The sequence below is a fragment of the Thermomonospora catenispora genome, assembly GCF_006363815.1.
Lineage (GTDB): Bacteria > Actinomycetota > Actinomycetes > Streptosporangiales > Streptosporangiaceae > Thermomonospora > Thermomonospora catenispora.
In genome coordinates, this window is sequence record NZ_RRYT01000036.1 from 1 (window position 1) to 45,408 (window position 45,408).

At 74.4% G+C, this 45,408-nt stretch carries 41 protein-coding genes; 32 read left to right on the forward strand and 9 right to left on the reverse strand.

The features are described 5' to 3' along the window. Positions 1-860 (reverse strand): oxamate carbamoyltransferase subunit AllH family protein (locus EIO00_RS20790; protein ID WP_140181552.1); only part of this gene is annotated, 860 nt, incomplete at its 3' end. Between the two features lie 171 nt (positions 861-1,031). On the opposite strand from EIO00_RS20790, the gene EIO00_RS20795 reads away from it, so the two are divergent. From EIO00_RS20795 to cutA, 5 genes are all read left to right on the forward strand, one after another. After that, on the forward strand, positions 1,032-2,795 hold the full coding sequence (locus EIO00_RS20795) for a PucR family transcriptional regulator (RefSeq protein ID WP_140181554.1): 1,764 nt from the start codon (positions 1,032-1,034) through the stop codon (positions 2,793-2,795). 198 nt (positions 2,796-2,993) lie between these two features. Beyond that, complete coding sequence (locus tag EIO00_RS20800) at positions 2,994-4,469, forward strand: uracil-xanthine permease family protein (protein ID WP_140181556.1); 1,476 nt, start codon at positions 2,994-2,996, stop codon at positions 4,467-4,469. Between the two features lie 7 nt (positions 4,470-4,476). Beyond that, positions 4,477-5,355 (forward strand): FAD binding domain-containing protein, encoded by an 879-nt coding sequence (locus EIO00_RS20805; protein WP_140181558.1) that lies wholly within the window; start codon positions 4,477-4,479, stop codon positions 5,353-5,355. After that, the gene (locus EIO00_RS20810) at positions 5,352-5,852 is read left to right on the forward strand and encodes a (2Fe-2S)-binding protein (protein ID WP_140181560.1); all 501 of its coding nucleotides are present in this window, start codon (positions 5,352-5,354) and stop codon (positions 5,850-5,852) included. Before EIO00_RS20805 ends, EIO00_RS20810 begins: the two co-directional genes overlap by 4 nt. After that, a complete protein-coding gene (cutA, locus tag EIO00_RS20815; protein ID WP_140181562.1) occupies positions 5,849-8,257 on the forward strand; it encodes an aerobic carbon-monoxide dehydrogenase large subunit in 2,409 nt (802 codons plus the stop codon). Before EIO00_RS20810 ends, cutA begins: the two co-directional genes overlap by 4 nt. 145 nt (positions 8,258-8,402) lie before the next feature. Here the strand turns inward: cutA and EIO00_RS20820 are convergent, their stop codons facing one another. Continuing rightward, entirely contained in the window at positions 8,403-9,260 is an 858-nt protein-coding gene (locus EIO00_RS20820; protein ID WP_140181564.1) for a polysaccharide deacetylase family protein, read from the reverse strand. A gap of 178 nt (positions 9,261-9,438) precedes the next feature. On the opposite strand from EIO00_RS20820, the gene EIO00_RS20825 reads away from it, so the two are divergent. The 3 genes from EIO00_RS20825 (at position 9,439) to EIO00_RS20835 (ending at position 13,802) form a co-directional block, all read left to right on the forward strand. Next, positions 9,439-10,104 carry an SRPBCC family protein gene (locus EIO00_RS20825; protein WP_140181566.1) on the forward strand — a complete coding sequence of 222 codons (666 nt, stop codon included), beginning with the start codon at positions 9,439-9,441 and terminating at the stop codon, positions 10,102-10,104. A 73-nt stretch (positions 10,105-10,177) separates the two neighbouring features. After that, a complete protein-coding gene (locus tag EIO00_RS20830) occupies positions 10,178-11,155 on the forward strand; it encodes a carbon-nitrogen hydrolase family protein (RefSeq protein WP_140181568.1) in 978 nt (325 codons plus the stop codon). A 124-nt stretch (positions 11,156-11,279) separates the two neighbouring features. Beyond that, positions 11,280-13,802, forward strand: coding sequence for an ATP-dependent Clp protease ATP-binding subunit (locus EIO00_RS20835; RefSeq protein WP_140181570.1), 2,523 nt, complete (start codon positions 11,280-11,282; stop codon positions 13,800-13,802). Positions 13,803-13,910: 108 nt separating this feature from the next. Here EIO00_RS20835 and EIO00_RS20840 read toward each other — a convergent pair whose 3' ends face one another. Then, complete coding sequence (locus EIO00_RS20840) at positions 13,911-14,264, reverse strand: FKBP-type peptidyl-prolyl cis-trans isomerase (RefSeq protein WP_277752895.1); 354 nt, start codon at positions 14,262-14,264, stop codon at positions 13,911-13,913. Here EIO00_RS20840 and EIO00_RS24670 point away from each other — a divergent pair. Continuing rightward, on the forward strand, positions 14,163-16,364 hold the full coding sequence (locus EIO00_RS24670; protein ID WP_161602766.1) for a winged helix DNA-binding domain-containing protein: 2,202 nt from the start codon (positions 14,163-14,165) through the stop codon (positions 16,362-16,364). The genes EIO00_RS20840 and EIO00_RS24670 overlap by 102 nt on opposite strands. 91 nt (positions 16,365-16,455) lie before the next feature. Here EIO00_RS24670 and EIO00_RS20850 read toward each other — a convergent pair whose 3' ends face one another. Beyond that, entirely contained in the window at positions 16,456-17,247 is a 792-nt protein-coding gene (locus EIO00_RS20850) for a carbon-nitrogen hydrolase family protein (RefSeq protein ID WP_140181574.1), read from the reverse strand. A gap of 108 nt (positions 17,248-17,355) precedes the next feature. Between EIO00_RS20850 and EIO00_RS20855 the strand changes: the two genes are divergently transcribed. The 9 genes from EIO00_RS20855 (at position 17,356) to EIO00_RS20895 (ending at position 25,992) form a co-directional block, all read left to right on the forward strand. Continuing rightward, the gene (locus EIO00_RS20855) at positions 17,356-18,303 is read left to right on the forward strand and encodes an ABC transporter ATP-binding protein (RefSeq protein ID WP_140181576.1); all 948 of its coding nucleotides are present in this window, start codon (positions 17,356-17,358) and stop codon (positions 18,301-18,303) included. Further along, the gene (locus EIO00_RS20860; protein ID WP_140181578.1) at positions 18,300-19,157 is read left to right on the forward strand and encodes an ABC transporter permease; all 858 of its coding nucleotides are present in this window, start codon (positions 18,300-18,302) and stop codon (positions 19,155-19,157) included. The genes EIO00_RS20855 and EIO00_RS20860 overlap by 4 nt, the downstream gene beginning before the upstream one ends. Before the next feature lie 57 nt (positions 19,158-19,214). Then, entirely contained in the window at positions 19,215-20,438 is a 1,224-nt protein-coding gene (locus EIO00_RS20865; protein ID WP_140181580.1) for a sensor histidine kinase, read from the forward strand. Continuing rightward, positions 20,435-21,040, forward strand: coding sequence for a response regulator transcription factor (locus tag EIO00_RS20870; protein ID WP_140181582.1), 606 nt, complete (start codon positions 20,435-20,437; stop codon positions 21,038-21,040). Before EIO00_RS20865 ends, EIO00_RS20870 begins: the two co-directional genes overlap by 4 nt. A gap of 161 nt (positions 21,041-21,201) precedes the next feature. After that, positions 21,202-22,365: a pyridoxal phosphate-dependent aminotransferase gene (locus EIO00_RS20875; protein ID WP_175596294.1), complete on the forward strand. Its 1,164-nt coding sequence runs from the start codon at positions 21,202-21,204 to the stop codon at positions 22,363-22,365. 150 nt (positions 22,366-22,515) lie between these two features. Continuing rightward, a complete protein-coding gene (locus tag EIO00_RS20880; RefSeq protein ID WP_241661491.1) occupies positions 22,516-23,466 on the forward strand; it encodes a carbamate kinase in 951 nt (316 codons plus the stop codon). Between the two features lie 4 nt (positions 23,467-23,470). Beyond that, on the forward strand, positions 23,471-24,589 hold the full coding sequence (gene bar / locus EIO00_RS20885) for a barbiturase (protein WP_140181586.1): 1,119 nt from the start codon (positions 23,471-23,473) through the stop codon (positions 24,587-24,589). 94 nt (positions 24,590-24,683) lie between these two features. Beyond that, positions 24,684-25,388, forward strand: a complete 705-nt coding sequence (locus EIO00_RS20890; protein ID WP_140181588.1) for an SseB family protein — start codon at positions 24,684-24,686, stop codon at positions 25,386-25,388. Continuing rightward, the gene (locus tag EIO00_RS20895; protein WP_140181590.1) at positions 25,372-25,992 is read left to right on the forward strand and encodes a prepilin peptidase; all 621 of its coding nucleotides are present in this window, start codon (positions 25,372-25,374) and stop codon (positions 25,990-25,992) included. The genes EIO00_RS20890 and EIO00_RS20895 overlap by 17 nt, the downstream gene beginning before the upstream one ends. A 54-nt stretch (positions 25,993-26,046) precedes the next feature. Here EIO00_RS20895 and EIO00_RS20900 read toward each other — a convergent pair whose 3' ends face one another. Then, entirely contained in the window at positions 26,047-27,084 is a 1,038-nt protein-coding gene (locus EIO00_RS20900; RefSeq protein ID WP_140181592.1) for an alpha/beta hydrolase-fold protein, read from the reverse strand. A 105-nt stretch (positions 27,085-27,189) separates the two neighbouring features. Between EIO00_RS20900 and aroC the strand changes: the two genes are divergently transcribed. Genes aroC through aroQ form a run of 4 tightly spaced genes read left to right on the forward strand, consistent with a single transcriptional unit; the run spans position 27,190 to position 30,411 of the window. After that, on the forward strand, positions 27,190-28,368 hold the full coding sequence (aroC, locus tag EIO00_RS20905; RefSeq protein WP_140181594.1) for a chorismate synthase: 1,179 nt from the start codon (positions 27,190-27,192) through the stop codon (positions 28,366-28,368). Positions 28,369-28,376: 8 nt separating this feature from the next. Then, positions 28,377-28,892, forward strand: coding sequence for a shikimate kinase (locus tag EIO00_RS20910; RefSeq protein ID WP_140181596.1), 516 nt, complete (start codon positions 28,377-28,379; stop codon positions 28,890-28,892). Beyond that, positions 28,889-29,965: a 3-dehydroquinate synthase gene (gene aroB / locus EIO00_RS20915; protein ID WP_140181598.1), complete on the forward strand. Its 1,077-nt coding sequence runs from the start codon at positions 28,889-28,891 to the stop codon at positions 29,963-29,965. The genes EIO00_RS20910 and aroB overlap by 4 nt, the downstream gene beginning before the upstream one ends. Next, positions 29,962-30,411, forward strand: a complete 450-nt coding sequence (aroQ, locus tag EIO00_RS20920; RefSeq protein ID WP_140181599.1) for a type II 3-dehydroquinate dehydratase — start codon at positions 29,962-29,964, stop codon at positions 30,409-30,411. The genes aroB and aroQ overlap by 4 nt, the downstream gene beginning before the upstream one ends. 301 nt (positions 30,412-30,712) lie before the next feature. Here the strand turns inward: aroQ and EIO00_RS20925 are convergent, their stop codons facing one another. Beyond that, a complete protein-coding gene (locus EIO00_RS20925) occupies positions 30,713-31,288 on the reverse strand; it encodes a TetR/AcrR family transcriptional regulator (protein WP_140181601.1) in 576 nt (191 codons plus the stop codon). 146 nt (positions 31,289-31,434) lie between these two features. On the opposite strand from EIO00_RS20925, the gene EIO00_RS20930 reads away from it, so the two are divergent. The 8 genes from EIO00_RS20930 (at position 31,435) to EIO00_RS20965 (ending at position 37,994) form a co-directional block, all read left to right on the forward strand. Beyond that, a complete protein-coding gene (locus EIO00_RS20930; RefSeq protein WP_140181604.1) occupies positions 31,435-32,097 on the forward strand; it encodes an enoyl-CoA hydratase-related protein in 663 nt (220 codons plus the stop codon). A 70-nt stretch (positions 32,098-32,167) separates the two neighbouring features. Continuing rightward, positions 32,168-33,214, forward strand: a complete 1,047-nt coding sequence (locus EIO00_RS20935) for an LLM class F420-dependent oxidoreductase (RefSeq protein ID WP_140181606.1) — start codon at positions 32,168-32,170, stop codon at positions 33,212-33,214. A 55-nt stretch (positions 33,215-33,269) separates the two neighbouring features. Beyond that, the gene (locus EIO00_RS20940; protein ID WP_140181608.1) at positions 33,270-34,352 is read left to right on the forward strand and encodes a M24 family metallopeptidase; all 1,083 of its coding nucleotides are present in this window, start codon (positions 33,270-33,272) and stop codon (positions 34,350-34,352) included. A gap of 46 nt (positions 34,353-34,398) precedes the next feature. Beyond that, complete coding sequence (gene efp, locus EIO00_RS20945) at positions 34,399-34,956, forward strand: elongation factor P (protein WP_140181610.1); 558 nt, start codon at positions 34,399-34,401, stop codon at positions 34,954-34,956. Continuing rightward, the gene (nusB, locus tag EIO00_RS20950; RefSeq protein ID WP_140181612.1) at positions 34,956-35,372 is read left to right on the forward strand and encodes a transcription antitermination factor NusB; all 417 of its coding nucleotides are present in this window, start codon (positions 34,956-34,958) and stop codon (positions 35,370-35,372) included. Before efp ends, nusB begins: the two co-directional genes overlap by 1 nt. 21 nt (positions 35,373-35,393) lie before the next feature. After that, entirely contained in the window at positions 35,394-36,164 is a 771-nt protein-coding gene (locus EIO00_RS20955; RefSeq protein WP_140181614.1) for a methyltransferase domain-containing protein, read from the forward strand. Positions 36,165-36,183: 19 nt separating this feature from the next. After that, entirely contained in the window at positions 36,184-37,437 is a 1,254-nt protein-coding gene (locus EIO00_RS20960; protein ID WP_140181616.1) for a DNA polymerase IV, read from the forward strand. Positions 37,438-37,595: 158 nt separating this feature from the next. Beyond that, positions 37,596-37,994, forward strand: a complete 399-nt coding sequence (locus EIO00_RS20965) for a DUF3040 domain-containing protein (protein WP_140181618.1) — start codon at positions 37,596-37,598, stop codon at positions 37,992-37,994. Between the two features lie 211 nt (positions 37,995-38,205). Here EIO00_RS20965 and EIO00_RS20970 read toward each other — a convergent pair whose 3' ends face one another. Genes EIO00_RS20970 through EIO00_RS20980 form a run of 3 tightly spaced genes read right to left on the reverse strand, consistent with a single transcriptional unit; the run spans position 38,206 to position 42,830 of the window. Next, entirely contained in the window at positions 38,206-40,659 is a 2,454-nt protein-coding gene (locus EIO00_RS20970) for a transglutaminase TgpA family protein (RefSeq protein WP_241661492.1), read from the reverse strand. Positions 40,660-40,664: 5 nt separating this feature from the next. Further along, on the reverse strand, positions 40,665-41,906 hold the full coding sequence (locus EIO00_RS20975) for a DUF58 domain-containing protein (protein WP_140181622.1): 1,242 nt from the start codon (positions 41,904-41,906) through the stop codon (positions 40,665-40,667). Positions 41,907-41,954: 48 nt separating this feature from the next. Beyond that, positions 41,955-42,830: an AAA family ATPase gene (locus EIO00_RS20980; RefSeq protein WP_422100064.1), complete on the reverse strand. Its 876-nt coding sequence runs from the start codon at positions 42,828-42,830 to the stop codon at positions 41,955-41,957. 658 nt (positions 42,831-43,488) lie between these two features. Here EIO00_RS20980 and mraZ point away from each other — a divergent pair. Together mraZ and rsmH are read left to right on the forward strand one after the other, a co-directional pair. Beyond that, positions 43,489-43,920 carry a division/cell wall cluster transcriptional repressor MraZ gene (mraZ, locus tag EIO00_RS20985; protein WP_140181626.1) on the forward strand — a complete coding sequence of 144 codons (432 nt, stop codon included), beginning with the start codon at positions 43,489-43,491 and terminating at the stop codon, positions 43,918-43,920. A 339-nt stretch (positions 43,921-44,259) separates the two neighbouring features. Next, positions 44,260-45,282: a 16S rRNA (cytosine(1402)-N(4))-methyltransferase RsmH gene (gene rsmH / locus EIO00_RS20990; RefSeq protein WP_140181628.1), complete on the forward strand. Its 1,023-nt coding sequence runs from the start codon at positions 44,260-44,262 to the stop codon at positions 45,280-45,282. Positions 45,283-45,408: the final 126 nt, after the last annotated feature.

Sequence of the window (45,408 nt, forward strand, 5' to 3'; positions counted from 1 at the left end):
GCCATCTGCTCGTGCCCGGCGACCGCGCGCAGGGCCGCGGCGACCTCGGCGCTCGCCTGGCCCGCGGCGGCGCAGTGCAGCAGGCTGGCGGCCAGCGCCGTGGTGCGGGTGTCGGCGTCGGCGGTGACCGCGGCGCCCAGCCAGTCGGCCAGCCAGGCGGCGGCGCCGCCCTGCCGCACCGACGCGCTCAGCGCGCGCAGCGCCACCAGCAGCCCGGCCAGCACGTCGTCTCCGCTGGGGGTCAGCCCGGGCCCCAGGCCCACGATCCGCTCGGCGATCTCCACCGCGCCCGCCAGGTCGCCGGCGGCGCACCGGGCCGCCAGCAGCGGCGGATCGGGATGCCCGGCCAGACCGAACCGGGACCCGGCGACGGCCTCCTCCAGCTCGCGCACGCCGTGGTCCAATCGCGCCAGCGACAACGGGCCCAGCGCGGGCGAGGGGTCCCACCAGCGGCGCACCCGGACCCGCAGCGGCCCCGCCTCGACGTGGCCGTCGCCGACCCACGCCTCGGCGCCCTCCCCGACGCCCTCCAACGGCCGGTCCCGGCTGCCGGCGGCGATGACCACGGCGTTCGGCAGCCGCACCGCGTCGCTGGTCACCACGGCCAGCACCCGCGGCTCCTCGGCCGCCCGGGTCTCCAGGTAGACGGCCGAGGGGAACGCGGCGATCACCCGGGCGGGGACCCGGGGCGCCTCGAGCACGCGGCGCAGGCCGGTGCCGGCCGCACCGGGGACGGTCGGGCCGGCGGATCGGGCGGCGCCCGGCAGAACGGAAGCGGCGGATCGCGCCGAGCCCGCGAGCGGAGGCCGGGACCGCTGCCGGGTGGGCAGGGCGACCGGCTCGCGCATGACGGCAGTCACAAGCCCTCCAGTCGTTGTTTTCTGGGAAACGTAGACCCCGGCCTAGGCCGGACGTATGGGGAAAGCTGCCAAGACTGGTTGCCAGCCTTCGTATTTCTTGTCAGTGTGGTCCGCGAAAATCAACAGGCGCGCCCTGGAGGGGATCGCACGCACCGGCAGGAGACCCTGGCAATGCTTCCCGACAAGCTCACCGATCGCGCCTACGCCGCCGCCGATCCGGGACCCCCGGCGCTGCGGCTGGCCAGCACCGGCACCCTCACCTACGGGCTGTCGGTGGGGGAGGTGCTCGGGGTGTCCACGCTCAAGGGCGCCCGGCTCATCGGCGGACGGTCCGGGCTGGACCGCATCGTGCAGCGGCTCAACGTCATGGAGGTCCCCGACATCCTGGCCTGGGTCAAGCCGAACGAGCTGCTGCTGACCACCGGCTACCCGCTGCGCAACACCCCCCAGGCGCTGGAGAACCTGGTCGCCGATCTGGACGAGCGGGGGCTGTCGGCCCTGGGCGTCAAGCTCGGCCGCTATCTGGACAGGCTGCCGCCGCAGATGATCGAGCAGGCCGACCGGCTGGGCTTCCCGCTGATCCTGCTGCCGGCCGACGTCGGGTTCGACGACATCCTCAACCAGGTCCTCACCGACATCCTCAACCGGCAGGCGGCCGTGCTGGCGCGCACCGAGGAGGTGCACCGGGCGCTGGTGCAGATCGTGCTGAACGGCGGCGGCCTGCAGGAGGTGGTGGACGAGGTCGCCGAGCTGCTGGAGGTGGCGGTGGTGGCCATGGACGGCGACCGCCGCGCGCTGGCCGCGGCGGGGCCCGAGGATCAGGTGCGGGAGATGCTGGGCTGGGACGGCCCCGACCGCGCCTCCGGGCCGGTGCTGGCCGGCGAGCACCTGATGGTCCCGGTGCTGGCCGGGGGGTTCGACTACGGCCGGATCATCGCCCGCCGCCCCGCCGGGGGCCTGCGCGAGACCGACATGGTGGGGATCCTGGAGCGCGCCGCGACCGTGGTGGCGCTGCTGATCACCAAGCAGCAGGCGGTGGCCGCGGTGGAGAGCAAGTACCGCGCCGACTTCCTGCGCGACGTGCTGGCCGGGCGGGCCGGCGAGGACGACAGCGTCATCGCGCACGGCGCCGGGTTCGGCTGGGACCTGGACCGGCCCATGGTGGTGCTGGTGGCCGAGCTGGACGACCGCGCCTCAGGGGGCGGGGGCCGGGCGCGCGGCGAGCAGACCCCCGGCGGCGCCCGCTCCGCGCGCGGGCGCGGCGACGAGGAACGGATGGTGCAGGAACGGCTGGCCCAGGCGTGGACGACGGTGGTGCGCCGGCACGACCGGAACGGCGCGGTGGTCAGCTTCGCCCACGAGGTCGTCGCCATCGTCGGCGCCGCCGGACCGGACGGCCGCACGCCCGCCGGGTCGGCCGCCCCGGACCCGGCGTTGCTGGTCAAGGAGGCGACCGCGGTGTTCGGCGAGCCGCCCGGCCCCCGCCGCACGTTCTCCACAGGCATCAGCCGCACGGTGACCTCGCCGTCCGGACTGCCGGAGGCCTACGACCAGGCGGTCAAGGCGGTCCGGGTGGGGCGGCAGATGCACGGCGCCGGCGCCCGCGCCCACTTCGACCAGCTCGGCGTCTACCGGCTGCTCAGCCTGGTGTCCGACCCGACCGAGCTGCACGTGTTCGTCCGCGAGACGCTGGGCGGGCTCGCCACCGACGACGACCCCGAGGCGGTGGACCTGCGGCGCACCCTGCAGGTGCTGCTGGACACCAACCTGAACGTCGCCGAGACCGCCCGGCAGCTGCACTTCCACTACAACACGCTGCGCTACCGGATCGGGAAGCTGGAGCGGATGCTCGGCCCGTTCACCGAGGACGCCCACCTGCGCCTCAACCTGACGCTGGCGCTGCACGTGATGCGCATGCGGGGCATCGGCATGTGAACGGCCGATCACCGCGAAACGACCGGTTAGCGCGAATGTGATCTGGGGCACATTGACCTGCCAAGGGGATGGTGCGCCTTTGGCACAAGTCGCCGAGGACTCCGTGCCGCACCCCCCTTATCTTCCCGCCAAGAACAGGCGTCGCGGCGGGTCACGGGCGACCGCCCCGGTCCTTCCGCCGAGACCGAGGGAGAGCAGATGGCATTCGGCTGGAAGGTGCACGGCGACGGGCGCAGCCCCGCGCCGGGCGAGGTGGTCATGCCCGACGAGCGGCTGAGCTGGCCGCGCACCGTGGGGCTGGGGGCCCAACACGTCATCGCCATGTTCGGCGCGACGTTCGTGTTCCCGCTGGTGATGGGGCTGGACCCGAACCTCGCGGTGATGATGTCCGGGGTCGCCACGATCCTGTTCCTGCTGATCGTGCAGGGGAGGGTGCCCAGCTACCTGGGCACCAGCGCCTCGTTCGTGGGCGGCGTGTTCGCCATTCGGGCCGGCGTGGACACCGCGCAGACCGACGCCTGGGTGACCGGGGCGATCCTGGTCGCCGGCGCGGTGCTGGCGCTGGTCGGGGTGGCGATCCACCTGCTTGGCCAGCAGATCATCCACCGGGTGTTCCCGCCGCCGGTGACCGGCGCGGTGGTGATGCTGATCGGCTTCGGCCTGGCGTTCGTGGTGGCCGACACCTACTGGCCGCAGGACCACTGGGTGGCGCTGATCACGATGGCGTTCGTGTTCGTGGTCATGGTCGCCTTCCGCGGGTTCATCGGGCGGATCTCGATCCTGCTGGGGCTGGCGTTCGGGTTCGCGCTGTCGTGGGTGCTGGACCTGTTCGGGCCGGTCACCTCGGTGGTCCCCGGAGCCAACCTGCGCGGCCCCGACGGGCAGCCCTGCCCGGCCGAGGGCCCCTACTGCGTGGCCACCGCCTTCCCGCACGACCGGGTCGACTTCTCCGGCGTCAAGGAGGCCGCCTGGTTCGGGCTGCCGGACATGCACGCGCCCGACTTCAAGATGTCGGCGATCCTGCTGGTGCTGCCCGCGGTGATCGCGCTGATCGCCGAGAACACCGGGCACGTCAAGGCGGTCGGCGAGATGACCCGCACCGACCTGGACCCGATGATCGGCCGGGCCGTCTTCGCCGACGGCGCCGCCACCGTCGTCACCACCTCGGTCGGCGGCTCGCCCACCACCACCTACGCGGAGAACATCGGGGTCATGGCCGCCACCCGGGTCTACTCCACCGCCGCCTACTACGTGGCGGCGGTCATCGCGATCCTGTTCGGGCTGTGCCCCAAGTTCGGCGCGCTGATCGCGGCCACGCCCGGCGGCGTCCTCGGCGGCGTCACCGTCATCCTCTACGGCATGATCGGCCTGCTCGGCGCCAAGATCTGGGTGGAGGCCCGGGTCGACTTCGCCGACCCGGTCAACATGGTCCCGCTCGGCGCCGGGATCATCCTGGCCATCGGCCCGGTGGTGCACCCCGTCACCGACGACTTCGGCCTGGAGGGGATCGCCCTGGGCACCATCGTGGTCCTGGTCGGCTACCACCTGCTGCGGGCGATCGCCGATCGGGTCGGCGACGGCGAGGTCTCCTACGGAGAGGTCGGCTTCGAGAAGGACCCCACCGGGGCGGTCGAGGGCCCGGGCGCGGATCCCGGAGGGGAAAGGCCGGTGTGACGGGCCCGTGAAACCGCCGCCGTTCGACTACCGGGCCCCCCGCACCCTCGAGGAGGCGCTGGAGGACCTCGCCGAGGGCGGCAAGGTCCTGGCCGGAGGGCAGAGCCTGATCCCGCTGCTCAACATGAGGCTGGCCGCCCCCGAACGGCTGATCGACATCAACGGCGTCGCCAGCCTGGACGCCCTGGAGGTCACCGCGGCGGGCGTCCGGGCGGGGGCGCTGGCCCGGCACGCGGCGGTGGAGCGCTCCGCCGAGGCGGCGGCCGTGCAGCCGCTGCTGCGTCAGGCGCTGCGGCACGTCGCCCACCCGGTGATCCGCAACCGCGGCACCGTGGTGGGCAGCCTGGCGCACGCCGACCCGGCCGCCGAGCTGCCCGCCGTGCTGGCGCTGCTGGACGGCCATGTGGAGGCGGCCTCGGCGTCCGGGCGGCGCACCGTCGCCGCGGCCGACTTCTTCACCGGCCCGCTGGAGTCGGCGCTGCGCCCCGAGGAGCTGGCGACCGCGGCGTTCTTCCCCGCCCTGCCGCCGCGGACCGGCACCGCCTTCGCCGAGCTGGCCCGCCGGCACGGCGACTACGCGTTGGTCGGAGCGGCGGCGCTGGTGACCCTCGACGACGATCTGCGGGTCCGCGCCGCCCGCGCCGCCTACCTCGGCGTCGCCGACACCCCCGTGGTGCTGGACCTGACCGGGCCCGCCGTGCAGGGACAGGAGGGCCGCCCGCCGGGGGCGGTCGACTGGTCGGCCGCGGCCGCCCACGCCGTCGCGCGGGTGAACCCCGGCGGCGACATCCACGCCGGGGCCGACTACCGCCGTCATCTGGTCGGCGTGCTCACCGGGCGCGCGCTGGCGGAGGCGGCCCGCAACGCACCGCCGGGAGGGACATGAGCGGCGAACCCGTCTTCGAGATCACGATGACCGTCAACGGGGTGCGGCGCGGCGCGCGGGCCCCCGCCCGGCGGCTGCTGTCGGACTTCCTGCGCCACGACCTGGGCCTGACCGGCACCCACGTGGGCTGCGAGCACGGCGTGTGCGGCTGCTGCACCGTGCTGATGGACGGGGACCCCGTCCGCTCCTGCCTGACCCTGGCGATCACCGCCGCGGGGCATGAGATCACCACCGTCGAGGGACTGGCTCCCGGGGACGGGGAGCCGTCCCCGGTGCAGCGGGCGTTCCAGGAGTGCCACGGCCTGCAGTGCGGCTTCTGCACCCCCGGGTTCCTGTGCACGGTCACCGCGCTGCTGCGCGACAACCCGCGCCCCACCGACGAGGAGGTGCTGGAGGGCATCTCCGGCAACCTGTGCCGCTGCACCGGGTACCAGAACATCGTCGCATCGGTCCATCGCGCCGCCGAGCTCATCGCCGAGAGCGGGGACGGATCATGAGCACGTCCATGTTCGGGGAGCCGATCCCGCGGCGGGAGGACCCCAGGCTGCTGACCGGACAGGGCCGCTACCTGGACGACCTGGGCCGGGGCGCGCTGGCCGCGGCGTTCGTGCGGTCGCCGCACGCGCACGCCCGCATCGAGGGGATCGACGTGGACGCCGCGCTCGACGTCGACGGGCTGGTGGCGATCTACACCCACGAGGACCTGCCCCCCGGGGTCGGGGACCCCCTTCCGCTGCTGATCCCGCATCCGGCGCTCACCCACGGCCGCACCGCCCGCCCGCTGGCCCGCGACGTGGTCCGGCACGTGGGCGAGCCGGTGGCCATGGTGGTGGCCCGCGACCGCTACCTGGCCGAGGACGCCGCCGAACGGATCCGCGTCGACTACGAGGTGCTGCCCGCCGTCGTCGGGATCGAGAACGCGGCGGCGGCCGAGCGCCTCGTGCACGAGGACGTCCCCGGCAACGTGGGGGCGCACCTGGTGCAGGAGGTGGGCGACGCGCCCGCCGCCGTCGCCGCCGCCCCGCACCGGCTGGAGTTCCGCCTCGACATCGAGCGCAGCGCCTCGATGCCGCTGGAGGGACGCGGCGTGTACGCCCGCTGGGACCCCGACGAGGGGTCGCTGCGGGTGTACTCCTCCACGCAGACCTCCACCGGCGTGCGGATGGCGCTGGCCGCCCGGCTCGGCCTGCCCAAGACCAAGGTCGAGGTCATCGCCCCCGACGTCGGCGGCGGCTTCGGCGTCAAGGTGGTCCACCCCTGGCCGGAGGAGGTGCTGGTGCCGTGGGCGGCGCGGCTGCTCGGCCGGGAGGTCAAGTGGACCGAGGACCGCCGGGAGCACTTCGTGGGCGCCGCCCACGAACGCGGCCAGGTGCAGCGCGTGCGGGTCGGCTTCGACGACGCCGGGCGGATCCTCGGCCTGGACGTGACGATCCTGCACGACCACGGGGCCTACACGCCGTACGGGATCATCGTCCCGATCGTCACCTCCACCCAGCTGCCGGGCCCCTACAAGCCGGGGGCCTACCGGGTGGAGTTCACCAGCCTCTACACCAACACCGTCATCGTCACCCCCTACCGGGGCGCCGGGCGGCCGCAGGGCGTGTTCTGCATGGAGCGGACGATGGACAAGATCGCCGCTCATCTGGGGCTGGACCGCGCCGAGGTGCGCGCGGCCAACTTCATCCGGCCCGAGGAGTTCCCCTACGACCAGGGCCTGACCTTCCAGGACGGGCGTCCGCTGATCTACGACTCCGGCGACTACCCCCGGATGCTCGAGATGATCAAGGAGCTGATCGGCTGGGACGGCTTCGCGGAGGAGCGGGAGGCGGCGCGCCGCGAGGGCCGCCGGATCGGCATCGGGCTGGGCTGCTACGTGGAGGGCACCGGGGTCGGCCCCTACGAGGGCGGCCATGTGGAGATCGACTCCACCGGCCGGGTGCACGTCGCCACCGGCCTGACCTCCCAGGGCCAGGGGCACCAGACGGTGTTCGCCCAGATCGCCGCCGCCGAGCTGGGGGTGCCGATCGAGGACGTGACGGTCGCCACCGGCGACACCCGCCGGTTCGGGTACGCGGTCGGCACGTTCGCCTCCCGCGCCGCCGTGATGAGCGGCAACGCCATCGCGCTGGCCTGCCGCAGGGTCCGGGACAAGGCGCTGCGGATCGCCGGGGAGGCGCTGGAGGCCGACCCCCGCGACCTGGAGATCACCGACGGGGTGGTGCACGTCCGCGGCGACCCCACGGCCGCGATCCCGCTGCGCACGGTGGCGGTGCTGGCCAACCCGCTGCGGTACGCGTTCGACGAGGAGGCCCGCCGCGCCACCCAGTTCGCGGTGGGCGGATCGCCGGACGAGCCGCCGGTGCCGGCCGGGGAGGAGCCGGGGCTGGAGGGCCGTGACTACTACTCGCCGGTGCGGTCGACGTTCGCCTCGGGGATGCACGCCGCCGTCGTGGAGACGGACCCCGAGACCGCCGAGATCCGCATCCTGCGGTACGCGGTCGTGCACGACTGCGGCCGCATGATCAACCCGCGGATCGTGGAGGGGCAGATCCACGGGGGAGTGGCGCAGGGCGTCGGCGGGGCGCTGTATGAGCGGATGGTCTACGACGAGTCCGGTCAGCTGCTCAACGCCTCGTTCATGGACTTCCTCATGCCGTACGCGACCGAGGTGCCGCGGATCCGGACCGGGCACCTGGAGACGCCCTCCCCGCTGAACCCGCTGGGCATCAAGGGCGCGGGAGAGGCCGGGGTGATCCCGGTGTCGGCGGTGATCGCCTCCGCCGTCGAGGACGCCGAGGGCATCCGGATCGACGCCATGCCGCTGTCGCCGGACGGGCTGTTCCGGCTGCGGCGGCGGGCCGCCGTCGACCCCGCTCTGCGCGTGGAGCGCCTCCCGGCATGACGCCGACGGCCGGCAGGGCCCGTCCGGGAGCGGGGGACCCCTGCCCCGCCGGCCGATTGCACTGTATGCGGATCCGCCGCACGGCCCCGGCCATTTGGGGAAAGCTCCAGATAAGTGCGTTAACGGCGTGATGCCGGTATCGGGGTCAGGAGACGGTGGTGGCGTCGTCCGGGGCGTTGCCGCCGAGGGAGCGGGGGATGTAGTTCTCGATCGCGGCGGGCCGGAACCCCTGCTGCTCGATCCACCCCAGGATCATCCGCATCTGCTGCGCCAGCCCCTTGCGGTAGTGCATCAGCACGATGTCGCCGGGCCGGAAGCCGCTGCCCTGCCCGTCGCCGCGGGCGAACCCGTTGAAGCCCACCCCCGGCCCGGTGGTGCCGTTGTAGAACTCCACGTTCCACAGCATGATCAGTTTGATCCCGCAGTCCTTGGCGGCCTGCTGGGTGAGCTCGTTCATCGCGCCGAACGGCGGCCGCAGGAACACCGGGCGCCTGCCGTACTGCCGGGCGATGGCGTCCGAGGCGCCGCAGATCTGCCGCCGCTGCGCCTCCAGCGGCAGGGTGTTGAGCGCGGGATGGTCCACGGTGTGGTTCTCCATGCGCGACCCCGCCTTGCGCAGCGCCCAGAAGTACTGCCCCTGGCCCTTGACGTACGTGGTCGTCAGGAAGGTCATGATGGGGACGCGCCGCTCCCGCACGATCCGGACGAACTCCGGGTCGTACTCGTAGCCGTCGTCGATCGTCAGGAACACCACCTTGTCCGTGGTGTTGATCCGACGGATCGTCGGCACCGCCCCGCGCGGGATGTCGGCGGCCTGCTCCACCGTCCAGGTGCGGGGCTTGGGGCGCGGCCACTCCCGGTCGGCCAGCAGCGCGGTCAGATCCTCCCGCAGCGCCGGATCGGTGTCGGCGGCGGCCTGGGTGCGCGCTTCGGGGACGACGCCGGCCCCCACCCCCAGCACGGCCGCGATCAGACAGGCGACCACGGGGACCTTGCCGCGCATGGAACCTCCTCGGGGGCACGTGCGCCGGACCGGCCGTCCGGCAGGGGGTCGGGGCGTCCGCCTTGATCGACGCGTCCGCGCTCAGGAAGGTTCGCACATCAGGCGTGCCAAAGGCACGCGACGCGCTCGGCATATCTTGCCATTCGTTCAGGCGGGGAGGATTTCCTAGGGTCGGGACATGAAGGTCACCGGGAGCGCCACCCTCGCCGCCCCTCCGCCCAGGGTCTGGGACGCGCTGCGGGACCCGGCGGTGCTGGCCCGCAGCATCCCCGGCTGCCACGGTCTGGAGGCGCTGGGCGACGACGCGTACAAGGTGACGATCACCGCGGGGGTCGCCGCCGTCAAGGGCACCTATGTCGGTCGGGTCGCGCTGGCCGAGCCGAAGCCGCCGCACTCGTTCGTGCTGCGCGCCCGCGGTCAGGGCGCCCCGGGCACGGTGGAGGCCACCGTCACCGTCCGGCTCTCCGAGGAGGCGGGCGGCACCCGGGTCGACTACGACGCCGACGCGGTCGTCGGCGGCATGCTCGGCGGCGTCGGCCAACGGATGCTCGGCAGCGTCGCCCGGCGCACCGCCGGCGAGTTCTTCAGCGCGGTGGAACGCCAGCTCACCGCCCCCGCCCCGGCGCCCGAGCCCGCCTTCGCCCCGGGGGAGGCCCCGGCGTCGGAGGAGGCCGCGGCCCGCCCGGAGACCGCGAGGGTCTTCCCCGGCCGGGCCGCCGGACCCGCCCTCGCCGGAGCGGGCCCGGCCGGGCCGATGGCGCTGGCGTTCGGGATGGGCGGCCTGGTCGCGTTGGCCGGCGTGGTCGTCGGGTACGCCCTGGGACGTCGCCGCGGCGCCGGCTGAGCTGGCGCCGGGAGGCGCGAAGGGCGGAGAGGGCGGCGAAAGGCGCGGGCGGGCGCGGAGAGGAGGGCGCAAGATGCGCAGGTTCATCGCGGCGGCGGTGCAGCTGGCCCCGGCCCCCGGCCCGCTGACCGCCGCGTCGGTCGACGCCAATCTGGACAAGGCCCAGTCCTTCGTGCGGCGCTGCGTGGCCGCCACCGGCGCCGAGCTGGTCGTGCTGCCGGAGTCGTGCACCACCGGGTTCACCCCCGGCGTGCCGGTGGAGGAGCTGTGGTCGCTGGTGTCGGCCGTGCCCGGACCGATCACCGAGCCGCTCCAGCAGGCCGCCCGGGAGCTGGGCGTGCACGTGTGCATGGGCACCTATGAGCGCGGCGCCGGCCGGGGCGCCGTGCACAACGCGGCGGTGCTGATCGGCCCCGCCGGCGACGTCCTCGGCGTCTACCGCAAGACCCACCCGTTCGGCGCCGAGAACGCCGCCGACGGCGGATGGACGACCCCCGGGACGGACGTGTGCGTGGTCGACACCGGGCTCGGCCGGATCGGCATGGCCGTCTGCTTCGACGGGGACTTCCCCGAGCTGTGGCGCATCCAGGCGGTGCGCGGCGCCGAGGTGATCTGCCGCCCGTCGGCGCTGCTGCGGTCGGCCGACGTCTGGGAGCTGACCAACCGGGCCCGCGCCTACGACAACCACGTCCATGTGATCGGCGCCAACGCGGTCGGCGCCGACCCGGCGGGCACCCTGTACTTCGGCAACTCGATGATCGTGACCCCGATCGCCGAGGTGGTGGCGCGGGCGGCGACCCACGAGTCCTGGACGGCCGCCGAGCTCGACCCCGACCGGGCGATGGCGTCGCTGTCGCCGGGCTCGTCGGTGCCGCAATCGTTCGACCACCTGGCCGCCCGCAACCTGGAGCTCTACGACAAGCACGCCGCCGACCTGCTGGGGCCGGCCCGGACGCCGTTCCCCCACGGCCCCGCCCCCGGCGGGGCGCCGGCGGGGTGCGGCCCGGCCGCACCGGGGGCGGAGGGATCCCGCACCGGCCCCGGCGCGTGAGCCCCGGCGCGTGAGCCCCGGCACGTGATGCGCCCGGGAGGCGACCCGGGAGGTTTCGGCGCAAAGGCGCGGGTAGAGGCCCGCCTACGAGCCGACACCGCATCACGGGTCGAGGAGGTCAGACATGGTAGGGGGCTGGTACGGTCCCGGCGGACTGGATCCCTTCGAGGAGCTGCTCGCCCGTTTCTTCGGGGCGGGCGGGCGCCGGCCGGTGGAACGCGTCAACCTCGCCCGCTTCATGAGCGAGCCGGCCCGGGAGCTGATCAGGGACGCGGCGACCAAGGCCGCCCAGTGGGGCAGCCCGGACCTGGACACCGACCACCTGCTGTGGGCGGCGACCCGACAGGAGGGTTCACGCCACCTGCTCACCAAGGCGGGCGGCGACCCCGACGAGATCGCCGCCCGGATCGAGCGGTCCGGCGGCCGGGGCTCGTCGACCGACGTCCCCCCGATGATGACGCCGTCGGCCAAGCGGGCGTTGCTGGACGCCTACCAGATCTCCCGTGCCGTGGGCTCGTCCTACATCGGTCCCGAGCACGTGCTGTATGCGCTGACCCTCAACGCCGACTCCGAGGCCGGGCGGCTGCTGCACGAGGCGCACATCACCCCGCAGGCGCTGCAGGAGGCCGCCGGCGTGGCCCGCCCCGCCCCGGCCCCGCAACAGCCTCCGGAGACCCCCACGCTGAACGAGTTCGCCCGCGACCTGACCGAACTGGCCCGGGAGGGACGGATCGACCCGGTGATCGGCCGGGACGAGGAGATCGCGCAGACCGTCGAGGTGCTGTCCCGGCGCACCAAGAACAACCCGGTGCTCATCGGCGACCCCGGCGTCGGCAAGACCGCCATCGTGGAGGGCATCGCCCAGCGCATCGTCGACGGCGAGGTGCCCGAGACCCTGGCCGGCAAACGGCTGGTGCAGCTGGACCTGGCCGGGGTGGTGGCCGGCACCCGCTACCGCGGCGACTTCGAGGAGCGCATGTCCAAGCTGATCGACGAGATCCGCGGCAACTCCGACCATCTGCTGGTGTTCATCGACGAGATCCACACCATGGTCTCGGTGGGCGGCGGCGAGGGCGCGATGAACGCCGGCAACATGCTCAAACCCGCGCTGTCCCGCGGCGAGCTGCACGTCATCGGCGCCACCACCATCGACGAGTACCGCAAGAACATCGAGAAGGACGCCGCCCTGGAACGCCGCTTCCAGCCGATCCTGGTGTCCGAGCCCGCCGAGGAGGACACCGTCGAGATCCTGCGCGGCCTGCGCGACCGCTACGAGGCCCACCACCAGGTGCGGTTCAGCGACGAGGCGCTGGTGGCCGCGGTGCAGATGTCCAGCCGCTACCTCACCGACCGGTTCCTGCCCGACAAGGCCATCGACCTGATCGACCAGGCCGGCGCGCGGGTGCGGCTGCGCACCCGCGCCCCCGGCCGGGACGTCCGCGAGCTGGAGCAGCAGATCGACCAGGTGCGCCGGGAGAAGGACCAGGCGGTGGCCGAGGAGAACTACGAGCGCGCCATGATGCTCCGCGACGAGCTGGCCGAGCTTGAGCGCCGCCGCGAGGCCGCCTCGACGCCGGGCGGCCACGGCCCCGGCACGGTGCCGGAGGTGACGGTGGAGGACATCGCCGAGGTGGTGTCGCGGATCAGCGGGATCCCGGTCGCCCAGCTCACCCAGCGGGAGCGGGAGCGGCTGCTGAAGCTGGAGGAGCATCTGCACCGGCGGGTGATCGGGCAGGACGAGGCGGTCGCCGCGGTCGCAGAGGCCGTCCGCCGGTCCCGCGCCGGGATGGGCGACCCGAACCGGCCCATCGGCAGCTTCCTGTTCCTCGGGCCGACCGGAGTCGGCAAGACCGAGCTGGCCCGGGCGCTGGCCGAGGCGCTGTTCGGCAGCGAGGACCGGATGATCCGGCTCGACATGAGCGAGTTCGGGGAACGGCACACCGTCAGCCGGCTGACCGGCGCCCCGCCCGGCTACATCGGATACGAGGAGGCCGGCCAGCTCACCGAGGCGGTCCGTCGCCGCCCCTACTCGGTGGTGCTGCTGGACGAGATCGAGAAGGCCCACCACGACGTGTTCAACGTGCTGCTGCAGCTGCTGGACGACGGGCGGCTCACCGACGCGCAGGGCCGCACCGTGGACTTCCGCAACACCGTGGTGATCATGACCAGCAACCTGGGCTCGGATGTGATCAGCGGCGGGACGACGCTGGGATTCGCCTCCGACGACGGCCCGGTGGACGCCTCGCTGCGCGACCGGGTGATGGGACGGCTGCGCGAGGCCTTCCGGCCGGAGTTCCTCAACCGGATCGACGAGATCATCGTGTTCCGTCGGCTGGAGCCCCGCCAGCTCCGCCAGATCACCGATCTGCTGCTGGAGGGGACCCGCCGCCGGCTGCACGCCCAGGACGTCACCATCGAGTTCAGCGCCGAGGCGGTCGACTGGCTGGCCCGCAGGGGGTACCAGCCGGAGTTCGGAGCCCGCCCGCTGCGCCGCACCATCCAGCGGGAGATCGACAACCGGCTGTCGGAGATGCTGCTGTCCGGCAGGCTGCGGCCGGGCGCGCACGTCGTGGTCGCGGTGCGCGACGACGCCATCGACCTGGAGGTGACCGCAGGCCGGGAGGCCGCCGCGATCGGGCACAGCTGACCCCGCCGGGGCCCGGACCGGGACGCCGGCGGCCGCGGCCGGCCCCCGACGCCCCGTCGGACGGTCCGGTGCGGGCCGCCGGGCGAGGGCGCCCGCGCCGGAGCCCGATCAGGAGACGGACAGCAGGTCCACCACGAAGATCAGCGTCTCGCCCGGCCCGATCGCCGTGCCCGCACCGCGGTCGCCGTACGCCAGGTGCGGCGGGATCACCAGCCGGCGCCGGCCGCCGACCTTCATCCCGACCAGGCCCATGTCCCAGCCCTTGATGACGCGGCCGGCGCCGAGCCGGAACTCCAGCGGCTCACCGCGGTTCCACGAGGCGTCGAACTCCTCGCCGGTGGAGTAGGCCACGCCCACGTAGTGCACCGAGACCGTCGACCCCTTGACGGCCTCCGGCCCGTCGCCCTCGACGAGGTCGGTGACGTCGAGGTACGGCGTCGGCGGGCCGCCGGGGAAGTCGATCTCAGGTCGTTCAAGCGCCATCGCTGCTCTTTCCGTCTTCTTGCGTCTCTTCGTCGCCCGTCGCGCGTTCGGCGGTCTCCTCGCCGTCGGCCGTGGCCGCAGCCACCCTATAGGTGCCCGCGGCGCTATCCCGAAACGGGCGGGCGGCCGGACCGCACGGGGGCGGAGATCCGCCCGTTCGGCGAGGCGGGCGCGGTGGCGGCGGCCCGCCGGTTCCGCGAGCAGGGCGTCACCGCGATCGGGGTGTGCTTCCTGCACTCCTACGCCGACCCGGCGCACGAGCCGGCGATGCGCGAGGTGCTGCGCCGCGAGCACCCCGAGGCGGTGGTGTCGCTGTCGCGTGAGGCGCTGCGCGAGTACCGCGAGTACGAGCGGGCCGTCACGACGCCGGTGGACGCCGCGGTCAAGCCGACGATGAGGCGCTACATCGACCGGATCGCCCGCCGGCCGGAGCCGCCGGGACCGCCGCCGTCCTCGGTGGAACGGGAGGTGGAGACCGCCGTCGCGCGGACCGCCCGGTCGCCGATGATCCGCGACGCCCACGACTTCCGCGCCGGCGTCCGCGACCGGAGGCCGCGCAAGCTCGTCGGACGGTCGTGCTCGGCGCCGGCGCACCCGATCGTGCGGGACTTCCCCATCGAGACGATGCGCCCCGGGGACGTGTCCTTCCACGACGACGTGCACCTGCCGAGGGCGGCCCCGGCCGCCGGCTGTCGTCCGGAGGCCGCACCGAGTCGGAGTTCGACCGGCTGTGACCCGCCCGCGCCTCCGCGGGGCGCGGCGGCCCGGGCGGCCGGGACGGAAGCCGGCGGAGGAGCGGGCGTCCCGCCGATCCCCGTCCGCCGCGCGGACCCGGAGGGCCGGAATCGTCGGACCCCGATGGCACGATCGGCGAGACGACCCCCCGAGGAGGCGACGATGGCGACGGTGACCCTGGCGCAGGCGCGAGCCCATGTGTCGCTCAAGCAGGGATTGGCGGGGGAGGGGCTCGGGTCGGTCCCGGAGGTCCTCGACGCCACCGGCGGGATCTACGGCACCGCCCCGACCTGCTACCTGTCGTGCGCGGCGCGGATCCCCTCCTTCCGGCTCGCCGACCTGGACCGCGAGCTGTACGCGGAACGCGGTGCGGTCCGGCTGCGCGCCATGCGGGGGATGACCTACATCGAGCCGCTGCCGCTGCTGCCCGCCCTGCTCGCCTGCACCGGAGAGCCCCGCGACAGGACCCTCAGACGGATCTCCAAGCACGCCGGGATGACCGAGGCGCAGACGCTGGAGCTGGCCGACCGGATCGAGGCGGCGCTGGCCGGCCGTCCTCCGATGACCGTCCAGGAGATCCGCAGGGCCCTCGGCGGCGACCTGCCCGGCGGCTCCGGCGCCCTGCAGATGACGGTGGCGCTGCTGGCCCGATACGGCCGGATCGTGCGGGCCACGGTGCGCGGCTCCTGGCGCAGCGACCTGTACTCCTACGCCCGGTGGAGCGACTGGCTCGGCGCCCCGGCCGAGGAGATGGACCCCGCCGAGGCCCGCGTCGAGGTCGCCCGCCGCTATCTGCGCGCCTACGGCCCGGCGACCGCCGCCGACCTTGCGTGGTGGTCCGGCTGGACCAAGCGCGACACGCTTTCGGCGCTGGCCGCCCTGGGGGAGGAGACCACGCCGGTGTCGCTGGACGGAGGGGACGCCCTGGTCCTCACCGACGAGCTCGACGCCCTCACCTCCCTCGCCCCCGAGGACGGCCGCGGGGTGTGGCTGCTGCCGGTGTGGGACTGCTACTTCATGGGGTACGCGACCGGTCCGGAGGGGCGCGTCCGGCAGGTCCGCCCCCGGGACTATCCCCGCGTCTACGACGGCAGCGGCAACGCCACCTCGGTCGTCGTCCGCGACGGCACGGCCGCCGGGGTGTGGGAGCTGGACGCCGACGCGGGCGTCGTCACCGTCGCCCCGTTCGACGACGGCCTGCCGTGGGACGAGGTCGCCGCCCGGATCGAGGCCCTGGGGCGGGCCATCGGCGTCGACCTGCGGATGGAGCGCGCCCCCGCCCCCGGCCCGCTGTCGGAGGGGCCGCGCAACACGTTCCTGTCCCCGATCTCACTGCGTTCCTGACGGGCGGCGCGGCGCCGATCCGCCCCCGGCCCGGATCGGGGGGCGCCGGGACGGACGCGAAGGGCCGCGGAGAGGAGCGCCGCGGCGGGCGTCAGAACACGTCGCGGCGGCGATGCGCCAACGACGGCAGCATCCGGCGGACCCGCTCGGTGACCGCCGTGTCGATCTCCCCGGTCATCACCGTCGCGAACGGCCCCAGGTCCGCCAGCACCGTCCCCATCGGATCGACCAGCATGCTGCGGCCCACCCCGCCCGGGGCGCCCTTCGGCGGCGGGGTGCGGTCCGGCGCCTTGTCGACGGCGACCACCCAGGCGGTGTTCTCGATGGCGCGGGCCCGCACCAGCGTGGTCCAGTGCTCCTCCTTGAACACCCCCTGCGCCCACGCCGCGATGATCACCAGGACCTCCGCGCCCCGGTCCACCAGCGCCCGCGCCAGCTCGGGGAAGCGCACGTCATAGCAGGTGATCAGGCCGATCCGCAGACCCGCCAGCTCCACCACCGCCGGGGCGTCGCCGGGCGCGACCCGTTCGGACTCGCGGTCGCCGAACGCGTCGAACAGATGGATCTTGCGGTACGTCCCGACCAGCTCCCCGGTCCCGTCGATCGCCACCGCGGTGTTGTAGACCCGGTCGTCGCCGGCGGGTTCGAACACCCCGGCGATCAGCGCGATCCCGTGCTCGCGGGCCGCCTCCCTCAGCTCACCGACGAACGGCCCGTCCAGCGGCTCGGCGACCTCGGCCAGCGCGTTGCCGAAACGCACCTGCACCGCCTCCGGGAACACCGCCAGATCCGCCCCCGCGGCCCTCTCCAGGGCCGCGCGGATCTGGCCGAGGTTCTCCTTCGGGTCGTCGCCCACCGGGATCTGACACAGTGCCACGCGCATGCCCCCAGCATGACATGACAACTGTCATGCGCCTTCGCTGACAGCCGCGGCCCCGATCGGTGACAGCGGCGACTACTGCGCATTCCGCCCGGAACCGATCCTGGGGACATGAACACCGACACCGTCATCGAGGTGGCCGGGCTGCACCAGCGGTACGGCGAGTTCGAGGCCGTGCGGGGCGTGTCGTTCGACGTCCGCGAGGGCGAGCTGTTCGCGCTGCTGGGCACCAACGGCGCCGGCAAGACCACGACGATGGAGACCATCGAGGGCTTCCGCCCCGCCCATGCGGGCACCGTCCGGGTGCTCGGCCGCGACCCGCACCGCGACCGCCGCGCCGTCCGCCCGCACATGGGGATCATGCTGCAGGAGGGCGGGCTGTTCCCCGACCTGACCGTGGCCGAGACCGTCGACGTGTGGCGCGACGTCGTGCCCGGCTCCCGCCCCCGCGAGGAGGTGCTGGAACAGGTGGGCCTGGCCGACAAGGCCGACGTCCGCGTCCGGCAGCTGTCGGGCGGGCAGAAGCGGCGGCTGGACCTGGCCCTGGCGATCACGGCGAGCCCTCGAGTGCTGTTCCTCGACGAGCCCACCACCGGCATGGACCCCGAGGCCCGCCGCACCACCTGGCGGATCGTCCGCGGCCTGGTCGCCGACGGCGCCACCGTGCTGCTGACCACCCACTACCTGGAGGAGGCCGAGCAGCTCGCCGACCGGCTGGCGATCATGCACGAGGGCGAGGTCCGGGTGGCCGGCACCGTCGCCGAGGTGCTGGCCGGGCACGGCGACCGCATCGACTTCCGGATCCCCGCGCAGATCTCCGTCGCCGAGCTGCCGCGGGTGGGCGGCGTCGCCCCCCGGGTGTCGGCCACCCCGGCCGGGCCCGTCGCCACCTACGCGCTGACCGGGTGCAGCGTGCAGGGCGTGCTGCGCGAGCTGCTCGACTGGGCCGACGCCGGCCGGCTGGAGCTGGCCGGGCTGCAGGTCCGCAGCGCGTCGCTGGAGGACGTTTTCCTGCAGGTCGCCGGACACCCGGCGGTGGAGGAGGAGGCGCATCGATGAGCACGACCCGGAGCCGGGCCGCCGCCCCCGCCGCGGCCCGCGCGGATCTGCGGCCGATGCTGCGGCGGATGCTGCGGCTGGCCCGGCTGGACCTGACCCTGATGTGGCGCAACCGCAGCGCGATGTTCGGGGTGCTGGGGATCCCCGCGTTCTTCGCCGTGATGCTGGTGGTCGGCTCGGGCAACGGCAACACCACCGCCGGGATCGACGCGGTGCTGTACACCGGCACCGGCGATCTGGCGTTCTTCCTGATCTTCGCGGTGTTCATCCACCTGACGACCGGCTTCACCGCCCGCCGTGAGGAGCTGACCCTCAAGCGGCTGCGCAGCGGCCCGCTGTCGGACCTGGAGGTGCTGGGCGGCAGCGTGCTGGGGGCGGTGCTGATGTACTTCGCCCAGTCGGCCGTCCTCATCGCGATCATCGTGACGGTGCTGGACGGCGGCCCGCCCGCCGACCCGGTGCTGCTGCTGGTCGGGATGCTCGGCGGCGCGGCGGTGTGCGCGCTGCTGGCGGCGGCGCTGTCCGGGGTCACCGCGACCGCGGAGATGGCGCAGTTCACCGTGCTGCCGATGCTGCTGGCGTCGATGGGGCTGTCGGGGTTCATGTTCCCGCTGGACGACATGCCCGCCTTCGTGCAGGCCGTCGGCCGGGCGATGCCGCTCACCCCCGTCGTGGAGATCCTGCGCACCGCCTACCTGGGGCGCGACTACACCGTCGGCGGCGACCACGCGGCGCTCGGCCTGGTGGAGGGCTGGGCGGCCTGCGCCCCCTCCCTGCTCGCCCTGGCGGCCTGGGGCGCGGCGGGCGCGTGGCTGGCCCGGCGGTACTTCCGGTGGGAGCCCCGGCGCGGCTGATCCGGCCGCTGCGACGGACGCTCGACGGCCGTTACGCTGAACGGGATCGTGAAGGGTGTGGGCGACGTGAAGGAGACGGGAACCTCGGCCGACATCGCCGAGCGCGCGGCCCGGAGGTTCGAGACGGCGCGCCGGATCACCGAGGGCACCTTCGGCGCGGCGAGCGTGGGCCTGGCCGTCGGTATCGGCGTCAACACCGCCATGCTCTACACCGACGGGGAGATCGGCCTTCCGTTGGTGGTGCTGCTGGTGGCGGGGCTGGCGGCCTTCACGGTGCTGTACATGCGGCTGGCGCGGGCCGGGATGCAGGGCCGCGCCCCGGTGCGGGAGCTGGTGGTCAGCGCGCTGCTGGCGGCGGCCCTGGCCCTGATGGTCTTCGAGAGCCCGATGTGGATCATGGTGGGGCCGTTCTGGGCGTCGGCGGCCGTGCTGTGCCTGCCCGGCCTGCGGAACCTGCTCCTGGTCTGCGTCGGCACCTCGGCGCTGATGGCCACCTTCAGCGTGGTCGCCTCCTGGGAGCGGGCGCACTGGTTCATGTGGCCGGTGATGTTCCTCATGTGCATGGTGATCTGCGGCCTGGCGGTGGGCGGCAACATGGCGCAGAAGTGGCTGTGGGACGTGATGCAGGAGGTCCACGCCGCCCGTGAGGCGCAGGCCCGGCTGGCGGTCACCGAGGAGCGGCTGCGCTTCGCCCGCGACCTGCACGATCTGCTGGGGCACAACCTGTCGCTGATCGCGGTCAAGAGCGAGCTGGCCATCCGGATGACCGAGGCCGACCCCGCCCGCGCCCGCGCCGAGATGGCCGATGTGCGGACCGCCGCCCGGGACGCGCTCCGCGAGGTCCGGGCCGCGGTCCGCGGCTATCGGGTGGTGGAGCTGGACAGCGAGCTGGCTGGCGTCCGCGCCGTGCTGGAGGCCGCCGGAGTGCGCTGCACCGTGCCGGAGGACCCCGGCGGGCTGCCCGAGGAGATCGGCGGGGCGCTGGCCTGGGTGGTCCGCGAGGGCGCCACCAACGTGCTCAAGCACAGCGAGGCCCGCCGCTGCGACATCACCCTGGCCCGCTACGACGGGTCGGTGGTGCTGGAGATGACCAACGACGGCGCCCGCCCCGCGGCCGACGGCTCCGGCACCGGGCTGACCGGCCTGACCGAACGGCTGGCCGCGGTCGGCGGCACGCTCACCGCCGAGCACACCGGTCACGGCCGGTTCCTGCTGCGGGCGGTCGTCCCGCTGCCGGGGCGGTCCGAAGGCGCCGACGAGTCGTTGCGGAGCGTGGCGTGATCCGGATCCTGCTGGCCGATGACGAGCACCTGATCCGCGGTGCCGTCGCCGCCCTGCTCGGTCTGCAGCCCGACCTGGAGGTGGTCGCCGAGGTCGGCCGCGGTGACCGGGTCCTGGACGCGGTCGCCGCCCACGACCCCGACGTGGCCGTGCTGGACATCGACATGCCCGGGCTGGACGGGCTGACCGTCGCCGAGCGCCTGCACGAGTCCGGCGCCCGCTGCGCCGTGTGCATCCTCACCAGCCTGGGCCGCCCCGGCTATCTGCGGCGGGCGATGGCCGCCGGGGTCCGCGGCTTCATCGCCAAGGACGCCCCCGCCGAGGACCTGGCCGCCGCCATCCGCAAGATCCACGCCGGGGGCCGCTACCTGGACGCCGAGCTGGCCGCCACCGCCATGGCCGCCGGCGACAACCCGCTCACCGAGCGGGAGCGCGAGATCCTCCGCCTGATCGGCAGGGGCGTGGAGGCCCCCCGCATCGCCGCGACGCTGCACCTGTCGGAGGGCACCGTCCGCAACTACCTGTCCAGCGCCATGACCAAGCTCGGCGCCGGCAACCGGCTGGCCGCCGTCCGCGCCGCCGAGGACATGGGCTGGATCTGACCCCTCCCCGGTGCGGGCGGCCCCGCGCGGGGCCGGACCCGGCGGGGCGACCGCGGGCCAGAGGGACGGGCCGTGCACGCGGGACGCGCGGGGCGCGCGAGGCGTGCGCGGATCCGGGGCCGTCGTGGGACGGCGGGGCCCGCGGCCCGTAGGCTTGCCGCGTGAGCGAGCCACTCGTGTCCCGCATGCAGGGTTTCGGCACCACGATCTTCGCGGAGATGACCGCTCTCGCCGTGCGCACCGGCGCCATCAACCTCGGTCAGGGCTTCCCCGACAGTCCCGGTCCGCGGCCGATGCTGGAACGGGCCGCCGCCGCCATCCGCGACGGCGACAACCAGTACCCGCCCGGGCCCGGCGTCGCCGAGCTGCGGGAGGCCGTCTCCCGGCAGCGGGCGCAGCGGTACGGGCTCGCCTACGACCCCGACGGCGAGGTCCTGATCACGGTGGGGGCGACCGAGGCCGTCGCCGCCGCGATCCTGGCGCTGGCCGGACCGGGCGAGGAGGTGGTGGTCTTCGAGCCCTACTACGACTCGTACGCGGCGATGATCGCGCTGGCCGGGGCGGTGCGGCGGCCGGTCACGCTGCGGCCCGAGGGCGGCCGGTTCACCTTCGACCCCGACGAGCTGCGCGCCGCGGTCGGCCCCCGCACCCGGATGATCCTGGTGAACTCCCCGCACAACCCGGTGGGCACCGTGTTCACCCGCGAGGAGCTGGAGGTCATCGCGGAGCTGTGCCGCGAGCGCGACCTGATCGCCGTCACCGACGAGGTGTACGAGTACCTGACGTTCGACGACGCCGAGCATGTGCCGCTGGCCTCGCTGGAAGGGATGCGGGAGCGGACCGTGGCGATCTCCTCGGCGGGCAAGACGTTCTCGGTCACCGGCTGGAAGGTCGGCTGGGTCACCGCGCCCGCCCGGTACGTGCGGGCCGTGCAGACCGTCAAGCAGTTCCTCACCTACACCGCCTCGGCCCCCTACCAGCGGGCGGTCGCCTACGCCCTGGAGAACGAGCTGGCCTGGGTGGCGGGGCTGCGCGCCTCCCTGCAGGCCAAACGGGACCGCCTGATCACCGGGCTGGAGGCCGCCGGGTTCACCGTGTTCCGACCGCAGGGCACCTACTTCGTGCAGGCCGACATCCGTCCGCTCGGGTTCGCCGACGGCATGGAGCTGGCCCGCGCGCTGCCCGACAAGGCCGGGGTGGTGGCCGTCCCGTCCCAGGTCTTCTACGACCGCGCCGAGGCGGGGGCGCGCTTTTTGCGGTTCGCGTTCTGCAAGCGGGACCATGTGATCGACGAGGCGGTCGCCCGCCTGTCGCGGCTGCGGTGAGGGAGGACGCGGCCGCGGCGAGGACCCCGCCGAGGCCGCGGCGGCCCGGTCTCCTCAGCGCCTCATCGGCCATAACCTGCCGAAACAGCGCTCTCCGTTAGGCGGATTTCGCCCATGAGCCGCCCGCCCGGCCGGGGCTACCTTCGGCAGGTGGGCACCTCGGGCGAACGGCTGCTGGTCGCGCTGGGCGGCAACGCGATGACCGCCCCCGACGGCAGCGCGGCACCGCGGGATCAGGAGGCGGCGGTGCGGGTGGCCATGGAACGGGTGGCCGACGTGATCGCCGAAGGGCGCCAGGTGGCCCTCACCCACGGCAACGGCCCCCAGGTCGGCAATCTGCTGATCAAGAACCAGCTGGCCGTCCGGGTGGTGCCGCCGGTGCCGCTGGACTGGTGCGGCGCGCAGACCCAGGCCACCATCGGGATGCTCATGGTCGGGGCGCTGGAGCACGCGCTCGCCGAACGCGGCGCGCCCCGCCCGGTGACCACCGTGATCACCCGGACCCTGGTGGACGTCGCCGACCCGGCCTTCCGGCACCCCAGCAAGCCGATCGGCCGGTACTTCTCCGAGAACGCCGCCCGCTCCTTCATCGCCCGCGGGGAGAGCTGGCGGTCGTTCGGCGCGCGCGGCTGGTGGCGGGTGGTGGCCTCCCCGGAGCCGCTGGAGATCCTCGACGTCTCCGCGGTGGAGGCGCTGATGGCCGCCGGGCACGTGGTGGTCGCGGCCGGCGGCGGGGGAGTGCCGGTGGCCCGCGCCGCCGACGGCTCCCTGCACGGCGTGGAGGCCGTCATCGACAAGGACCTGGCCGCCGCGCTGCTGGCCCGTCGGATCGGCGCCGCCGCTCTGATCATCGCCACCGACGTGACGCACGTCATGCTCGGCTACGGCACCTCCCGGCAGCGCCCGCTGACCCGCGTCACCCCCGAGGAGCTGCGCGCCCTGGCCGCCGCCGGGCACTTCGCCGAGGGGAGCATGGCCCCCAAGGTCGAGGCCGCGCTGCGGTTCATCGCCGGCGGCGGGCGGCGAGCCGTGATCACCGCGCTGGACCGCATCGCGGATGCGGTCCACGGCGACGCCGGAACCGTCATCGAGGAGGACTGAGCGCATGCCTCACGCGACGCCCGATCCGATCGAGGTGCGCAAGGTGCCGATCAAGCACGTCGCCGACGCCTCCGGACTGGCCGAGCTCATCGACGCCGGGGTGATCGAGGCCGACCGGGTGCTGGCCGTGATCGGCAAGACCGAGGGCAACGGCGGCGTCAACGACTACACCCGCATCCTCGCCGATCGGGCGTTCCGGGAGGTGCTCATCGCCAAGGGCGCCCGCACCCCGGAGGAGGTCGCCGAGGTGCCGCTGGTGTGGTCGGGCGGCACCGACGGGGTGCTCAGCCCGCATGCGACGATCTTCGCCTCCGTCGACCCGGCCCGGGCCCCGGCCACTGACGAGCCGCGGCTGTCGGTCGGGATCGCGATGAGCGAGGTGATCCTGCCCGAGGACATCGGCCGTCCCGCCATGGTGGAGAAGGTCGCCGCGGGGGTCCGCGAGGCCATGAAGGTCGCCGGGATCGACGATCCGGCCGACGTCCACTACGTGCAGACCAAGACCCCGCTGCTCACCCTGGACGCCGTCAACGACGCCAAGAGCCGGGGCCGCGACGTGGTCACCGAGGACACCCTCAAGTCCATGGACGTCTCCAACTCCACCACCGCCCTCGGCATCGCCGTGGCACTGGGGGAGATCGAGATGCCCGCCGCCGAGCAGATCCACCGCGACCTGTCGCTGTACTCGTCGGTGGCGTCCTGCTCCTCGGGGGTGGAGCTGGACCGGGCGCAGATCGTGCTGGTGGGGAACGTCCGCGGCATCGGCGGCCGGTACCGCATCGGCCACTCGGTGATGAGGGACGCGCTGGACGCCGACGGCATCTGGGAGGCGATCCGCTCCTCCGGCATCGAGCTGCCCGAGCGCCCCCGCCCCGACGACCTGGACGGACGGCTGGTGAACGTGTTCCTCAAGTGCGAGGCCGACCCCAGCGGCCGGGTGCGCGGGCGCCGCAACATCATGCTGGACGACTCCGACGTGCACTGGCACCGGCAGATCAAGGCGTGCGTCGGCGGGGTCGCCGCCAGCGTCACCGGGGATCCCGCCGTGTTCGTGTCGGTCGCCGCCGTGCACCAGGGCCCCTCCGGGGGCGGACCCGTGGCGGCCATCGCCGACCTGGGCTGAGTCCACCGCCGCGGCGCCCCCTCCGGGAGCCCCCGGCATGCGGAGGGGCCCGCGGCGGCCGTCGGCGGCGGTGGGGGCGTATACGCTCTCAGGCGTGTCCGGACCATCCCTGATCAGACCCCAGTTCCCCGACGACGACGGCGGCGCCCACCCCGGGCTGCGGGACGCGCTGGCCGCCTACGAGGCGGGGCGGGCCGGTGAGCACGCCGTTCTGGAGCAGCTCGCCGCGGCCCGGCTGCTCGTCCCGGTGGTGGCGATCCTCACCGAGGAGGAGGACGTCGCGCCGGGCGAGCCGCGCCGGGAGAAGACCAGCGAAATGGCCACCCCCACGCTGATCGGCGAGGACGGGCGGCGCGGCTTCCTGGGCTTCACCTGCCTGGAGACCCTGCAACGCTGGCGGCCCGACGCCCGGCCGGTGCCGGTGACGGCCGTCGACGCCTGCCGGGCCGCCCTCCAGGAGGGGGCCGACGCCCTGGTGGTGGACGTGGCGGGCCCGGTGCCGTTCGCGGTGGACGGGCTGCGGCTGCACCTGCTGGCCGAGGGCCGCCCGGTGCCGCCGCCGCACGAGGACCCCGAGGTGCTGGCCGCCGTCGACGCCGCGTTCGGCGGCGAGGAGGGGGTCCGCGGGGTGCGGGTCGGGCCGGGCCGGTCCGCCGAGCTGGCCATCAGCTGCGGCATCCTGCCCGGTCACGACGAACGGGCCACCGTCCAGCGGGTCTCCGACCGGCTCGCCGAGCTGCTGCGCGGCCGGATCGTCGGCGGGGTCGAGCTCACCGTCAGCCGTGTCGCCTCCGGCTGAGGCCGCCTCCTCCGCGGAGGACGCCCCGCGCGGATGGGCGGCGCTCGCCCCCGCCGCCCGCCGTCCCGTCCTGACCGCCGTCCTCACCCTGACCGCGGTCGCCGTCATGTGCTGGCGGTTCGGGCCGCGCCCGGAGACGGCGGCGTTCGTCTATCTGAGCGCGGTGGCGGTCCCGCTCGCCGTCGTCGACGCCGCCACCCGCCGGCTGCCCGACGCGCTGACGCTGCCGTCGTATCCGATCGCCGCCGCGTTGCTCGGCACCGCGGCGCCGTTCACGGCGGACGGCGGCGCGCGCTACCTGCAGGCCGTGGCCACCATGGGCGTGCTGTGGCTGCTGTACGCGGCCCAGTGGTTCGCGCTGCCCGGCGGGCTCGGCTTCGGCGACGTCAAGCTGATGGGCGTGCTGGGGCTGTACCTGGGCTGGTTCGGGCCCGCGGCGACCGTGCTCGGCCTGCTGGCGATCCATCTCGTCGGCGCCGTGGTCGCCGCGGTGCTGCTGCTCGCCCGGCGCGCCCGCCGCGGCTCCCAGATCCCCTTCGGCCCCTCGATGGTCGCCGGGGCGCTCGCGGTCATCGCCTGGCAGGCGCCCGGCTGGCCCGCCTGACCTTCGGCCCGCGCACCCGTCGCCCGCCCGCGCCGCCCGGGCCCGCCGGGAGGCTCACCCCGCGTCCCGCGGGGCGATCCGGCGGCACAGCCAGGCCAGCGCCAGGGGATAGCGGTACTCGATCCTGCCGTGCCCGGCCTCGAACAGCTCGAAGCGGATCCGCTCCTCGGGCAGCCCCGCGTCGACGATCGCCTGACGGAACGCCTCGGCGCCGACGTCCAGGTACCACTCGTCGCGCGTCCCGCCGTCGATCCACACCGCCCGCAGCGAGCGCACCGCGTCCGCGTGCCGCGGCGCCATCCGCACCGGGTCCAGGTCCAGCCACCGCCGCCACAGATGAGGCCGCAGCACCCCGGTGCGCGGGTCGAACGGCAGCTCGGGGGTGCCGTCGTCCCGGGCCGAGAAGCACGCCGACACGCCCAGGACCATCAGCAGCGGCTCGTCCTCCTCGCGGGTGAAGGCCGTCCGGCCGCGAAAGTCCGCCCACCAGGCCCAGATGTCCCCGTCGTAGCGCCGCAGGTATCGCACGCATCGGGCGAACTCGGGCAGGTAGCAGTACTCGTACAGCGCGTCCCCCGCATGGGTGGCCAACGCCCCGAACAGGTCCGGCCGCAGCATCGGCGTGATCATCGCGCCGAACCCGCCGCTGGACTTGCCGGCGATCGCCCGGTGGTCCCGGTCGGGCAGCGTCCGGTAGTGCGCGTCCACCCACGGGACGATCTCCTCGCACAGGTAGGAGTGGTACGGCCCGGTGCCGGGGGAGTCCACGAACTGGCTGCCCCCGTAGGCCGTCCACGCGTCCACGTACACCAGGATCGCCGCGGGCGCCTCGCCCCGGGCGAACAGCGCGTCGGCCGCCGCGGGGAACGGATCGCGGTAGGGGATCCGGTTCCACCACATCTCCAGCCGCCCCGTGTACCCCATGATCACGTACACGGTGGGGTAGCGGCGGTCCGGCTCCTCGTCGTAACCGGGCGGCACGTACACCCACAGCGGCCGTTCGTGCGGATCGCCCAGCGGATTGCCGCGCAGCAGCTCGCTGGTGAACACGTGCTCGTCGATGCGGCCGGACAGCTCCTCGCGGTTCGGCATTCGGCTCCTCCAGGGGTCGTCGTCCCCGCAGACGCTAACGCCGCCGCGTCTCACGGTGCGGACCGGCGCACCGGACACCGGCCGGAACTCAATAGGATCGACCGCATGCTGCGCTGGTTGACCGCCGGAGAGTCCCATGGCCCGGCCCTCGTCGCGATCCTCGAAGGGCTCCCGGCAGGCGTCCGGGTGACCTCCGCCGACATCGCCGAGGCCCTGCGCCGCCGCCGGCTCGGGCACGGGCGGGGCGCCCGGATGAAGTTCGAGCAGGACGAGGTCACCGTCGTCGGGGGGATCCGGCACGGCCGCACCCTCGGCGGCCCGGTGGCCATCGAGGTCGGCAACACCGAGTGGCCCAAGTGGCGGACGGTGATGGCCGCCGACCCGGTGGACCCCCAGGTGCTCGCCGACCAGGCCCGCAACGCCCCGCTCACCAGGCCCCGCCCCGGCCACGCCGACCTGGCCGGGATGCAGAAGTACGGCTTCGACGACGCCCGCCCGGTGCTGGAGCGGGCCAGCGCCCGGGAGACCGCGGCGCGGGTGGCGCTGGGGGAGGTCGCCAAGGCGTTCCTGCGGCAGGCGCTCGGCGTGGAGGTGCTCAGCCACGTGGTCGAGCTGGGCGAGGTGGCGGCCCCCGAGGGGCTGCGGCCCACGCCCGCCGACCTGGCCGCGATCGACGCCGACCCGGTCCGCTGCTTCGACCCCGAGACCAGCGCCGAGATGGTCGCCCACATCGACGAGCTGCGCAAGGCCGGCGACACCCTCGGCGGGGTGGTGGAGGTGCTGGCCTACGGGCTGCCGCCGGGCCTGGGCAGCCACGTGCACTGGGACCGCCGGCTGGACGCCCGGCTGGCCGGGGCGCTGATGGGCATCCAGGCGATCAAGGGCGTGGCGTTCGGCGACGGGTTCGAGACCGCCCGCCGCCCCGGCTCCAGGGCGCACGACGAGATCGAGCGCACCGAGGAGGGCATCCGCCGCCGCAGCAACCGGGCCGGCGGCGTCGAGGGCGGCATGACCACCGGCGACGTGCTGCGGGTGCGCGCCGCGATGAAGCCGATCTCCACCGTGCCGCGGGCGCTGGACACCGTGGACGTCGTCACCGGCGAGCCCGCCAAGGCCATCAACCAGCGCAGCGACGTCACCGCGGTGCCCGCCGCCGGAGTGGTCGCCGAGGCGATGGTGGCGCTGGTGCTCGCCGACGCCGTGCTGGAGAAGTTCGGGGGCGACTCGGTGGAGGAGACCGCCCGCAACGCCCAGGGCTACCTGTCCTCGTTGACGATCAAGTAGGGACCGTCATGATGCGACCCGCGGCCGTGCTGATCGGCGCGCCAGGCTCCGGCAAGTCCACCGTCGGCCGGGGGCTGGCCGAACGTCTGGGCCTGCCGTTCCGCGACACCGACGCCGACGTGGAGGCCGTCGCCGGCAAGCCGATCAGCGAGATCTTCATCGACGACGGCGAGGAGCGCTTCCGGGCGCTGGAACGCGAGGCCGTGGCCCGGGCGCTGGCCGAGCACGAGGGGGTGCTGGCGCTCGGCGGCGGGGCGATCCTGGACCCGGGCACCCAGCGGGCTCTGTCCGGCCATGTCGTGGTCTACCTGCAGGTGAGCCTGTCGGAGGCGGTCAAGCGGGTCGGTCTGGCCTCGGCCCGGCCGCTGCTGGCGCTCAACCCCCGCAGTCGGCTCCGCAAGCTGCTGGAGGAACGGCTGCCGATCTACGAGCGGCTGGCGACGATCTCGGTGGACACCACCGGCCGCGAGGCGGCGGAGGTCGTCGAGGAGCTGGCCGCCGCGCTGACGAAGGAGGCCCGGTGAGCGCCACCAGGATCGGAGTGCGCGGCGCGAGCCCCTATGAGGTCGTCATCGGCGCCGACGTGCTGGGCGAGCTGCCCGGCCTGCTGGGGGAGCGGGTCCGCACCGTCGCCGTGGTGCACGACGAGGGCCTGCCGGAGATCGCCGAGCGGGTCTGCCGGACGCTCCGGGAGGCCGGCTGCGCCGCGCACCCGCTGCCCGTCCCCCGCGGCGAGGCGGCCAAGGAGATCGGCGTGCTGGCCGGGCTGTGGTCGGACTTCGCCCGCCTGGGGATCACCCGCAGCGACGCGATCGTCGGCGTCGGCGGCGGCGCCGCCACCGACCTGGCCGGGTTCGCCGCCGCCTCCTGGCTGCGCGGGGTGCGGTCGGTGCTGGTGCCCACCACCCTGCTGGGCATGGTGGACGCCGCGGTCGGCGGCAAGACCGGGATCAACATCGCCGAGGGCAAGAATCTGGTGGGGGCCTTCCACCCCCCGGCGGGGGTGCTGTGCGAGCTGTCGACGCTGGCGACCGTGCCGCGCCGGGACTACATCAGCGGCCTGGCCGAGGTGATCAAGGCCGGGTTCATCGCCGACCCGGAGATCCTGGAGCTGGTCGAGGCCGACCCCGCCGGCGCCGCCTCGCCCGCCGGGCCGCACACCCGCGAGCTGGTCGAGCGGGCCGTGCGGGTCAAGGCCGAGGTGGTCTCGGCCGATCTGCGCGAGAGCGGGCTGCGGGAGATCCTCAACTACGGCCACACGTTGGGGCACGCCATCGAGAAGGCCGAGGACTACCGCTTCCGGCACGGTCACGCGGTCGCCATCGGCATGGTCTACGCCGCCGCGCTGGGCCGGCTGACCGGGCGGCTGGACGAGGCGACCGTCGAGCGGCACCGCGCCGTGCTGACCTCCGTGGGGCTGCCGGTCTCCTATCCGGCCGACGCCTGGCCCGCGCTGCGCGAGGGCATGCGGGTGGACAAGAAGGCGCGGGGCGCCACGCTGCGCCTGGTGGTGCTGGACGGACTGGCCCGGCCCGGCCGGCTGGAGGGCCCCGACGAGGAGCTGCTGGCCGCCGCCTACAAGGAGATCGCCGAGTGAGACACGTTCTGGTGCTCAACGGTCCCAACCTGCGCCGCCTCGGCACCCGCGAGCCGGAGGTGTACGGGGTGCAGACCTTCGCGGACCTGGAGGCGCTGTGCCGGGAGACCGGGCGCCGGCTGGACCTGCACGTGGATGTGCGGCAGACCGACGACGAGGCCGAGATGGTCGGCTGGGTGCACGAGGCGGCCGACTCGCGGCTGCCGATCGTGATCAATCCGGCGGCCTTCACCCACTACTCCTACGCGCTGCGCGACGCCCTGGCCCAGCGGACCGCGCCGCTGGTGGAGGTGCACATCTCCAACCCGGCGGCCCGGGAGGAGTTCCGGCACACCTCCGTGGTCGCCGGCGTCGCCGACGGCACCGTCGCCGGGTTCGGCCTGTACTCCTATGTGCTGGCGCTGCAGGCCGTCGCCGAGATGCTGGAGCGGGGGGAGGCCCGCTGAGCGGGCTCCCGCCGTGCCGCGGCGGCGGGAGGAGATCGTGCGCGGGATCCGCGCGGTCGTCGCCGTCGGCGCGCTGATCGCCGCCCGGTCGCAGGACATCCGCCTCCCCCGCAGGGCGGGAGCCGCGGGCCGGCCGGCCTCGCGGCGGGCGCCCGGTCCGACCCGGCCGCCGCCTCGCCGCCCGCCGGGCCGAGGCGTCCTCCGCCCGAGGCCCGGCCGGCCGCGGCCGGCGGCGTGACCGGCGGGACGGTCTGTGGGGGCCTCCGGCGGACGCCCGCCGCGCCGGGCGGCCCCGGGCCGTTCAGCGGTCCGGGACGGCGGCGCGGGTCAGTTCCTTGAGCTCGGCGACCACGTCGTCGAGCGGGCGCACGTCGCGGTGCGCCCGGCACAGGATGGTGGCGCCCTCCACGGCGGCCACGATCAGCCGGGCCAGGCGGGCGGCGCGCTCGTCGGGGACGCCCGCGTTGCCCAGCCCGGTCGCCAGCGTGTCCTCCCAGCGCGTGAACACCGCGGCCGCCGCCTCGGCGAGCTGCGGCGCCTCGTCGTGGGATTCGACGGTGACCGCGACCACCGGGCAGCCGGCCCGGAACTCGCTGCGGATCAGCACCGAGCGCCACCAGCCGATGAACGCGTCGACCGCCGCCGTGGGGTCGCCGCCCTCCACGGCGGCCCGGATCCCGGCGTCCAGGAACTCACCGGCGTAGCGGACCGCCTCCTGGGCGAGCTGGACCTTGCCGCCGGGGAAGTGGTGGTAGATCGATCCGCGCGGCGCCCCGCTGTGCGCGATCACGTCCCGGAAGCCCGTTCCGCTGTAGCCGCGCTCGCGGAACAGGTAGGCGGCGCTGCGGACCATGCGTTCCCGGCTGTCGGATGCCATGGACACCGATTATGACATTCATCATAAGCATCGCGGGTTGTCCATGACGGTCGTCATACTCCAAGCTTCGTGCGACGGGCGTCGTGCCGAGCGCAGGGATTACCGCTGGGTAAGGTCATGCCGACCGTCACGGGAAGGAGACCGGCATGATCGACCTGCGGCGCGAGGGCGAGGTGTTCGTCCTGCGCTTCGACCACGGCGAGAACCGCTTCCACCCCGACTTCCTGGACGCCGTGCTCGGCGCGCTCGACGCCGTCGAGCGGGCCGAGGGGCCGCGCGCCCTGGTCACGGTCGGGACCGGCAAGTTCTACTCCAACGGGCTGGACCTGGACTGGCTCGGCGCCAACTCCGACCGGCTGAAGTGGTACCTGGGCCGGGTCCACGAGGTCTACGCGCGGATGCTGTCGCTGCCCATGCCGACCGTGGCGGCCGTCAACGGACACGCCTTCGCCGGCGGGGCGATGCTGGTGCTGACCCATGACCTGTCGGTGATGCGCACCGGACGCGGCTACTTCTGCCTGCCCGAGGTCGATCTGGGCATGGCGTTCACGCCGGGGATGAACGCGCTGCTGCAGGCCCGGCTGCCGAAGGTCACCGCGCACGAGGCGATGGTCACCGGCCGCCGGTACACCGCCGAGGAGGCGCAGGCCGCCGGGATCGTGGGACGGGTCGCCCCCGAGGAGGAGGTGCTGCCGACCGCGGTGGCCCGGGCGGCGGAGCTGGCGGGCAAGGACGGCGGCGTGGTCGCCCGCATTCGCACCGCCCTGTACCCGCAGGTCCTGGAGGCGCTGCGGGGCCCGGTGTCGTGACCGGGTGGAGTGAGGTTACGCTCGACGCCCAACAGAACTTGATTCGGTTCATGTCGAGAGGGGACGCCGGATGCGCATCGGGATGCCGCTGAGCTACGCGGGCGGGTTCAAGGAGACCGTCGAGGAGCTGGCCGACTTCGAGAAGGCCGGGCTGGACATCGTGTTCGTCGCCGAGGCCTACAGCTTCGACGCGGTCAGCCAGCTGGGCTACATCGCGGCCAAGACCGAGCGCCTGCAGATCGCCTCGGGCATTCTGCCGGTCTACACCCGCACCCCCACCCTGCTGGCGATGACCGCGGCGGGCCTGGACTACGTCTCCGACGGGCGCTTCACCCTCGGGCTCGGCGCCTCCGGCCCCCAGGTCATCGAGGGCTTCCACGGCCTGCCCTACCACGCCCCGCTGGGCCGCACCCGCGAGGTCATCGAGATCTGCCGCAAGGTCTGGAAGCGCGAGCGGGTCCACTACGACGGCAAGTACTACAAGCTCCCGCTGCCGCCCGAGCAGGGCACCGGGCTCGGCAAGGCGCTCAAGCTGATCAACTACCCGGTCCGCGACCGGATCCCGGTCCACATCGCCGCCATCGGCCCCAAGAACGTCGAGATGGCCGCCGAGATCGCCGAGGGCTGGCAGCCGATCTTCTACCTGCCGGAGAAGGCCGCCGAGGTGTGGGGCCCCTCGCTGGCCGCAGGCAAGGCCAAGCGCGCCCCCGAGCTGGGCGAGCTGGACGTGGTCGCCCAGGCCCCGCTGGCCATCGGCGACGACGTGGAGGAGCTGCTGGAGTTCGGCCGTCCCATGGTCGCCCTCTACGTCGGCGGCATGGGCGCCAAGGGCAAGAACTTCTACAACGACCTGTGCCGCCGCTACGGCTGGGAGAAGGAGGCCGAGGAGATCCAGGACCTCTACCTGGCCGGCAAGAAGGACGAGGCCGCCGCCAAGGTCCCCGTCGAGCTGCTGCGCGGCATGTCCCTCATCGGCCCCGAGTCCCACGTCAAGGAGCGGCTGGCGGCGCTGAAGGAGTCCGGCGTCACCACCCTCAACGTCACTCCGTTCGCCGGCGACCACAAGGCCCGCCTCGCCCTGATCGAGAAGATCAAGGAGCTGGCCGCCGACGTCTGATCGCGCACGGGGCGGGCGGCGCCGGCGCCGCCCGCCCCTGCCGTAAGGTGTCGCCATGGGTGATGTGCACATCGTCCGCAGACGGGCGCTCGCCGCGGCGCTGGAGGAGTCCGGGCTGGACGCGGCGCTGATCACCAGGCTCGTCAACGTCCGCTACCTCACCGGGCTGGTCAGCTCCAACGCCGCCCTGCTGGTGCGGGCCGACGGGTCGGCCGTGCTGGCCACCGACGCCCGGTACGCCGGCATCGCCGCCGTCGTCTGCCCCGACCTGGAGACCGTGGTCGACCGGCGGACCGCCCTCGTGCTGGCCGAGCGGGCGGCCGCGGCGCCGTCCCCGGTGCGGCTGGGCTTCGAGGACCACCACGTGACGGTGCGGCAGCACCGGGAGCTGGCCGCCGTCGCCGACTCCCTCCTCCTCGCCCCGCTGGAGGGGGCCGTGGAGCGGCTCCGCACGGTCAAGGACGAGACCGAGCTGGCCGCGCTCCGCCGTGCCTGTGCCATCACCGACGCCGCCTTCGAGGCCGTGCTGCCGCTCATCCGCCCCGGCATGACCGAGCGCGAGCTGGCCCTCGCCCTGGAGCGGCGGATGGTCGACCTGGGGGCCGAGGCGCCCGCGTTCGACTCCATCGTGGCCGCGGGCCCCCACGGCGCCCTCCCGCACCACCGCCCCGGCGACCGGCCCCTCGCCGAGGGCGACCTGGTCACCATGGACTTCGGCGCCCGCTGCGACGGCTATCACGCCGACATGACCCGCACCGTCGCGATCGGCCGCGTCGCCGACTGGCAGCGGGAGATCTACGAGCTGGTCGCCGCCGCCCAGCGGGCCGCCGTGCGGGCCGCGGTGAACGGCGCCGAGACCATGGCCGTCGACGCCGCCGCCCGCGACCTGATCCGCGACGCCGGCCACGGCGACCATTTCCCGCACGCCGTCGGGCACGGAGTGGGCCTGGAGATCCACGAGGCCCCGCTCATGGGGTACGACAAGACCGGTAGACTGAGCGATCGGGCCACGATCACCGCTGAGCCCGGGGTGTACCTCGCCGAACGGGGCGGAGTGCGCATCGAGGACACCCTGGCGGTCCGCGCGGACGGGCCCGAGATCCTCACCAAGACGACCAAGGACCTGCTCGTGGTGTGACGCCGGGATCGGCGTCGCCGGGCGGGCCGCGACCGGGAGAAGCACCGTGGCCACCACGAACGACCTGAAGAACGGCATGACGCTGAAGCTCGACGGCCAGCTGTGGACCGTTCTGGAGTTCCAGCACGTCAAGCCAGGCAAGGGCGGCGCGTTCGTGCGCACCAAGCTCAAGAACGTGCTCTCCGGCAAGGTCGTGGACAAGACCTTCAACGCCGGGGTCAAGGTCGACGTCGCCAACGTCGACAAGCGGGAGATGCAGTACCTCTACCGTGAAGGCGAGGACTTCGTCTTCATGGACACCGAGACCTACGACCAGCCGCACATCCCGGCCGCCACCGTGGGGGACGCCGCCAACTACCTGCTGCCCGAGCAGACCGCGGTGGTCGCGTTCCACAACGGGACCCCGCTGTACGTGGAGCTGCCCGCCGCGGTGGTGCTGGAGATCACCCACACCGAGCCGGGCCTGCAGGGCGACCGGTCCACCGGCGGCACCAAGCCCGCCACCCTGGAGACCGGGGCGGAGATCCAGGTGCCGCTGTTCATCGGCACCGGTGAGAAGGTGAAGGTCGACACCCGCACCGGCGAGTACCTCGGCCGAGCCTGATGGCGGCGCGCACCAAGGCCCGCAAGCTGGCCCTGGACATCCTGTACGCCGCCGAGATGCGCGGCGAGCGGCCGATGGACGTGCTCGCCCAGCGGGGGCGTCCCAACACCGACGAGATCGCCGCGCGCGATCACGCGATCCGGCTGATCGAGGGGGTCCAGGAGCACCAGGAGCGGATCGACGAACTGCTGGCGACCTACGCCACCGGCTGGTCCCTGGACCGGATGCCGGCCGTCGACCGCAATCTGCTGCGCCTGGGCGCCTACGAGCTGCTGTGGGTCGACGACGTGCCGGACGGGGTCGCGGTCGCCGAGGCGGTGGCGCTGGCCACCGAGCTGTCCACCGAGGAGTCGCCGCGGTTCGTCAACGGCCTGTTGTCGCGGCTGCAGCGGCTCAAGCCCTCGCTCGCGCTGTAGCGGCGGGTCTGGAGTCGTCCGATGACCGATGCGAGCCGCACCGCCGCCGGTGCGCACCTGGGCGCCCGGGGGGCCGGGCGGGTGCGCACCGCCGTGGTGTGGGACGTGCTGCGCCGCACGGTGGAGGAGCTGTCCGGGCCCGACGGCCGGCGGCTGGAGGTGATCGACGCCGGCGGCGGCACCGGCGGGTTCGCCGTGCCGCTGGCCGGGCTGGGCCACCGGGTGACGGTGGTGGACGCCAGCCCCGACGCCCTGGCCGCCCTGGAACGCCGCGCCGCCGAGGCCGGCGTCGTCGTCGACTCGGTGCAGGGCGACGCCGGGGAGCTGCTCGACCTGGTCGGCGCCGACCGGGCCGATCTGGTGCTGTGCCACAGCGTGCTGGAGTACACCGACGACCCGGCCGCGGCGATGGCCGCGCTGGCCGGGACGGTGCGCCCGGGCGGCGCGGTGAGCGTGCTGGTCGCCGGGCAGGTCGCCGCCGCCGTGCACCGGGCCCTGGCCGGCCACTTCGGCGAGGCGCGCCGGGCTCTGGAGGACCCGGCGGGCCGATGGGGCGAGCGCGACCCCGTTCCGCTGCGCTTCACCCGCCGGATGCTGACCGACCTGGTCACCGGGGCGGGGCTGCGGGTGGCCGAGCTGCACGGAGTGCGGATCTTCGCCGATCTGGTGTCCGGCGGAGTGCTGGACGACCCGGAGGCGGTGGGCGCGTTGATCGAGCTGGAGACCGCCGCCGCCGTGCACCCGGTGCTGCGCGACCTGGCCACCCAGCTGCACGTGCTCGCCCGCCGATGATCCGGCTACCCTCGGGCGGGTGAGCAGGAAGCAGCGGTTGCCCCGCCCGGGCCCGCCGCCGGGTCCGCCCGCCGACGACACCGGCTGCGACGTCCTGCACGTGGACATGGACGCGTTCTTCGTCAGCGTCGAGCTGCTGGAGCGTCCGGAGCTGCGCGGCCGGCCGGTGATCGTGGGCGGCACCGGAGGGCGCGGGGTGGTCGCCTCGGCCTCTTATGAGGCGCGGGCGTTCGGGGTGCACTCGGCGATGCCGATGGCCCGGGCCCGGCGGCTGTGCCCGCAGGCGGTGGTGCTGCCGCCCCGCCACGACCGGTACGCCCGGGTGTCGGCCGCGGTGATGGAGATCTTCCGGTCCGTCACCCCCCTGGTGGAGCCGCTGGCCCTGGACGAGGCGTTCCTGGACGTCTCGGGGGCCCGCCGGCTGCTGGGCCGCCCCGCCGAGATCGGCCGGCTGATCCGGGAACGGGTCCGCGCCGAGCAGGGCATCACCTGCTCGGTGGGCGTCGCGACCACCAAATTCGTCGCCAAGCTGGCCTCGACCCGCTGCAAACCGGACGGGCTGATGGTGGTGCCCGCCGACCGGGTCACCGACTTCCTGCATCCGCTGCCGGTGGCGGCGCTGTGGGGCGTGGGGGAGCGCACCGAGGGCCATCTGCTGCGGCTGGGCCTGAAGACCGTCGGCGACGTGGCCCGGGCGCCGGTGGAGGCGCTGCGCCGTGAACTGGGCGACGCGCTCGGCTCCCACCTGCACGAGCTGGCGTGGGGACGCGACCCGCGGCGGGTCGCCCCCCATGCGCCGGACAAGAGCGTCGGCGCCGAGACGACCTTCGATGAGGACGTCGCCGAGCCCGAGCGGATCCGGCGGGAGCTGCTGCGGCTGTCGGAGAAGGTCGGCGCGCGGTTGCGCGCGGGCGGCCACTGCGGCCGGACGATCGGCGTCAAACTGCGCACCGCCGAGTTCCGCACCCTCACCCGCGCCCGGACCCTGCCCGAGCCGACCGACACCTCCCGCGTGATCTACCTCACCGCATGCCGGCTGTACGAGGCGGCGGGCCTGGAGCGGGTGCCGCTCCGGCTGGTCGGCGTGCGCGTGGAGAACCTGGTCGCCGGAGGCACCCCTCTCCAGCTCGCCCTGGACGAGACGGAGGGCGGCTGGCGGGAGGCCGAGCGTGCGATGGACCGGGTGTCCCGCCGGTTCGGCCGCGGCGCGATCCGCCCGGCGTCCCTGCTGCCCCTCACGCGCCGGACCGACGATCACCGTGACCGGCGATGAGGACGATGGTCCCGGGGGGCGTGGGACTGTCGAGAGGCCGCCTCGGGATGGACGTTTCCTTTCGAACACTCGTGGGGCCTCGTATTGTGGGCATATCACCGTTGAGTTCTCCGTCCGTCATCGGAACCCCCGATGCGGGGCTGTCGTTGGGAGGCGCCGTGCCGCTCTCTGAGCACGAGCAGCGTCTGCTCGACCAGATCGAGCGGGCGTTGTACGCCGAGGATCCGAAATTCGCGCACGCCGTCCGCGCCAAGGACCCTCAGGTGCATTACAAGCGCCGGATCGTCAAGGCGGTCCTCGGTTTCGTGCTGGGCGTGGTCGTGTTGATGACCGGACTGGTCCTCAACGCCGGGACCACGACGATCGTGGTCGGTGTGGCCGGCTTCCTGATCATGGTCGTCGCCTGCGTGTGGGGACTGACCAGCTGGAAGCGGATGGCGGGCATCGCCGGACCCGAAGCCGGCCCCCGGATCCGGCAGCCCGGCCGCCGGCCGCCCCGGGGCGGCTTCATGGAGCGCATGGAGGAGCGCTGGCGCCGGCGCACCGAGGGGCAGTGACCGTTCGTTCGCCCTGCTGAACGGAGCCTCCCGCCCCGGCGCGCCCCGTCCGCCGGCGCCTCGGCCCGCCGTGGCCCCCTCCGGCGGGGCCGCGCCCTGATCGAGGGCGCCCTGAGGAGCACGCCCTCGTCTCGGCGGCGCGGAGCCGTCTCGTCCCGCCGGCGGGCGGCGCGGCGGGCCCGCTCCGCCGAGGACGGGGAACGGAGACGGCTCAGCGGCGACGGAGTTCCCGCCGGCCCCGGTCCCGCGACCGGATGAGCGCGAGACCGTCCACGGCGCCGACGGCCCGCCGGCCGGTCTCCCGCAGGGACTCCAGCGCGGACGGCGGGGCCAGGCGGGCGCGCCAGCGGGTCGGCAGGTCCACCGCCGCGCCGAACGCCTCGTGCACGATCCGCAGATCCTCCCGCAGGGTGTCGGGCGGCGCGGGGACGGTGGCGTAACGGGCGCGCTCCTCCGCGACGGCCAGGCGCTGCAGCGCCTCCACCGCCGGACCGGTGAGGTTGAGGGACTCGGTGATGCGGCGGGCGGCGGCGCGTGGACTGTCTCCGGAACGCCAGTCCACGCCGTGGTCGATCGCGTCGGCGCGCAGTTCCTGCCAGGCGGCGTGGGCCAGGGCGGCCGCGTCGCCCGCCGCCGCGATCGACGGCTCACGGCGGCCGCCGGGCCCGCGCGCGGCGGGCCGCCCGTCGGCCGCGGCCGACGACAGCGCCCGCGACCAGCGGCGCCGCCGGGTCAGCAGCCGGGCGGCCAAGGGGGTCGCCAGGAACAACAGCACCAGCGCGCCCCCCGCCAGCCAGCCCACGACGAGCCTGTCGCCGTCCTCCGCCCCGTCGTCGGCCGCTCCGGCCCGTCCGGCGTCGCCGGCGTCGGCGGGCTCCCGGGACCCCGGACGCGTCGCCGGCCGCTCCGCCTCACCGCTCGAGGACGGCGCCGTCGGGCTCTCCTCACCGTCCCGAGGCCGGTCCTCCTCCTCCGCCGCCGGCCGTGCGTACCGGGGGACGGTCGCGGTGCCCTGTCCGGCGGTCCCCGCCGGGGTCGGCTCGAACCGCACCCAGCCCGCCCCCTCGAAGTACAGCTCCGGCCAGGCGTGCGCGTCACGGGACCGCACCACCCACCGGCCGTCGGGCCCCTGCGACCCGCGGGTGTAGCCCATGGCGACCCGGGCCGGGATGCCCAGGATCCGGGCCATCATCGCCATCGAGGCGGCGAACTGCTCGCAGTAGCCCCGCTTGCTGACCAGCAGGAAGTCGACCAGGTCGGAGGTCCCCCGCGGAGCGGCGGCGTTCAGGTCGTAGACGAAGCCGCCCTCGGCGGCGAACCACCGCTGCAGCATCATCGCCTGCTCGTACTGCGACCGGGCGCCCTCGGTCACCTCGTCGGCCAGGCGGCGGACCGGCTGCGGGATGTCGCTCGGCAGCCGCAGGTGCCGCCGCAGCACGTCGGCGGCGGCCGGGCCGGCCTGGGCGAGCTGGCGGGCGGTGGGCTCGGCGCGCACGCTGGTGACGCTGTAGGTCCGGCCTCCGGCGTCGTCGCGCAGCGAGTAGATCATCAGCGACTCCGGGTCCACCCGCCAGTCCCCTTTGACCGACACCCGCGACGGCGCGTAGGGGGCGGGCAGGAACGTCATGTTCCGCACGTTCTCCGCCACCGAGACCCGGGTGGTGACCGCATAGGTGCGGGCGGTCAGCAGCCCCGGCGGCGCGGGCAGGGTGCGGCCGGCCACCCGGTCGTCCGGGGTGCTGCGCAACGGGCTGTAGGTCCAGCGGTCCCCGTCGAACCGGTCCAGCGCGTACAGCCGCAGATAGTCCGGGGACGGGTCGTCGGTCCGGTAGGTCAGCACCACCTGGTCGCTCAGCCGGGTCAGCTCCCGTTTCAGGCTGACCAGCGGATCGGGGGTGGTCACCGTCTGCGAGCCGCCGTCCCCGCCGCCTCCGCCCAGATCCAGCAGTCCGCGCGGGTGGATCCCCGGCACCGTCGCGGGCACGATCACCGCGATCGCCACCGCCGCCAGCCCCAGCCGCCGCCCGGCGGCCGTCAGCGAGCGCGCGTTCACCCTGGCCCGTCCGTCCCCTCCGCCGTGCCGGCCGGGCACCGGATGCCCCCACAGGCCCACCTGTTCCCGCGAGTCGGTCAGCAGCAGCGCCAGGAACCCGGCCGCGCCCAGCGCGAACGCGACCCAGCTGAGGTTCTCCTCGCGGATCGCGGCCGGCACGCTGTACAGCGCCAGCAGCGGCAGTCCGGCCGGGGCGGCGCGGCGCAGCTGCACCGCCAGCAGGTCCACCAGCACCGCCACCGTGCCGATGCCCAGCGTCGCCAGCAGCTCGATCCCGGCGCCGCGCGGCACCGGCGCGGCGTAACGGCCGGCCGCCTCCCAGCCCTCCGACAGCAGCCGGGCCAGCCGCGCCAGCGACCCGGGGGTGGGCGCCACCGCCAGCAGGGCCTGCCCGGGGGCGTACCGCACCGTCAGGTACACCAGCAGCGCGGCCGACGCGACCAGGGACGCGGCCGCCGTCGGCAGCCTCAGCCGCCGGGCCAGCGCGCCCCCCGCCGCGACCGCGATGATCGCGCCCAGCCCCGACCACGCCCACCCGGAGCCCTCGAACAGCGGGTGCAACCCGAGCGAGGCGAGCAGCGTCGCCAGCGCGGCGACGACCGTCAGCCGCATGCGCGTCATCGGACTCCGCCCTCCGTGCTCGAGGCCGGCTCCTCGACCTCCCGATCCGCCGCCCACACGGCGGCCAGTTCGGCGGCCGAGCGCACCGTCATCACCCGCCAGCCGGCCGCCCGCAGCACCCCCGCCGCCCGCCGCGTCCGCGCGTCGCCCAGCGGATCCACCAGGATCGCCACATGGGGCGAACCCCCGCGCCGGGAGGCCGCCAGCGTCCGCGCCTCCTGCGCTTCCAGCGCCCCCAGCACCGCCACCACCGGCCCGTCGGAGTCCCGGCCCGCGCCCATCGCGGCCAGGCCGGGCGCCAGCGACCGCGTCGAGGAGGGCCGCACCGCCGCCAGGTGGTCCAGCAGCGCGCCGGGGAACGACGCCGACGCCGGCAGCGCCGCCCCGGCGTCGGTGACCAGCCGCAGCCCCACGCCCGACCGGCTCACGTGCACCCCCACCGACGCGGCGATCGACACCGCCTGTTCGAACCCCGAGGCCGGGCCCTCCCCGGCGTGCGCCGCGCGTCGGGTGTCCAGGAACAGGGTGCCGGTGCTCCGCCGGTGCTGCTCCTCGCGGCGCACCATCAGCTCGCCGCGCCGGGCGGTGGACCGCCAGTGCACCCGCCGCAGGTCGTCGCCGTGCCGGTACTCCCGCGGGGTCACGTCGTCTTCCCCGGCGCCGGCGGGCGCATGGGCGGGGCTGTCCCCGCCGTCGATCCGGCCTCCCGGCACCCCCCCGGGCGGCAGCGCCACGACCTGCGGGGTGACCGTCAGCCGGTCCGTCAGGCTGAACGAGCGGACCAGCTCCACCAGTCCGAAGGGGTCGGCGAGCCGCACCGTCAGCGGCCCCACCCGATACCGGCCGCGCACCTCCGCGCGGATCCGGTAGCCCAGCTCGCGGGCCTCGTTCGACTCGATCTGGTCGATCACGAACCGGGCCCGCCCGCCGAGGGCGTAGGGCACCTGGTCCTCGACCATCAGCAGCCCGCTGGGCAGCCGGGAGACGTTCTCCAGCCGCAGCCTCACCCGGGCCTCCTGCCCGACCGGCAGCCGGGGCGGGTCCAGCCGGCGGGCGCAGGCCAGCCGGTACCGGGTGCGCGCGACCACCGCCGCCGACAACAGCGGCAGCGCCAGCACCAGCGTCCCGGCGCGCAGCAGATCCCGCTCGCCCAGCACGAACGCGCACACGATGGCGGTCACCCCGGCGGCGACGAACGACCGTCCGCGGGTGGTGAGGCCGCCCAGCGTCCTGTTCACGATGCGATTCTCCGTCGGCGGCCCCGGCGCGGCGGCCGGGGCGGCGGCTCAGCGGTGCGGCGCCGGCACCGGCAGCCGGTTCACCAGCTCGGTCACCACGTGTTCGGGCAGTCGCCGTTCCAGTTGCGCCTCGGCGGTCGGCAGCAGGCGGTGCGCCAGCACCGGCACCGCCAGCGCCTGCAGATCGTCGGGCACCACGTAGTCGCGGTCGTCGAGCGCGGCGTAGGCGCGGGCGGCCCGCACCAGCTGCAGCGTCGCCCGCGGGGAGGCCCCCAGCCGCAGGTCCGGGTGGCGGCGGGTCGCGGTGATCAGGTCGATGGCGTACTGCCGCACGCTCGGCGCCACGTGCACCTGGCGCACCACCTCCACCAGCGCCCGCACGTCGGCCGCGTCGGCGACCGGGGTGAGCCGGTCCAGCGGGGAGGACTGGCCGTGCGTGTCGAGCATCTCCAGCTCGGCGGCCGGGTCCGGGTAGCCCATGGAGATCCGTGCGGTGAACCGGTCGCGCTGCGCCTCGGGCAGCGGATAGGTCCCCTCCATCTCCACCGGGTTCTGGGTGGCGATCACCATGAACGGCGACTCCAGCCGGTAGGTGGTGCCGTCCACGGTGACCTGGCGCTCCTCCATGCACTCCAGCAGGGCCGACTGGGTCTTGGGGGAGGCCCGGTTGACCTCGTCGCCGACCAGGATGTTGGCGAACACCGGTCCCGGCTTGAACTCGAACTCGCGCAGCTTCTGGTTGTAGGCGCTGACCCCGGTGATGTCGCTGGGCAGCAGGTCGGGGGTGAACTGCACGCGGCGCACCGAGCAGCGGATCGAGCGCGCCAGCGCCTTGGCCAGCATGGTCTTGCCCACGCCGGGGACGTCCTCGATCAGCAGGTGCCCCTCGGCCAGCAGCACCGTCAGCGCCAGGCGGACCGCCATCGGCTTGCCCTCGATGACGGACTCCACCGCCTCACGGATCTTGGCGGCGATCCGTACCAGGTCCTCCAGGCCGGATGCGTCGGACCGGGACGATCCGGGCGAGGGGGTCGGGGGATGGGGGTTCGCATACGACTCGCCCTGCGTCCCTACTGCCACGAACCCTCCTCGGCAACGCCCGCCCCTCGCAGGTCCCGGCGGGGCGCGGCCCCCGCCGCGGCCTGCCGTGAGGCACTGTGCATGTCCAACCTGTCTTAACGACCCTACGTCGTCCGTCCGTTCCGCCGCGATGTTCGATCGCGGGGACGGCGGGACCATTCTGCCGTCCCGCGGGGATCGTCATGGCCTCGGTGAGTTGTTCCTTTTGTTGTGCTCTCTTCGGGGCGCCGAAATTCCCCACTCCGCTCCACGCCCTTTCCGGAACGCGCCTCCCCGTCCCTCGGCGGAGGGCCGTGCGGGCGCTTGGGGCCCGCGGCGCAGGAGAGGGGGCCGGCGGGGCGCGCCGCGCCCCCCACATCGACCCACCCATTCTGACCTGCGGATTTGTCGCGTGAGAAAGAACAGCACAGGGGTTTTGACAGTTGACGGTGGGGAAGAGTGGAGTAGAGTGGAGCGCCGTGGGGGCCGGTCGCGCCCTACGCGGCACGGGGAGGTGGGCCGGTTGTTTCTCGGCACCCACACTCCACGCCTCGACGAGAAGGGACGGCTGTTCCTGCCGGCGAAGTACCGCGAGGAGTTGTCGGGGGGCTTGGTGATCACGAAGGGCCAGGAGCGCTGCCTCTACGTCTTCCCGATGGCGGAGTTCCAGCGGATCACCGAGGCTCTGCGCGCCGCGCCGGTCACCGACCGGGGGCTGCGCGCCTACAGTCGCGTCTTCTTCGCCAGCGCCTCCGACGAGAAGCCCGACAAGCAGGGGCGCATCACCATTCCGCCGGCCCTGCGCGCCTACGCCGGCCTCAAGCGCGACTGCGCCGTCATCGGCGCCAACACCCGCCTGGAGATCTGGGACGCCCAGGCGTGGGAGAGCTACCTGGAGGCCGAGGAGCCCGCCTTCGCCGAGCTTTCCCAGGAGGTGATGCCCGGGATCGTGTGACCGTTCACGCGCCGGTCCGACGACCGGTACGGCCGACGTTCGGCCAGGTCTCCACCCGCTCTTCGGTCAGCTGACGCAGCTTCCCCGGTGTCAGGTGACGGCTTCCCCCGCACGGCGGCGTGCGGAACCTCCTCGAGGTGAGGTAGCGGATGGGGACCTGGCCGGACGAGGTGGCCGGCCCTCGGGGGCTCCCGCGGGGACCGACACGGCGGTGCGCCGCCGCGGAGTGCGCGGCGTCGTGACGGGCGGGGAGAAGGGCCGGCGGACACCACGACCGCGCAGGCTCGCCGCGTCGCACGGCGCCGCGGCCGGCGCGGCTGCACGAGGGGGTGAATTCCGATCAGCGACAGCGCCACCGCGCCGCGGTCCGCTCACGTTCCGGTGCTGCTCGACCGCGTCGTGTCACTGCTCACCCCCGCCATCGACAGCGCCGCCCGGCGCGATCCCGGGCGCGATCCCGTCTACGTCGACGCCACCCTGGGCCTCGGCGGGCACGCCGAGGCGATGCTGACGGCGCACCCCCGCCTCCGCCTGGTCGGCCTGGACCGCGATCCCTCCGCCGTGGAGCGTTCCGCCCGGCGGCTGCGGCGGTTCGCCGACCGGATCCACCTGGTGCACGCCGTCTACGACGAGCTTCCCCGTGTGCTGGCCGACCTGGGCCTGCCGCACGCCGACGCGGTCCTGTTCGACCTGGGCGTGTCCTCCCCCCAGCTGGACGAGGCCGAGCGCGGCTTCGCCTACTCCTATGACGCCCCGCTGGACATGCGGATGGACACCACCCAGAGCCTGACCGCCGCCGACGTGGTCAACGACTACCCCCTCGAAGAGCTGGCGCGGATCCTGCGCGAGTACGGCGAGGAGCGCTACGCCCGCCGGATCGCCGCCGCGATCGTCCGCGAGCGCGCCCGGGAGCCGCTGCGCTCCAGCCGCCGGCTGGCCGAGCTGGTGCGCTCCTCCATCCCCGCGGCGACCCGCCGCACCGGCGGCCATCCCGCCAAGCGCACCTTCCAGGCGCTGCGCATCGAGGTCAACGGCGAACTGGCGATCTGGGAGCGGGCGCTGCCCGCCGCCCTGGAGACGCTGCCGGTCGGCGGGCGGGTGGTCGTGCTGTCGTACCACTCCCTGGAGGACCGGATCACCAAGCGGGTGCTGACGGCGGTCAGCACCGACACGACCCCGCCCGAGCTGCCGGTGCCGCTGCCGGACCGGCAGCCGCGGTTCCGGCTGCTCACCCGGGGCGCCGAGCTGCCCACCGACGAGGAGACCGCGGCCAATCCGCGCGCCGCCTCGGTCCGCCTGCGGGCGGCCGAGCGGATCCGCGAGCCGGTCACCGGTCCAGGAGTCCCAGGAGGCGACGCATGACCATGACCACCGGCCCTCGGTCGCGCCCGTCCCGGCGGACGGCCCGTGCCGGGTCCGCCGCCGTGCGGCGTCCGGCGACGCGTCCGCCGCGGCGGGCGGAGCGCGCCGCGGCGGCGAGGCCGTCCT

Bases quoted from the DNA above. Each gene is read 5' to 3' on its own strand.
- EIO00_RS20795 (WP_140181554.1), top strand. From the start codon at position 1,032: ATGCTTCCCGACAAGCTCACCGATCGCGCCTACGCCGCCGCCGATCCG.
- EIO00_RS20800 (WP_140181556.1), top strand. From the start codon at position 2,994: ATGGCATTCGGCTGGAAGGTGCACGGCGACGGGCGCAGCCCCGCGCCG.
- EIO00_RS20810 (WP_140181560.1), top strand. From the start codon at position 5,352: ATGAGCGGCGAACCCGTCTTCGAGATCACGATGACCGTCAACGGGGTG.
- cutA (WP_140181562.1), top strand. From the start codon at position 5,849: ATGAGCACGTCCATGTTCGGGGAGCCGATCCCGCGGCGGGAGGACCCC.
- EIO00_RS20820 (WP_140181564.1), bottom strand. From the start codon at position 9,260: ATGCGCGGCAAGGTCCCCGTGGTCGCCTGTCTGATCGCGGCCGTGCTG.
- EIO00_RS20825 (WP_140181566.1), top strand. From the start codon at position 9,439: ATGAAGGTCACCGGGAGCGCCACCCTCGCCGCCCCTCCGCCCAGGGTC.
- EIO00_RS20830 (WP_140181568.1), top strand. From the start codon at position 10,178: ATGCGCAGGTTCATCGCGGCGGCGGTGCAGCTGGCCCCGGCCCCCGGC.
- EIO00_RS20835 (WP_140181570.1), top strand. From the start codon at position 11,280: ATGGTAGGGGGCTGGTACGGTCCCGGCGGACTGGATCCCTTCGAGGAG.
- EIO00_RS20850 (WP_140181574.1), bottom strand. From the start codon at position 17,247: ATGCGCGTGGCACTGTGTCAGATCCCGGTGGGCGACGACCCGAAGGAG.
- EIO00_RS20855 (WP_140181576.1), top strand. From the start codon at position 17,356: ATGAACACCGACACCGTCATCGAGGTGGCCGGGCTGCACCAGCGGTAC.
- EIO00_RS20860 (WP_140181578.1), top strand. From the start codon at position 18,300: ATGAGCACGACCCGGAGCCGGGCCGCCGCCCCCGCCGCGGCCCGCGCG.
- bar (WP_140181586.1), top strand. From the start codon at position 23,471: ATGCCTCACGCGACGCCCGATCCGATCGAGGTGCGCAAGGTGCCGATC.
- EIO00_RS20900 (WP_140181592.1), bottom strand. From the start codon at position 27,084: ATGCCGAACCGCGAGGAGCTGTCCGGCCGCATCGACGAGCACGTGTTC.
- aroC (WP_140181594.1), top strand. From the start codon at position 27,190: ATGCTGCGCTGGTTGACCGCCGGAGAGTCCCATGGCCCGGCCCTCGTC.
- EIO00_RS20910 (WP_140181596.1), top strand. From the start codon at position 28,377: ATGATGCGACCCGCGGCCGTGCTGATCGGCGCGCCAGGCTCCGGCAAG.
- EIO00_RS20925 (WP_140181601.1), bottom strand. From the start codon at position 31,288: ATGGCATCCGACAGCCGGGAACGCATGGTCCGCAGCGCCGCCTACCTG.
- EIO00_RS20930 (WP_140181604.1), top strand. From the start codon at position 31,435: ATGATCGACCTGCGGCGCGAGGGCGAGGTGTTCGTCCTGCGCTTCGAC.
- EIO00_RS20935 (WP_140181606.1), top strand. From the start codon at position 32,168: ATGCGCATCGGGATGCCGCTGAGCTACGCGGGCGGGTTCAAGGAGACC.
- EIO00_RS20940 (WP_140181608.1), top strand. From the start codon at position 33,270: ATGGGTGATGTGCACATCGTCCGCAGACGGGCGCTCGCCGCGGCGCTG.
- nusB (WP_140181612.1), top strand. From the start codon at position 34,956: ATGGCGGCGCGCACCAAGGCCCGCAAGCTGGCCCTGGACATCCTGTAC.
- EIO00_RS20955 (WP_140181614.1), top strand. From the start codon at position 35,394: ATGACCGATGCGAGCCGCACCGCCGCCGGTGCGCACCTGGGCGCCCGG.
- EIO00_RS20970 (WP_241661492.1), bottom strand. From the start codon at position 40,659: ATGCGGCTGACGGTCGTCGCCGCGCTGGCGACGCTGCTCGCCTCGCTC.
- EIO00_RS20980 (WP_422100064.1), bottom strand. From the start codon at position 42,830: ATGGCGGTCCGCCTGGCGCTGACGGTGCTGCTGGCCGAGGGGCACCTG.